Origin of the sequence: Phytopseudomonas daroniae, assembly GCF_004327275.1 — a bacterium.
In the GTDB taxonomy this organism is placed as follows: Bacteria; Pseudomonadota; Gammaproteobacteria; order Pseudomonadales; family Pseudomonadaceae; genus Aquipseudomonas; species Aquipseudomonas daroniae.
The window spans coordinates 169126-226796 of the sequence record NZ_QJUJ01000009.1 but is presented as its reverse complement, the minus strand read 5'-3'; the positions used below and the strand labels follow the sequence as shown (position 1 = coordinate 226796).

Genomic DNA, 57671 nt, shown 5'->3' with positions numbered 1-57671 from the left:
ATGCCCTTGGCCAGTCTCAACTCGTGACTGATGGGAATGCCCCAGGTTTTCAGGCGTTCGAGCATGCCGATCTGAGTAGTCGCCGGCTCGGCGCTGTGCTGGCCGAGGCCATAGCAACAGAAATCCAGCGGGCGGCTGGCGGTGATCTTCGAGTCCAGCTGGCGCAGGCTGCCTGCTGCGGCGTTGCGTGGGTTGGCGAAGGTCTTGCCGCCACTCTCGGCCTGGCTGGCATTGAGTCGCTCGAAGCCGGCGCGGGACATGAACACTTCACCGCGCACTTCCAGCACATCCGGCCAGCCGCTGCCCTGTAACTTGAGCGGCACATTGCGGATGGTGCGCACGTTGACGCTGATGTCCTCACCGGTGGTGCCATCACCACGGGTGGCCCCCCGCACCAGCTTGCCATCGCGGTACAACAGGCTTACCGCCAGACCGTCGAGCTTGGGCTCGCAACTGTATTCGACCTCGGCGCCACCGCCAAACAGATCACCGCCCCGCACGCCCAGACCGTTCTGCACACTGCGGTCGAAGGCACGCAGATCCTCTTCCTCGAAGGCATTGCCGAGGCTGAGCATGGGCACTTCGTGCCGCACCTCACCGAAGGCGCTGAGCGCCTCGCCGCCCACCCGCTGGGTCGGTGAATCCGGCGTCACCAGTTCCGGGTGTTCGGTTTCGAGTGCCTGCAGCTCGCGGAACATACGGTCGTATTCGGCGTCCGGCACGCTAGGCTCGTCGAGCACGTAATAACGGTAGTTGTGCACATCCAGTTCGGTGCGCAGTTCGAGGATGCGTTGGGCGGAGTCTTTCATGCAGTAGTTCTCGACAAGGTACGGCGGCAGCGCAGAAATGAAAAACCCCAAGCCAAGCGCGTGGCTTGTAGCTTGGGGCTTGCAGCCAGCAGCTGCCGTTTAGCGTTTTTGCGTCAACAGTCGACGTTCATATTCGACGATGCGCTGGCGGTAATGTTCGATGGTTTGTGCGGTGAGCACGCTGCGCTGGTCGTCCTTCAGCTCACCATTGAGTTCGTGAGCCAGTTTGCGCGCCGCGGCGACCATCACATCGAAGGCCTGCTTGGGGTGACGCGGGCCCGGCAGGCCGAGGAAGAAGCTCACGGCACGTGTGCTGAAACCTTCGATATCGTCCAGATCGAACGTACCGGGCTTCAGTGCGTTGGCCATGGAGAACAGCACTTCGCCGTTGCCAGCCATGCTCTCGTGACGATGGAAGATATCCATCTCGCCGAAACGCAGGCCGCTTTCCAGAATGTTCTGCAGCAGTGCCGGGCCCTTGAAGCCTTGCTCATCGCGGGCGATGACGTTGATCACCAACACTTCGTCGACCGGCGCCTGATCCTTGCTCACCGTTTTGGCGGACAGGCTGTCACGGCCGCTGTCGTCGTCTTCGACGGGTGTCAGCAACGTCGGCACCGGCTCGTCGGTCTCCAGATCGAGGTCACCCTGGCGCGGCTCACCGCGGCGGCGGCTGTTGACGTCCCGTGCGCTCAGCGAGGGCAGATCGTCCTCGTCCAGCGATGGCTCATGGTTGCGCTCGATCACCCGTGGCGGGCTGAGCACGTCGGGATCCCCTTCGTCATCCGGCAGATTCGACACGCTGCGATCCAGCCGGAACTTGAGCTTGCCCTTGCCACCGCGCATTCGCCGCCACCCGTCGAAGAGGATGCCGGCGATGACGATGATACCGATGATGATCAGCCACTCGCGTAGACCGAATTCCATGAAATGTCCTGACCCCTAAAGCAAAAATTGATTAAAAAAGGCGTCCTGGCCCGTATCGATGACCTTGAAACGTGGCGCCAACTCCATGTTCTGAATGGCGTTTTCCCACGTGCAACAAAAGTGGGCGTTAAGCTAGCACGACGAAAGACAACTTTACACCGGCAAAACACTGTAAAACCGCCGCTCCCGGCAGTTTTTACGCAACAGAATCTGTGTAACCACGCATCAGCTGTCCACCATCGCCAAGGCTTCCTCGACATCCACCGCCACCAGTCGCGAACAACCGGGCTCGTGCATGGTCACCCCCATCAGTTGATCGGCCATTTCCATGGCGATCTTGTTGTGGGTGATGTAAATGAACTGCACGGTCGCCGACATCTCCTTGACCAACCGCGCGTACCGTCCGACGTTGGCATCATCCAGTGGCGCATCCACCTCGTCGAGCATGCAGAACGGCGCCGGATTGAGCTGGAAGATGGAAAACACCAGCGCCAACGCCGTCAATGCCTTCTCGCCGCCGGACAGCAAATGGATGGTGCTGTTCTTCTTGCCCGGCGGACGCGCCATGATGGTCACCCCGGTATCGAGTAGATCTTCGCCGGTGAGTTCCAAATATGCGCTGCCGCCGCCGAAAACTTTCGGGAAAAGCGCCTGTAGACCGCCGTTGATCTGGTCGAAGGTTTCCTTGAAGCGGTTGCGGGTTTCCCGGTCGATCTTGCGGATGACGTTTTCCAGGGTCTCCAGCGCTTCGACCAGGTCGGCGTCCTGGGCATCCAGGTAGCGCTTGCGCTCGGACTGCTGCTGGTACTCCTCGATGGCCGCCAGGTTGATCGCACCAAGGCGCTGGATCCGTGCCGCCATCTGCTCAAGCGTCTGCTCCCAGGCGTTCTCGCTGGCCCCTTCGGGCAGCGTGGCGAGCACACCGTGCAGGTCGTAGCCATCTTCCTGCAACTGATCCTGCAAGGCCTTGCGGCGCACGTTCAGCGATTGCCACTCCAGACGCTGCTGCTCCAGTTGGCCACGCAGCAATTGCGCTTGCTGCTCGGCCTGAGTACGACGCTTCTCGGCATCGCGCAGTTCGCGGTCGGCATCTTCCAGGGCCAGCCGCGCCAGGCGCAGCTCTTCCTCGACGCCCATACGCCGCTCGAGCAATTCCTCGAGTTTCAGGCGCAACTCTTCCAGCGGTGCAGCGCCCTCTTCCAGGTTCAGATCGAGCTGCTCGCGTTTTTCATGCAGGCGCTCGGACTGCAGTTCGAGACGCTCCAGAGCCTGTCGCGTGGAGTCGTGCTGGGCGCGCAGCGAGCCCAGGCGCACGGCTAGCTGGTGGGCGTGATCCTTGTGCTGTCGCGCGTCCTGCCGTATCCGATCGAGCCGCTCGCGCAAGGCGTCACGGCTGGCCAGCAGGCTTTCGCGCTGCTCGTTGTCGAGGGCCATGCTGTCCAGCGCATCTTGCAGGTGCAGGCGGGACTCGCCGAGTTGCTCGTGCTCCAGTTCGCGCTGTTCGCCAAGTTCCTGCTGCTCGGCCTCGATGCGTTGGCGACGTAGCAACAGTTGCTCCGCCTTGGCTTGACCGGCGGACAGTCGGGCTTTCAGCTCGCCGAGGCGACGCACCTGATCCTGCAACTGACGGCGCTGCTGCTCACGCAATTCTTCTTCATGGCGCTGACGCTCGCGCAGTGCCTGCAGGCGCTCGTCGAGCTGCGCCAGTGCAGCCTCGCGTTCCTCGCGCTCCAGGCCCAGGCTTTCCAGCTCCTGGCCGCGGGCGAGCACGCCACTCTGCGCCTCGCTGGCACGGCGTACGCGCAGAAAGTGCCTACCTACCCAGTAGCCATCGCGGCTGACCAGGCTTTCGCCAGGCGCCAGCCCCGCGCGCTCGGCCAATGCCTGATCGAGGCTCTCGACAGGCCGCACACCGCCCAGCCAGGGCGTCAGGTCGACCGGTGATTCGATCTTGTCCAGCAGGCTGCCGACAATCCGCTCACTATCGTTGCCGGTCGATACCAGACGCAACTCGCCCTGATCCAGAGAGGAGAAATCCAGGCCATTGAAATCATCCTGCAGAACGGCCTGCAGGTCGGCGCCGAGTACGGTTTCCACCGCCAGCTCCCAGCCCGCTTCCACACGCAGGCCTTCAGCCAGGCGTGGGCGTTTGTCCAGGCCGTGTTCACGCAGCCACTCCGCCGTGCCTTTGCCGGGATCCAGCGCAGCCTGCTGCAAAGCTTCCAGCGACGCCAGGCGGCCATTCAGACGCTGCAGTTCACCCTGGGCCTGCTGCTGGGCCTGCCCCGCCTGCTGGAGGTCTTCGCGTAGCTGCTGCAGACGCTCGGCCTGTTCGGCTTCCTGCTCCTGCAGTTGTTCCAGATCCAGTTCACCGACAGCGATCTGCTCGCCCAACTCGATGATCGCGGCGTCTTCCGGGTTCGCGGTCAACTGTTGCAGTTCGTCGGCCAAGCGGCGCTGGCGCTCGCCGAGGCGTTCCAGGCTGAGCTCCAACTGCTGGAGGCGCGACTGCTGCACTTCCGCCTGGCGACGCGGTTCGGCGCTGCGCTGGTTGAAGCTGTCCCACTGTTCCTGCCAGCCGTGCATGCCGGTTTCGGCTTCTTCCAGGGCAGCAGCGGACTCTTCGGCAGCGGCGGCGGTGAGTTCCTGCTCCGGTTCGAGCATGGCCAGCTCTTCGCCCAGGGTCGCCAGCAAGGTGCGGTCATGGCCCAGGTGCGACTCGGTCTCCAGGCGCGCGCGTTCGGCCTCACGCAGGTCGTCCTGCAACTGGCGCAGGCGCTGCTGACCGTGCTGGATACTCTGTTCGACACGGGCGATATCGCCACCCACCGAATAGAAGCGCCCCTGCACCAGGTTGAAACGCTCGGACAGCTCGTGGTGGCCATCGCGCAGGCGCTCGATGCTGGCATCGGCATTGCGCTGCTCGGCCACCAGCGCCTCGAAACCGATTTCCTGGTTGCCGATCACCGCTTCGCGCTGGCCGACCTGCTCGTTCAGCGCCTGCCAGCGCAGAGCGGTCAGTTGTGCCTTGAGCTGACGCTCCTCGGCTTTGTATTCCTGATATTTCTCGGCGGCCTGGGCCTGTCGATGCAGACGCTCGAGCTGGCGCTCCAGTTCATCACGCAGGTCGGCCAGGCGCGCGAGGTTTTCCTGGGTGCGGCGGATGCGGCTTTCGGTTTCGCGGCGGCGCTCCTTGTACTTGGAGATGCCGGCCGCTTCTTCGATGAAATTGCGCAGTTCCTCGGGTTTGGCTTCGATCAGCTTGCTGATCATGCCCTGCTCGATGATCGAGTAGCTGCGTGGCCCCAGGCCGGTACCGAGGAAGATATCGGTGATGTCGCGACGGCGGCACTTCACGCCGTTGAGGAAATAGGTGTTCTGGCTGTCGCGGGTCACCCGGCGGCGAATGGAGATTTCCGCGAAGGCCGCGTACTCGCCGGTCAGGGTGTTGTCGGAATTGTCGAAGATCAGCTCGATGCTGGCCTGGGTCACCGGTTTGCGGGTGTTGGAGCCGTTGAAGATGACGTCGGTCATCGACTCGCCGCGCAGGTTCTTCGCCGAGCTCTCGCCCATCACCCAGCGCACGGCATCGATGATGTTGGATTTGCCGCAGCCGTTGGGCCCGACCACCGCCGCCATGTTGCTCGGAAAATTCACCGTGGTGGGGTCGACGAAGGACTTGAAGCCCGCCAGCTTGATGGATTTCAGCCGCATGCTGCGAGACTCGCCAGAGCTGCGCGTGGAAACACGTCAACACAGTGAGGGGTCTGAACAGCAGGATGCGTCATGGTTTTCCTTAAGGCGCTAGGTCCTGTGGAGCGGTCGGCGATGGCGGAGCGCTCTGGCCAGGCGCATGACGCGACTCCGTACCGGCCAGAACAGCGCGCGAGTGTAGCACAGCAGGCACTGGCGACAGCCAGCCCGACCGCGCATTCAGGGCTCTCGAGTGCTTCGGTGTATCCCGGCGCGGCATGATGAGAAACTATCACTCATCCGAACCGTATTCCGTACGAGGCACCTCCATGTCCAACTCCGCCCACGCCTATCGCGGCGCCATCCTGCACAGCCTGGCCGATCCGGCCGAAGTCGGTATCGAGGCGTCCTACGCCTATTTCGAGGACGGCATTCTGCTGGTGGAAGACGGCAAGGTGCGTGAGGTTGGTCATGCCGCGGATCTGCTGCCGCGCCTGCCCGGCGTTGCCCTGACCCACTACGAAAACGCGCTGATCACGCCCGGCTTCATCGACACCCATATCCACTACCCGCAAACCGGCATTATCGGCGCCTACGGCGAGCAACTGCTCGACTGGCTGAACACCTACACCTTTCCCACGGAAATGCGCTTCGCCGACAAGGCCCATGCCAGCGAAGTGGCGGATGTCTTCCTCAAGGAACTGCTGCGCAACGGCACCACCACCGCGCTGGTGTTCGGCAGTGTGCACAAGGAATCGGTAGACGCCTTCTTCGAGGCCGCCAGCGCGCTGAACCTGCGCATGATCGCCGGCAAGGTGCTGATGGATCGCAATGCGCCCGAGGCCCTGACCGATACCGTCGAGTCCGGCTACGCCGACAGCCGTGAACTGATCGAGCGCTGGCACGGCAAGGGCCGCCTGCATTACGCGGTGACGCCACGCTTCGCCCCGACCAGCACGCCGGCGCAACTGGCCATGGCCGGGCGACTGTTGCAGGAATACCCGGATCTGTATCTGCACACTCACCTCTCGGAGAATCGCCAGGAGATCGAGTGGGTCAAGGAGCTGTTTCCGGAAAACAGCGGCTACCTGGATGTCTACGACAAGCACCAACTGACCGGCCCACGCTCGGTATTCGCCCACTCGGTGCATCTTTGCGATACGGAATGCGAGCGCCTGGCGGAAAGCGGTTCGGCGGTCGCCTTCTGCCCGACCTCCAACCTGTTTCTCGGCAGCGGCCTGTTCGACCTGCGGCGCATGGAACAGCATAAGGTGCGGGTCGGCCTGGGCACCGACATCGGTGCCGGCACCAGTTTCTCGCAGCTGCGCTCGCTGAGCGAGGCATACAAGATCATGCAGTTGCAGGGGCAGAAGCTCGACCCGTTCAAATCGCTGTACCTGGCCACCCTGGGCAGCGCACGGGCGCTGTATCTGGACGAGCGCATCGGCAACTTCGCAGCAGGTAAGGAAGCGGATTTCGTGGTGCTCGACTATCGGGCCACGCCGCTGATCGACTACCGCCTGCAGCAGAGCAGCAACCTGGCCGAACGGCTATTCGCCCTGATTACTCTGGGCGACGACCGGGTGATCAAGGAAACCTTCGCTGCCGGGCAGAGCGTGCACCGCCGCGATAGCTGATGGCGGAGCCTGCACCATCGAGTCCTGAGTATCGCGGGCATGCAGGAACTCCCTCTCCATGGCTTCGATCACCGATACCGGGTGCATGGTTCAACCGGCCAGTGCCGGCTTGTTCGGGGCTGCCGCAAGTGCATCGTTGCTGAGACGTCATGCACTATCCATCACCCACCACGGCAGCTCGCAGGCTGGTTTGCCAGGAATGGCGGGCATGAAAAAGGATGCCCTGAGGCATCCTTTTTCAATGTATCCAGATCAGCTCGCACGCGCGGTATCACGCAGCGACTTGACCTGATCATGGTTGCGCTGCACACCTTGCAGCTGCTTTTCCAAAACGATGCGCACGTCGCTCGGCAGGTCTTTTTCCAACGCTTTGCGGTAGCTCTTCAACGCCACATCTTCGCCGCGCTCGCATTCGTTGAGAATCGCCTCTTCGCTCTTGCCGGTGATTACCGACTTCAGGTCGACCCAGCCACGGTGCAAGGCACCCGCCACGCTGGAGCGGGTTTCCGGATCGCCACCCAGGCCACGCACCAGTTGCTGCAGTTCGGCAGCAGCGCCTGCGCATTCTTGCGAACGCTGGATGAAGAAGCTTTTGAGACGCGGCTCTTTCACGTCCTCGGCACACTCGCTGAAACCTTTCTCGCCATCTTTGCTGGTTTCGATCAGATCATTCAGTACTGAAATAACGTCTTTGTTATCCACTTTATAAATCTCCTCGTCGCTTCAGAAAATAGCCCTGTAGGGCCGCTCCCTTAAGTGGAGTGAGCGACCATTGCGGAGGTTCAGGGCATTTTCCGAGGCGACGAGGCACTGCAACCCGAGCCACTCCGAGCAAACACACGGGCCGCCTAGGCGCGAACCGCTCGTCTGGAGGTGCATAGGCGCCGTATCGGTTCAGCCGCCGGTCATGCTCATGAAGCGGATCACCTGCACCTGCTCGTCGGTTTCGAAATAGTGACGCTCAGGCTTGAGTTGCAGGGCATCGAGCAGCGCGCCGCGCAGCCGCTCGCTATTACCGGGATGAGCGCGCATCAGGGTGCGCAGATCCAGGGCGTTGTCGTGCCCCAGACAGAGCACCAGCTTGCCCTCTGCGGTGACTCGCACGCGATTGCAGTCGCCACAGAAGTTGTTGCTGTGCGGTGAGATGAAGCCGACTCGGGTTTCACTGCCGTTGACCTGCCAGTAGCGCGACGGGCCGCCAGTGACATGGCTGCTGCGCACCAGCGGGTAACGCTCTTCGATACGCGCGCGCACCACGTCACTGGAGCAGAAGGTCTGCTCGCGCTGGTGGCTGACCACGCTGCCCAGCGGCATTTCTTCGATGAAGCTGACGTCCAGTCCGCGGGCCATGGCGTACTCGACCAGGCCAAGCACTTCGTCGTCGTTACGCCCGGTTTGCACCACGCTATTGAGCTTGATGCGCCTGAAGCCCGCCGCCACCGCTGCGTCGATCCCGGCCAGCACCTGGTCGAGCTTGTCGCGGCGGGTGAAACTGGCGAATCGCTCGCGCTGCAGCGAGTCGAGGCTGACGTTCAAACGGGTGACGCCCGCCGCTCGCAGATCGTTCGCCATATGCGAGAGCTGTGAACCATTGGTGGTGATCGACAGATCGTCGAGTTCCGGTCGCTCGCCGAGGCGGCGCAGCAGGCTCAGCAGATTCTTGCGCACCAGCGGCTCGCCGCCAGTGATACGGATGCGTTTGACGCCCAGCCCGATGAAGGCATCGGCGACGGTATACAACTCTTCGAGGGTCAGTATCTGCGCGCGCGGAGCGAAGACCATGTCTTCGCTCATGCAATAGGTGCAGCGAAAATCGCAGCGATCGGTCACCGAAAGTCGCAGGTAGGTAATCCGCCGGCCGAAGGGATCGACCAACTGCGTCGTGTTCATAGAAACCATCTCCCGGCCCTGGAGGGCCAGCTATTCATGGCTGCCACGAGAGCGGCAGTGCGCAGCACATCTGGGGCTGCGAGATATGCCAAGTTTACCACGCCTGCCCCGCCACCGTGCCGGCACGGGGCCACACACCGTCGGATCGGACAGGTATATCCACACATCCGGTGACATAACCAGCGAGCGCCAATACCGCTCCACAGGGTGAGGCGTTAGCCGGCCGCTTCGCTACAGGCCAGGCGTGCCGGGGGCGTGGCGCTACAAGCAAAGATGATTCGGCATCCGAGTACGGCAGACAGAAAGGTCGAACCGCATTTCTCAACGGAGGGTCACACGGACAGACCCGGGACGACAGGCTATGGAGGGCAGCGATGCCACTGCTGAAACTGCTGCATTTCACTGCACTTATCGCCTGGTGCGGCGCCCTGCTCTATTTACCCGCCTTGATCGCCGCCAGTTGCCGCTCGGCGCAGACAGCGGAGCGGCCAGGGCACCCCGAACTCAATCGCACGATTTTCAATCTGGTCGCCACACCCGCGGCCATCGTCGCCATCGGTAGCGGCACTGCGCTGTTCCTGCGTGACGGCACCTTCGGCATCTGGCTGGTGTTCAAGCTCAGCGCGGTGGCCGTGATGGTCATCTGCCACGCGCTGTGCGGCCTGCTGATCCTGCAATGCGAACGCCACCCACGGCCGATCCTGAGCGTTGCCTGCGCCGCCCTGGGCGGCATCACGCTGGGCATGATCGCCGCCACCCTGTGGCTGGTGCTCGCCAAACCGTTTTGAATGAGGAGTCACCCACCCATGAATGCAGGCGGGCTCAAGTCGGATCTAATCGACATCGACACCCACGGCATGCTCGTAGACCAGGCGCCCGCCCAGATAGGCGGCGATCGCGATCAGGCCTGCAGTGAAGAGCGACAGGTAGAACGCCCACATTTCGAAGCCCTCGTCGCCGTGACGGTAGCGCAGCATCCAGTTCAGCGAAGCCAGGGACAGCATCATCACCGCGATGATGGCGTGACACCAGGCGCTGATCTTCTGGCGAATGCGCCGCACGGCGAGCAGGTCGATCATCCCGGCGATACTCGCTATCCAGCCCCCGACGGCACCGACGCCAGCCAACCACAAACTGGCCCTCGCCCAGAATGGGTCGGTCGTCCAGAAGTAGGCGAAATCGGTGGCCACCAGACCCAGCAAGGCGGCAACCGGGAAGTGGATCATCATCGGGTGCAAGGGGTGCCCGGCGATGGCCGCGCGACTGACGATGGATTCTTGTTGCTCAGCCATGACGGCCTCCCTGTCGATCTGAAAGTTGGCCGCATTTACCCGGCTCTACTCAAGTTGACCGCATTGGTGGCAGCAGTTCCGACTATCTCCGCCTGTAGTGGTGACCAATCAATTCTGGCCCCGGCAGGCCCGGTAGCGCGTGACGTCGCCCTACTGTGGTGGGCCATGTTCGGCTTCTTCGGCCTGGTACTGGTGGTGGTCAGCGCACTGTGGATCTACGCGATGCAGCGTAAACCGCGCGAGTATTCGGCCGATGAAGCCAAGCGCATCCAGCGTCGCTGGCTGATCGGCGGCGGCCTCGTGCTGCCGTCGGTGAGCATCGTGCTGCTGTTGCTGTTCGGCATCCCGGTGGGGCAGCGCATGCTGCCACTGCCTATCCTCGGCGAGCAGCCTTTGCGCATCGACGTGATCGGCCATCAGTGGTGGTGGGAGGTGCGTTACCCGGACAGCGGCGTGGTGACGGCCAATCAGTTGCACCTGCCCGCCGGCCGCCCGGTGGACATCACCGTCAGCAGCGCGGACGTGATCCACTCCTTCTGGGTACCGCGCCTGGGCGGCAAGATCGACATGATCCCCGGCCGCGAGAACCGCATCCGTCTGCAGGCCGACGCACCTGGCACCTTTCGTGGCCAGTGCACGGAGTTCTGTGGCACTCAGCACAGCCACATGATTCTCGATGTGCAGGCCCACAGCGAAGAAGATTTCGCCGCCTGGATCGACGCCCGCCGCAATCCTCAGGTCGAGGCGCTGCAGGGCCCGGCCGCAGACACTTTCCTGGCTCACTGCGGCATGTGCCACCGCGTAGCGGGTGTCAGCGCAGGCAACCGCGCACCGGATCTCACCGACCTGGCCAGCCGCCGCAACCTGGGCAGCGGCCTGCTGCCGAACGAGCCAGGCGCGATCCTGACCTGGCTACACGAGCACGGGCGCCTGAAACCGGGCACCGGCATGCCACTGACCGACGACCTCGATGCCGAGCACCTGCAGGCCATCGCCACCTGGCTGGAGAACCTCGACCATGAGTGACACGCGCGAAGCACAAGGCCGGGAAGATGCCGATACCCTGCACGATCAGTTCAACGACGTCTGGGGCAATCCGCGGGGCTGGCGGGCGCTGACCATCGTCAACCACACCACCCTGGGTCTGCGCTTCATGGCCACCGGCCTGGGCTTTTTCATCTTCGGCATCTTGCTGGCGATGCTGATCCGCACCCAACTGGCGCTACCGGGCAACGCTTTCATGGGCCCGGAAACGTTCAACCAGGTGTTCACCATGCACGGCACGGTGATGATGTTCCTGTTCGCCGTGCCGATGATGGAAGGCCTGGCGGTGTACCTGATCCCCAAGATGCTCGGTGCCCGGGATCTGGTCTTCCCGCGGCTGTCGGCCCTCGGTTACTGGTGCTACCTGTTCGGCGGACTGATCATCTGCTCCAGCCTGCTGTTCGGCGTCGCACCCAACGCCGGTTGGTTCATGTACACGCCGCTGTCCAGCGCGGCACACTCGCCGGGAATCAATGCAGATTTCTGGCTGCTGGGTATCACCTTCGTGGAGATCTCGGCAGTGTCGGCCGGGGTCGAACTGGTGGTGTCGATCCTGCGTACCCGCGCCGAAGGCATGGCACTGAACAAGATGCCGATCTACGCCTGGTACATCCTGACCATGGCGATGATGATCGTGATCGGCTTTCCGCCGCTGATTCTCGGCAGCATTCTGCTGGAACTGGAGCGTGCCGCCGGCCTGCCGTTCTTCGAGGTCGCCCGCGGCGGTGATCCGCTGCTCTGGCAGCACCTGTTCTGGCTGTTCGGCCATCCCGAGGTATACATCATCTTCCTGCCGGCCGCTGGCATCGTCTCGACCCTGCTGCCGGTGTTCTGTGGCCGCCCGCTGGTGGGCTACCGCGCCGTGGTGCTGGGCGTGCTCACCACCGGTTTCATCAGCTTCGGCCTATGGGTGCACCACATGTTCACCGTGGGCATCCCGCAGTTGGCTCAGGCATTCTTTTCCGCGGCTAGCATGCTGGTGGCGATACCCACGGCGATTCAGGTGTTCGCCTGGATCGCCACGCTGTGGCTCGGCAAGCCGCGCTACAACGTGCCAATGCTGTGGCTGGTGGGTTTTCTGATCATCTTCGTGTGCGGCGGACTGACCGGGGTGATGCTCGCCCTGGTGCCCTTCGACTGGCAGGTACACGACACCCAGTTCGTGGTCGCCCATTTCCACTACGTACTGATCGGCGGCATGCTCTTTCCGCTGATCGCCGGGCTGTATTACTGGCTACCGCACTTCTCCGGGCGCATGGCGTCCGAGCGCCTGGGCAAGTGGGGGTTCTGGTTGGTGTTCATCGGTTTCAACATGACCTTCCTGATCATGCACTGGACTGGCCTGCTGGGCATGCCGCGGCGCGTGTACACCTACGAGACCGGTCTTGGCTGGGACATGCCCAACCTGATCTCCTCGATAGGCAGCTTCATCATGGTGATCGGTATCGCCACCCTGCTGCTGGATCTGATCCTGCACTACCGGTACGGCAAACCCGCCGGGAAGAATCCGTGGCAGGCCGACACCCTCGAGTGGGCCACCAGCCTGCCGCCCAATCCCTACAACTTCGTCAGCCTACCCAAGATCACCGACCGCCACCCGCTTTGGCGCGAGCCGAATCTGGGGGAGAGCATCGCTCGTGGCGAACATGCCCTGACGGTGATCGACCACGGCCGCCGGGAAACCTGGGGCGTCGATCCGCTGACCGGCAAGGTCAGGGAGATCATCCACCTGCCCGGCAACAGCTGGCTGCCCTTCATCGCCGCCTGCTGCATCGCCGTGCTGTGCCTGAGCCTGCTGGCCAAGACCTACCTGTTGGCGCTGCTCGCCTGCTTCGCCTCGGTAGTGGTTCTGCTGCGCTGGAGCTGGGAGAACGGCGCCCATCCCAAAGCCGCGCCGGATGCCAAAACCCAGCCCCACGAACCACCGCTGCATTCGCGCACCTGCGATGGTCCGGGCCTGTGGGGCATGGGCGTGACGCTGCTGTCCAACGGCGCACTGTATCTGTCGCTGCTGTTCGGCTGGTTCTACCTGTGGACGGTGGCACCGAACTGGCAGGTGCCGGATGCACCGGTGTTCAACCACTGGCTGCTGCTCGCCAGCGCCCTGCTGCTTTCCCTGGCCACGCCCTGGCATCGACGAGTGCTCACCCGCCTGCGCCAAGGTGACGATCGAGGACTGTTCGCCTGCCAGGTCGGCCTTGCGCTGATTGGCCTGGTACAGGCCGCACTGTTGCTCTGGGCACTGCTCAGTGAGGCACTGGAGCCCACCGTGCGCGCCCATGATGCGGTGATCTTCGTGATGCTCGCCTACAGCTTCGGCCACGCCCTGCTCGCCGGCATTCTCAGCGGCTTGCAGGCGCTGCGGGTACGCATCGGCTACGTCAGCGCCGAGTCGCCCTACGAACCGCTGGTGGTCGCGCAATTCTGGTACTACAGCCTCGGCGTACTGTGGTGCAGCTACTTTGCCATCGCTCTCCTTCCACCCACTTTCGGAGGCTCGTGATGCAAAGCCTGCGCTCCGTCTACAACCCGATTCACATCATCACCGGCCTGAGCATCTGGGGCATCTGGTTCATAGCCCTCTATGGCGGCCAGTCCGTGGCCTGCTCGGTTGCGCCACCGCCGCTTGATCAAGGCCCCTGGAACTGGCTGAACCTGGCACTGGCGGTTCTGTCGTTGCTCACGGCCGGCCTGCTACTCGCGCTGGCACGCCTGTTTCTGCACGCAGCACGGCGCCCACACTGCAGCGACCGAGAACGCTTCGTCGCCAGCGTTTCCTCGGGAAGCAACCTGATTGGGGCAATCGCGGTGGCGTTCATGGCGCTGCCGATCATGGCGCTGCCGCCCTGCGCCTGATGTCGAGAAACCTGCTGAAACAGCTGCACTTGACCTTCAGGCCTCCTTGGGCCTCGAAGCTCGACACCGTGTAGATGGGAACGAGGTCAGAACAATGAGTGAGAAGAAACAAACCCACGGGGCGGTCATCGCCGCACGTATCGGCCTGTTCCTTGGCCCCATTTTGCTGTTGGCCTGCATACTCAGCGAACCACCCGCCGACCTGAGCAGGGAAGCCTGGCTGACTGCCGGCCTTATCGGCCTGATGGCTACCTGGTGGGCCACCGAGGCGATTCCCATCCCGGCCACCGCCCTGCTGCCCATCCCGATGATTCCGCTGCTCGGCATTGGTACTCCGCAGGAAGCCACCGGCCCCTACGCCAACCCGGTGATTTTCCTGTTTCTCGGCGGTTTTCTGCTCGGCCTGTGCATGCAGCGCTGGGATCTGCACAAACGCATCGCGCTCAATACCCTGATCGCCGTCGGCAATCAGCCGACCCGACAGATTGGTGGGTTCATGCTCGCCACCGCGCTGATCGGCATGGGCGTGAGCAACACCGCCACGGCGATCATGATGCTGCCCATCGGCCTGTCGGTGATCACCATGCTCACCCAGAAGGGCGATGAGGCCGAACACGAGCGCTTCGCTACCGCCCTGCTGCTGGGTATCGCCTACGCCGCCAGCATCGGCGGTATCTCCACGCTGATCGGCACGCCACCCAATGCGCTGCTGGCGGCTTACCTGCGCGAGCATCACGACGTACACGTCGGCTTTGGCCAGTGGATGATGATCGGCATACCAGTCGCCACCTGCATGTTGCTGTTCGTCTGGTGGTGGCTGACCCGCGGCGGCTTCAAGCTCGAAGGCGACAGCCAGACGATGCTCAAGGAAGAACTGGGCAAGCTCGGTACCTGGTCGACCGGCGAGAAGCGTATCGCCCTGGTGTTCGGTCTTGCCGCTCTGGCCTGGGTCACTCAGCCGCTGATCTCGAATTTCGTCAGTGCGGTCGATGACACCCTGATCGCCATGGTTGCCGCGCTCAGCCTGTTCCTGATTCCCGGCAAACGTGACGGCGACAAGCGGGTATTCCTGATGGATTGGGATACCGCCAACAAGGTGCCCTGGGGCATTCTGCTACTGTTTGGTGGTGGCCTGTCGCTGGCCGGCGCAATCACCGCCACCGGCCTGGCGGAATGGATCGGTGAAGGCCTGCAAGGCGTTGGTGCCTTGCACCTGATCCTGATCATCGGCGCGGTAACGCTGACCATCAACGTACTGACCGAGGTCACCTCGAACACCGCCACGGCAGCGGCTTTCATTCCCCTGGTTGGGGCGATGGCCGTGTCCCAGGGCATCCCGCCGGAACTGCTGGCCATCCCGGCGACCATCGCCGCCAGTTGCGCCTTCATGATGCCGGTGGCAACGCCGCCCAATGCGCTGGTGTTCGGCACCGGGATGATGCGCATCCAGTCGATGATCAAGGCGGGCTTCATGATCAACATCTACAGCGTGGTTCTGGTGACAACGCTGTGCTACCTGCTGATCGGGGTGATCTGGAGCCACTGATCCGGACTGGTTGCCAGCTTGCAATGGTGGACGGAAAAAGCGCCGGCTACGCGCCCCGGCCCACCCTACCCGCGCTCGGCAGGTGCCGAAGTCAGCTCGAAGGGGCTGTTGCTGCGCCGCTGGTTGCGATCTTCGCGCGGCGTGGCGCCAAAGAAATTGCGGTAGGCGCTCGAGAAATGCGGCCCCGAGGAAAAGCCGCAGGACAGACCGATCTGGATGATCGACTTGCTGGTCTGCATCAGCAGTTGCCGGGCCTTGTTCAGGCGCAGTTCCAGGTAGTACTGACTGGGCACACGGTTGAGGTACTGTTTGAAGATGCGTTCCAGTTGCCGCCGCGAGACGCACACATGCTGGGCGATTTCGTCGGTGGTCAACGGCTCCTCGATGTTCGCCTCCATCAGCAACACCGCCTGGGTGAGCTTGGGGTGGCTGGAGCCGAGGCGGTTCTGCAACGGAATGCGCTGGCGCTCGCCGCCCTCGCGGATACGCTCGACCACCAGTTCCTCGGACACCGCACCGGCCAATTCCGCACCATGATCGCGTGCGAGCAACGCCAGCAGCATATCCATCACCGCCATGCCGCCGCAGGCAGTCAGTCGATCACGATCCCAATCGAACAAGTGGCTGGTGGCGATCACCTTCGGAAAGCGTTCGGCGAAATCATCCTGCCAACGCCAGTGCACGGCAGCCCGGTAACCGTCGAGCAGGCCGAGCTGCGCCAGGGGATAAACGCCAGCGGCTACCGCGCCAACGCAGCAACCATTGCGCGCCACCTGCTTGAGGGCGGCGGCCAACGCAGGCGAAACGGCTGCCGGTGGCTCATCGGCGAGCAGGAACAGCTTGCGATACCCCTCCAGCCCACCGACCCAGGGAGTGCCCGGCAAACGCCAGGCGCCCTCGACAGGCTCCTCGGCCTGCAGGAACGACACCTCGTAAACCACCTCCGGATGGACGCGCTGAGCGACACTCAGGGCTTCTTCCGCCATCGCCAGGGTCAGGGGCTTGGTAGAGGGCCAAAGCAGGAAGCCGATTCGGTGGGCAGTCATGATGGGCAGGTTGGGCTCTGGGGGCAGTGGAAGGTCGAGGCGTGCAGGGATGATAACGCCAACTATTTGAGACTGCCGCTTAGGAACTGTTGCAGACGTTGAGATTGCGGGTTGGCCAGCACCTCACGGGGGTCGCCCTGCTCCTCCACCAGCCCCTGATGCAGGAACAGCAACTGGTTGGAGACTTCGCGGGCAAAGCCCATTTCGTGGGTGACCACCACCATGGTACGCCCCTCGCCGGCCAGATCGCGCATGACCTTGAGCACATCGCCGACCAGTTCCGGATCCAGCGCCGAGGTGGGCTCGTCGAACAGCATCACTTCCGGCTCCATGGCCAGCGCCCGAGCGATCGCCACCCGTTGCTGCTCGCCACCGGACATGTGTGCCGGATAAGCATCCTTGCGGTGGGCCACGCCGACCTTCTGCAGATAGTGCTCGGCCTTCTCACGCGCTTCGGCCTTGCTCATGCCCAACACGTGCACCGGCGCTTCCATGACGTTTTCCAGCACGTTCATGTGCGACCACAGGTTGAAATGCTGAAACACCATGGCCAGGCGCGAGCGCAGGCGCTGCAACTGCTTGTCGTCGGTCGCACGCAAGGCACCGTCCTTGCCAGGCACCAGCTTGAGCGCTTCGCCATTGAGCAGGATCTGCCCGGCGTGGGGCTGCTCGAGCAGGTTGATGCAACGCAGGAAGGTACTTTTGCCGGAGCCACTGGAGCCGATGATGCTGATCACGTCGCCCGCCTTGGCGGCCAGCGACACGCCCTTGAGCACCTCATGGCTGCCGTAGCGCTTGTGCAGATCCTTCACTTCGAGCTTGTACATGCTTTCCACTCTCTTGAATCCGATGTCGTGCCGCGCGGCTTAGCTGCGCCGCGGTGCCAGGTAGGCCAACCAGCGACGCTCGGCCAGCTTGAACAGGCGCACCAGGATGAAGGTCAGGCACAGATAGAACAGGCCAGCGGTGATGAACGCCTCGAACGGCAGGTAATACTGGGAACTGACCGTACGCGCCGCGCCGGTGATGTCGATCAGGGTGACGATGGACGCCAGGCTGGTGGTGTGCAGCATCATGATCACTTCGTTGCTGTACTGCGGCAACGCGCGGCGCAGCGCCGAAGGCAACAGGATGCGGCGGTACAACTTGATTCGCGACATACCCATTGCCTTGGCTGCTTCGATCTCGCCATGAGGCGTCGTCTTGAGACTGCCGGCGAGAATTTCGGCGCTGTACGCACTGGTGTTGATGGCGAACGCCAGGCAGGCGCAGAAGGTGGCGTTGGACAGGTACGGCCAGAGCACGCTCTCGCGCACCACCTCGAACTGGGCCAGGCCGTAATACACCAGAAACAGCTGTACCAGCATCGGCGTGCCGCGGATCACATAGGTGTACAGCCAGGCCGGCCCATTGATCAGCGGTGAGCGCGAAGTGCGCATCAGCGCCAGGGGCACGGCGATCAGCAGGCCGAAGAACAGCGCGATGGCCAGCAGCTTGAGGGTGAGCAGCACGCCGCCGAGATACAGCGGCATGCTGTCCCAGATGACGGTGTAATCGAAAATCATCGTTCGCCCTCGTTCACAGTTCGGCGGCCTTGGTGCCGACCGAGTAGCGCTTTTCCAGATAACGCAGGGCCAGTAAGGAGACACTGGTGATCAGCAGGTACAGGCCGGCCACCGCCAGGTAGAAGGTGAAGGGCTCGCGCGTGGCGTCGGCGGCGCTCTTGGCCTTGAACATCATGTCCTGCAGGCCGACCACGGAAATCAGCGCCGTGGCCTTGGTCAGCACCAGCCAGTTGTTGGTGAACCCGGGAATGGCAAAGCGGATCATCTGCGGCACCAGAATGCGCAGGAACACCTGCAGGCCGCTCATGCCATAGGCAGCGCCCGCCTCCGCCTGCCCCTTGGGAATGGCCATGAATGCGCCGCGGAAAGTCTCAGACAGGTAGGCGCCGAAGATGAAGCCCATGGTGAACACGCCGGCGACGAAGGGATTGATATCGATGTACTCGTCATAGCCGAGCAGCGGCATCACACGGTTCACCAGATCCTGGCCGCCGTAGAAGATCAGCAGGATCAGCACCAGATCGGGAATACCGCGGATCACCGTCGAATAGGTCTCACCGAGCACCGCCAGCCAGCGCACCGGCGACAGACGAAACGCTGCACCAATCAGGCCGAGCACGATCGCCAGCGCCATCGAGGTCAGGGCCAGGATCAGGGTGAGCCAGGCGCCATCGAGAATGGACGAGCCGTAGCCATTGAGCATCCGCTTACCTCATGCGCGCGCCATCGGGCGCCGGAAATGCAACGCAAAAGTGGCACACGCCAAGGCAATCAGCGTGTGCCACTTTCGGTAAAGAACGCCTTATTTACCGTAGACGTCGAAGCTGAAGTATTTGTCCTGAACGGCCTGGTACTTGCCATTGGCGCGGATCGCCAGGATCGCGGCACTGATCTTCTCGGCCAGCGCCTTGTCACCCTTGCGCACGGCAATACCCTGGCCTTCGCCAAAGTATTTCTCTTCGGTGAAATCCGGGCCAACGAAAGCGAAGCCCTTGCCGGCATCGGTCTTGAGGAAGCCGTCGTCGATGTTCACGGAGTCGGCGATGGTGCCATCGAGGCGACCTGCGCTTAGATCCAGGAACACTTCGTTCTGCGAGCTGTAGCGCACGATCTCGGCACCTGCTGGGCCGAAGACATCGGTGGCGTAGCGGTCATACACAGAGGAACGCTGCACGCCGATCTTCTTGCCTTTGAGGTCGGTGGCCACGTCGTTCATCACTGCACCGCTCTTCATCGCCAGCTTGGCGGGAGTGGCGTAGTACTTGCCGGTGAAGTCCACGGCACGCTTGCGTTCTTCGGTGATCGACATCGATGACAGTACGGCATCGAACTTGCGCACTTTCAGTGCCGGGATCAGGCCATCGAACTCCTGCTCGATCCACTTGCACTCGACCTGCATTTCTTCACACAGAGCAACACCGATGTCGTAGTCGAAGCCGGTGATGTTGCCGTCGGGAGTCTTGTAGGCGAACGGCGGGTAAGCCGCTTCGATACCGATACGCAGCGCCTTGGCCTCCTGGGCCATGGTCAGCGGCGACAGCAGGGATAGTGCCAACGCGCCGAGCAGTGCGATCTTTTTCATGAGGAAAACTCCTGACATGGTGGGTTTCGCTGGCTCGGAGCGGATAGCCCGAGCCATGGAAAGGTGGCGCCGCTAGCGTAGCGCAGGGCTAGCGGGCGTCGCACGGAAGTGCGGCATTCTAGCGATAGCGTGGCAGGCGATATTTCCCAGATGCGACAACTAATTACAGAAGAAAGAGAGCGCCGAGGCGGCCATCTTGACAGAATAAAAATACGCGAGATCGGATTTATCCAGCTTCGCGCCTGAATGGCAGGTCTGACACCCTGCTTTCAGCCTCCGTCACGTTGCCAGGCAGAGAACCACGGCGCAATGCAAACGCCCCACGCGGCCTTGCCGGTGTGGGGCGTTCGTGTTCAGGCGTCGGTCAGATCAGGCGCAGGCGCTCTGCATCGACTTGTGGGTGTCGATCAGATGTTGCACCACGCCCGGGTCGGCCAGGGTGGAGATATCGCCGAGGGAGTCGTACTCGGCCGTGGCGATCTTGCGCAGGATACGACGCATGATCTTGCCCGAACGGGTCTTCGGCAGCCCCGGCGCCCACTGGATCACGTCCGGCGTGGCGATCGGGCCGATTTCCTTGCGCACCCAAGCCTTGAGTTCCTGGCGCAGTTGCTCGGACGGCTCCTGCCCCTGGTTCAGCGTCACGTAGACATAGATGCCCTGCCCTTTGATGTCGTGCGGCACACCGACCACTGCCGCCTCGGCGACTTTCGGGTGGGCGACCATGGCACTCTCGACCTCGGCGGTGCCCATGCGGTGGCCGGAAACGTTGAGCACGTCGTCGACGCGGCCGGTGATCCACCAGTAGCCATCTTCGTCGCGGCGCGCACCGTCACCGGTGAAATACATCCCCTTGAAGGTCTTGAAGTAGGTGTCGACGAAACGGTCATGGTCGCCATACAGGCTGCGCGACTGGCCCGGCCAGGAATCGAGGATCACCAGGTTGCCCTCGGCGGCACCTTCGATCAGGTTGCCCAGGTTGTCCACCAGCGCCGGAACCACACCGAAGAACGGACGGGTGGCCGAGCCCGGCTTGAGCGCAGTCGCGCCCGGCAGCGGGCTGATCAGGATGCCGCCGGTCTCGGTCTGCCACCAAGTGTCGACAATCGGGCAGCGCTCCTTGCCGACGTTGCGGTGGTACCAGTCCCAGGCCTCGGGGTTGATCGGCTCGCCCACCGAACCGAGCAGTCGCAGGCTCGAACCGTCGGCGCCCTCCACGGCGGCGGTGCCCTGGGCCATCATGGCGCGGATCGCAGTCGGGGCGGTGTAGAGGATATTGACCTTGTGCTTGTCGATGATCTTCGACACGCGAGTCACGTCCGGGTAGTTGGGGATGCCTTCGAACAGCAGCGTGGTCGCGCCGTTGGCCAGTGGGCCATAGACGATGTAGCTGTGGCCGGTGACCCAGCCGACGTCGGCGGTGCACCAGTAGATCTCGCCCGGCTTGTAATCGAACACACGCTCGTGGGTCAGCGCGGCGTACAGCAGGTAACCACCGGTGGTGTGCAGCACGCCCTTGGGTTTGCCGGTGGAACCGGAGGTGTAGAGGATGAACAGCGCTTCTTCGGCGCCCATTTCCTTCGGCGCGCAGACACTGCCGGCGACCTTCATCAGATCCTCGAACCAGATATCACGGTGCTGGTTCCACTTGATCTCGGAACCGGTGCGCTGAACCACGATGACCTTCTGGATGCTGCGCGTCTCGGGATTGGTCAGGGCATCGTCGACGTTGGCTTTCAGCGGGATCTTCTTGCCGCCGCGCAGGCCTTCGTCCGCGGTGATCACCACCTTGGAGGCGCAATCGATGATGCGGCCGGCCAGGGCTTCCGGGGAGAAACCGCCGAACACCACGGAATGGATGGCTCCGATGCGCGCGCAGGCCAGCATGGCGACCACGGCTTCCGGGATCATCGGCATGTAGATGGTCACCACGTCGCCGCGGTGCACGTCCTGGCCGCGCAGGGCGTTGGCGAACTTGCACACCTGCTCGTGCAGTTGGCGGTAGGTGATTTCCTTGTGCTCGGACGGATCGTCACCTTCCCAGATGATCGCGATCTGGTCGCCGCGCTCTTCCAGGTGGCGATCCAGGCAGTTGTAGGAAACGTTGAGGGTGCCGTCGGCGAACCATTTGATGTCGACGTGGTGATCGTCGAAAGAGGTCTGCTTGACCTTGGTGAACGGCTTGATCCAGTCGAGACGCTGAGCCTGCTCACGCCAGAAGCCATCCGGGTTGATCACGGACTGCTGGTACATGGCTTTGTAGGTGGCTTCGTCAGTCAACGAATTGGCCGCCACCTCGGGGCTCACGGGATACAGGGAAGCAGCACTCATTGAATCACCTCGGTTATTGATGTTGTTCTTCTATGGCCACATTTGTAACCATCCCCCCTCTTTACAACCATTCGACCATGGTCTTACCGCCTCTGGATCATGGTTGCAGCGCACCCTCCAGAGTGGCACAAGATCGCGAGTGCGCCAGACCGCCGTCCTCTGCCAGCAATTCGAGACACAGCGGACATTCTTGTCGTACAACTTTCGTTAAGCTCACACAGCCACCCGAACCAAGTGATTTCCATGCCCTTTTCCACCCTCCGCTCCCGCGGGCGCGCTCTGCGTCTGACTACCTCGTTGGGTGTGGCGATACTGCCGTTGCTGCTTGGCATCCCGCTGATGTATTGGCAGGCGGCAACGCTATTGGCAAACCGTGCCGAGAAGAGCGCAACCGATGCCCAGGTACAATTGGAAGCCATGCTCGACGAGGCCTCCCGCGCCGCCAGCGCGGTGATCGACCTGTCCGGGCAGCCTTGCGGCGAGGTGGAACAGACCCTGCGCAGCCAGGCAGCCGCCAACCCATTTTCCCGCTCGGTCAATCTGGTGAACGGTGGCGTGATCTACTGCACCTCGCTGATGGGCGCTTACGGCAACAGCGAAGACGCCAGTACCTACACTCGCGGCCAACTGAGGCTGATGGCCGGCAATTCCGTCACACCGGATCGAGCGGTGCTGGTCTATCGCCAGGCCGTGGCCGACCGTGGCGTACTGATCGGTGTCGACGGCCAGCACCTGATCAACCTGCTACAGATCAACGGCCAGGAGGTGCCACTGCAGATCGCGGTTGGCCAGAACTGGATCGCCGCCAACGGCGCCGTGACCCCGGCGGCCTCGACAGCGAAGGCTGAATACCCCTTCGAAGCCAGCTCCCCGCGCTACCCATTCCAGGTGTTCGCTGGTTATCCGCAAGGCGCCACGCTGCAGTACATGCAGGTGCACTATCTGCCACAGTGGCTGTTGTTCCTGATATTGGGCACCCTGGCGGGTGCTGGCACCTATCGACTCAGTCTGCGTTCGGTATCGCCTGGCACGGAGCTCGAGCGCGCGCTGGAGGCGGGTGAATTCGTGCCTTATTACCAGCCCGTCGTGGATGCCGAAAACGGCCGCTGGCACGGTGTCGAAACGCTGATGCGCTGGCAGCACCCCACCGAAGGACTGGTGCCGCCGGATCAGTTCATCCCCCTGGCCGAGCGTCTCGGCCAGATCGTGCCGATGACCCGCACGCTGATGCGACGGATTCGCGAGGATTTCGCCAATAGCGTGGAGCAGCTTCCGGCAGGCTTTCACCTGAGCATCAATATCACTGCCGCCCATTGCCAGGATATGCACCTGGTCGACGAGTGCCGCGAGTTTCTTTCCGCGTTTCCTCCCGGGCACATCGTGCTGCTTCTCGAGCTGACCGAACGGCAGATGATCACCTCCACCGAGGTGACCGATCGGCTATTCACCGAGCTTCGCCAACTGGGCGTGCGCATCGCCATCGACGACTTCGGCACCGGCCACTCCAGCCTGGCCTACCTGCGCGAATTCCGCGTCGACTACCTGAAGATCGACCACAGTTTCGTCTCCATGATCGGCTCGGATGCTCTGTCGCGGCATATTCTCGACAACATCCTCGACCTGGCCATGCGCCTGGAGCTCGGTATAGTCGCCGAGGGCGTGGAGAGCGCAGAGCAGCGGGATCACCTGATCCAACGAGGCATCCAGCTCCTGCAGGGCTACCTGTTTGCCAGCCCGATGCCCGCCGAAGCCCTGTTCAAGGCCTTGCAAACCCCGCCGGGCGCCGTGGTAACCGGGACCATAACCTCTCCACTTATTAGCCCGCGTTGAGCAGCGAATCCCACGATGAAGCTGGTTCGGAAGCAGCAGTAGAAAGAAGCTGAAAGAGAGCCCGAATGTCGAGAATCAAACCACCAGGGTCAACCTGTTAATCGTGGGCCGAACAATCGCCTGAAAGGTCTCGGGAGACCCGAATGCTCGGGCCGCCAGCATTGCCCCATGAACCGTGGCCATTACAGCCGTCGCTTCGACTGCCGGGCTATCGATCACGTGGAACTGCTTCGTGGCCACCCCCTTCTCCAGGACGGATGTAAGCCAGGTAGTCAGATCCTGAAAGTGCCCACGAACCTGATCCGCTATTTCACTTGGAATTGTTGGAAGTTCGGCAGCAAGCATCGCGCAAATACAAAATGGAGAAGTGCCATCGAGAATGCAGGTAGACCAATAATCTACATATGCATTGATTTCTGCCAGGGGATCGCCGAGCTGTTGCTCGAGCAGCGCCATGCCTTCCCGTGCCTCTTCTCTATATCGGGTGACCACGGTCTGCACCAGTTCCGCCTTGCTCGGAAAATGGTGGTGAATGCTGGCTTTGCTGATCCGCACCCGCTCGGAAATATCAGCGTAACTGAAACTGTTATAGCCGCCGGCGGCGAGCAGCAGTCGCGCATGCGCCATAATTTCGATGGCCTTCGGGGAAAGCGCTTCACTCATGGCAAAAGATCCATTGACAGGTTGCGAATGAATTCTGCGGTACGAATCTGCAGATCGAGATCGAATTGCCAACCTACTAGTTGGTAGCATAGCCGTCAAATGTTCTCTCATACCATTCGCGGTATCAGCCGGCCCGGCAGCCACTACCTAGAACCTGTTCACGATCTCGAACCAGATGATGAGGCTCTTCACCTGGCCCTACCTGGGTTCTGCAACGGCTTCGGTACTGGAGTCGTGAAATAAAAAATGGTCGGGAGCCATTTTTAACGTCGCTTGCGACGGCCCGCAGGATGGCCGCCAGGGATGGCAGGCTATAAAAAACCCGGCGCCAGGGCCGGGTCGAGGAAAGTGGAGCATCGCCGCTAAACCGCCTCTTACGGAACGGGAAACGCAGCGTTGCGTGGGGCGATCGTCAGATCACATGCCCAGCCAGTTCGGCAGGCCCAGCGAAATGAACGGCACGTAGGTCACCAGGATCAGGAACGCCAGCATCACCAGCAGCCATGGCGACACCGCGCGCACCACGCGGGTCAGCGGCATGCCGGTGACCGCCGAAGTGACGAACAGGTTGAGCCCGGTCGGCGGCGTGATCAGGCCGATCTCCATGTTCACCACCATGATGATGCCCAGGTGGATCGGGTCGATGCCCAACTGCATGGCGATCGGGAACAGGATCGGCGCCAGGATCAGGATGATCGCCGACGGCTCCATGAAGGTACCGGCGACCAGCAGCACGATGTTCACCACGATCAGGAACTCGATCGGGCTGAAGCCCTGCTCCACCACCCAGGCGGTGATCGACTGCGGGATCTGCTCGGTGGTCAGCACGTGGGCGAAGAGCATGGCGTTGGCGATGATGAACATCAGCACCACGCTCAGCTTGCCGGCCTCGATGAACACCTTCGGGCATTCGCGAACGGTCATGTCCTTGTAGATGAAGATCGCCACGAAGGCGGCGTACACCGCGGCCACTGCAGCGGCTTCGGTCGGCGTGAACATGCCCGAATAGATGCCGCCAAGGATGATCACGATCAGCGCCAGGCCCCAGCCAGCCTTGCGCCCGGCCACCATGATCTCGGCGAAGGAGGCACGCGGCAGCGACGGCATGTTCTTCACGCGGGCGATGATGTAGATGGTGACCATCAGGAACACGCCCAGCAGCAGGCCCGGCACCACACCGGCCATAAACAGCTTGCCCACCGAGGTTTCGGTCGCTGTGGCATAGACCACCATGACGATCGACGGTGGAATCAGGATGCCCAGGGTACCGGCGTTACAGACGATGCCGGCGGCGAACTCCTTCTTGTAGCCCGAACGCACCATGCCGGCGATGACGATCGAACCGACCGCCGCCACCGTGGCCGGCGACGAGCCGCTCAGTGCCGCGAACAGCATACAGGCCAGAATGGCCGCGATCGCCAAGCCACCCTTGATGTGACCGACGCAGGCGTTGGCGAAATCGATCAGGCGACGGGCCACGCCGCCACTGGTCATGAAGGCGCCGGAGAGCAGGAAGAACGGAATTGCCAGCAGCGTGTAGTGCTCGCTGGTCTCGAACAGCTTGATCGCCAGCGAACGCACCGAGTCGTTGCTGAAGAGCAGGATGGTCATGGCCCCGGACAAACCCAGGGAAATCGCCACCGGAATGCCGATGAACATCAGCGCGAACAGGGCGACGAACAGAAATGCGATGGTCATCGTTTAGCCTCCGTTTCTTCGGCAAGTTTGATGGCGTCTTCGACTTCGCCGTGGCCACCAAAACCCAGTTGCTTGTTCTGAATCACACGCACCAGCACCTGGGCGAAACGCAGGAACATCAGGGTGAAACCGATCGGCACGATGATCACGATGTGCCACTGCTGGACGCCGAAGCGATCCAGATCCTCGGCGCCGATACCGGCGCGCATCAGGGTGGCGACCCATTGCTCGCTGGAGTAGGCCATCAGCACGCAGTAGGCCAGGCAGATGACCAGCGCGAGGATCGCCACGGCCTTTTGCAGGGAGGGCTTGAACAGGCGCACCAGCAGATCGACGCCGATGTGCGCGCCGATACGTACGCCCCAGGCCAGGCCGACGAAGATCAGCCAGCCGAACATGGCCTTGGTCAGGGCCACGCTCCAGGTCATTTCCTGGGCGACATAGAGGATGCCGTCGCCGATGCTGAACATAGCATCGTTGGCGAACGGCAGCGCATCGCCCAGGGAATAGAAAATTCCGTAGAGATTGTTGAATATCACGTACGAGAAGGTGACCAGGGTCATCGCCGCAAGAAGAAACGCGACGGCGATTTCCTCGGCACGATCCCACAGGTTCCGCAAAGTAGCCATCAGCGGTCTCCCAGAGAGTTGTTGTAATTGTTTTGACGTAACGACTCTAACCCGGTGCCCCGCAGGCTGATATACGCCATTGATAAACGCGGCCTTCGGCCTGGGCGAATAGCTCACTCTGGCACGGAGGCTCAGGGGTATTGATGTTTCAGCATAGAGCAGGATCGAGGCGTAAGTAGACGCTCACCCCGTAGGGTGGATGACGCTTTTTTCATCCACCATTGCGATCACGGGGTGGTGGACGGATGAAGCGTCGTCCACCCGAAAGGCTACTTTCGCCTTGTAAAGGCCTTGAAGCCTCAACCACACCCAGGACTCAGGCCGGCTCGGAGATTTCGATCAGATTCAGGTCGGGGTCACGCAGGTAGATCGAACGAATCGACCCGGTGGCGCCGGTGCGCATCACCGGCCCTTCGATGATCGGCCAGCCAAGCCGTTGCAGATGTTCGATCACCTGCACCAGGGGCTGGCTGGCGATAAAGCACAGATCCAGCGCCCCCGGTACCGGCAGATGGGCCTTGGGCTCGAACTCCTGACCGCGCACATGCAGGTTGATCTTCTGGTTGCCGAAGCAGAACGCCTTGCGGCCACTGCCGAAGGTTTCCAGGCGCATGCCCAGCACTTCGGTATAGAAGTAGGTGGTCGCCTCGGCGTCGGTGGCGGTCAGTACCAGATGATCCAGGTGGTCGAGCATCGAACGTCTCCGTTTCAGTCTATTGCGCTGCCGCGTTGGCAGTCTGGGCCGCTTCGATCAGATCGCTGCCGATCTTGCTTTCGTATTCCTTCCACACCGGGCGCATCACCTCGCGCCACTGCTGGCGTTCCTCGTCCGTGAGCACGATCAGCTCATGCTTGCCGTCCGCGAGGATCTGCTGCTTGTCCTTCTCGTTGAGCGCCAGGGCCTGACGGTTCACCTCGGCCGTGACCTCATCGATGATGGTCTTCAGTTCGCCACGGACATCCTCGGGCAGGCCGTTCCAGAACGCCGCATTGGTGATCAGCATGTAGTTGCCGACCGCATGATTGGACTCGATCATGTACTGCTGCACTTCATAGTGACGCTGGCTGTAGATGTTAGACCAGGGGTTGTCGGAGGCGTTGATCACGCCAGTCTGCAGCCCCTGATAGATCTCGGCGAAGGCCATCTTGCGTGGCACGGCACGCAGAGCGCTGATCTGTGCAGCCTGAAGATCCGACGGTTGCACGCGGAACTTCATGCCACGGGCATCGCTCGGCACGTGCAGTGGCTTGTTGGCGGTGAACTGGCGCATGCCGTTGAGCCAGTAGGCCAGGCCGATGATGCCGTTGTTCTCGAAGCTGTGCAGCAGCTCCTGGCCCTTGGGCGACTGCTCGAAACGCTGGGAAGCTGCCGCGTCATCGAACAGGAACATCAGGTCGAAGATCTGCACCCGAGGCTGATACTTCTCCAGTTTCACCGGCGCCGGAGCCAGCAGCTGGACGTCGCCGAGCAACAGGGCCTCCATCTCCTTGCCATCGCCGAACAGCGATGAATTCGGGTACACCTCGACCCGCGCCTTGCCGGCCAGGCGCTCCTTGACCAGCTTCTGCAACAGGCGCGCGCCCTGCCCCTTGGGCGTCTGGTCGGAAGCGACGTGGGCGAACTTGATGACGATTTCTTCGGCGAAGGCACTGCCACACAGTATCAGGGAGGCGCTGAGCAGAGCGCAGGACAAACTGCGGCGAAAGACGCGGGACATGAGGCAACTCCTGTTGTTATTGGTGTGGGTGTGACGGCGAACGCCAGACCCCTGCCTTGGTTTCTCGCGAACTCTACGCCAGCACGCCGTCGCCCCATATTCTTAATTGACCAAGCCCGCCTTCGGCAATTGCGAAGGCAGCATGGCTAATCGACTTCGCTGACGCGCAGGTGGTCGACCATCTGCCGAGCGATCAGCGACAGCGCATCGTACTGGCGCACGCCGATATTCAACTGACGCCGAGCCCAGTCATCGCGGATGGCGACCACCTTGACGCCCATGGCCGGCAGATAACTGCCCAGCGCCTGTTCGGGGAGAATCCCGATGCCCATGCCGGTATGGATCATCCGGCAGATTGCCTCGAAGCTGCGCACCTGGATGCGCACTCGCAGATGCACACCCGCCTGCTGCGCAGCCTGGGTGATCAGGCTGTGCAGCGATGCCTCCTTCTGCAGGGCGATGTAGTCGTAGGCCACGGTCTCGCTCAATGCCACGCTATCGCGCTCGGCCAGCGGGTGGCCATTGGGCACCACCAGCACCAGGCGGTCGCGCCGGTAGGGAAAGATCTGCAACCCATCGGCGGCGACATGCCCGGCGAAGATGCCGATATCGGTAAGCCCCTCGCGCACGGCATGCACGATGTCACTGCTGACCCGCTCCTCGAGATCGATACGGATCTGCGGATGATCCGTGGCGAAGGCGCTGAGATCCTCGGGCAGGAAGGCGATCACTGCCGAGGTATTGGCATGGATGCGCACATGCCCGTTGATACCCTCGCTGAACTCGCTGAGATCGGCCTGCATGTGCTGGATGTCATCCAGCAGGTTGCGTGCATGGTGCAGCAGCGCGTCGCCTGCCGGTGTCAGCGAAACGCCCTTGGGCTGGCGGTACAACAGCGGCACGCGAAGATGCGCCTCGAGATCGCTGATGCGCTTGCTCACCGCCGCCAGCGCCAGGTGCTCGCGCTCGGCGGCGCGGGTCAGGCTGCGCTCGTCGGCGATCGCCACGAACAGTTTCAGGGTGAGGAAATCGACACGCATGCTCACTACTCCGCTGGTCACGCTTCGCCCACGACGAATCCATGGTCGACGCTGGCAGTTGGTAAGACACTCTAAGACTTCGTCATTGACGAAGCCAGCGTTGACCATTGACTGATTGCCGCCGCACGACGGCTGGGCCATGCTCGCAGCCTGACCAAGCAGTGGAGTTTCGTTCATGACATCAGCAGCGCCCGTGCCGGCCATGGCACTCGAAGGCATCAGGGTCATCGAGATGGGCCAACTGATCGCCGGGCCCTTCGCCAGCAAGATGCTCGGTGAATTCGGTGCCGAGGTGATCAAGATCGAACCACCAGGTATCGGCGACCCCTTGCGCAAATGGCGCAAGATCAAGGACGGCACCTCGCTCTGGTGGCACGTGCAGTCACGCAACAAGCAGTCGCTGACCCTCAATCTCAAGGAAGCGGAAGGTCAGGACATCGTCCGTCGGCTGGTCGCCGAAGCCGATATCCTGGTGGAGAACTTCCGCCCCGGCACCCTCGAGACATGGGGCCTGGGCTGGGACGAGCTGTCGCGCATCAACCCACGGCTGATCATGCTGCGCATCTCCGGCTACGGCCAGACCGGCCCCTACCGCGACCTGCCGGGCTTCGGCGTGATCGGCGAAGCCATGGGCGGCCTGCGCCACCTATCCGGCTACCCCGGCCAGGCGCCGGTACGGGTCGGCGTGAGTATCGGCGACTCGCTGTCCTCGCTGTACGGAGTGATCGGCGTGCTGCTTGCCCTGCAGGAGCGCAACCGCAGCGGCCAGGGCCAGCAGATCGACGTCGCCCTGTACGAATCGGTGTTCGCCATGATGGAAAGCCTGGTGCCGGAATACGACGCCTTCGGCTACGTTCGCGAGCCAGCTGGCAGCGCCCTGCCCGGCATCACCCCGTCCAACTCCTACCCGTGCAACGACGGCAGCTATGTACTGATCGCCGGCAATGGCGACAGCATCTACAAACGCCTGATGAACCTGATCGGTCGCCAGGATCTGGCCGACGACCCACGCCTGGCACACAACGACGGGCGCAGCCAGCACGCCGAAATGATCGATGTCGCCATCGGCGAGTGGACAGAACAGCGTGGCCGCGATGAAGTGATCGAAGCGCTCAAAGAAGCCCGCGTGCCGGCAGGCTACCCCTACACCGCCGCCGATATCGTCAGCGACCCGCATTACCTGGCGCGACAGATGATCGAGACGGTACAGACCAGCGCCGGCCCGCTGAAGGTACCCGGCGTGCTGCCCAAACTCAGCCGCACCCCCGGGCGTATCGGCGAAGGCGGCCCGCAGCTGGGCGAGCACAGCGAACAGGTGCTCGCCGGACTGGGCCTGACCGACGAACAGGTTCGCGGATTGCGCGAACGCGGAATCATCTAAGGCAGCTTCAAGCTTCAAGCTTCAAGCCAACAGCGTAGAGCTCTTACTTGCAGCTTGTAGCTTGCCGCTTGCGGCTTTAATCGTAGGATTCAACCATGAGCAAACGTCTCTACATTCAGGATGTCGCCACCCGCGATGGCTTCCAGATCGAATCGGCCTTCGTGCCGACCGACGACAAGATCGCCCTGATCGACCGCCTGTCCCTGACCGGCCTGGCGAAGATCGAGGTCACCTCTTTCACCTCGCCCAAGGCCATCCCCAATCTGCGCGACGCCGAAGAAGTGATGCGTGGCATCCAGCGTGTCGAAGGGGTGGAGTACACGGTACTGGTGCCCAACGTACGCGGTTGCGAGCGGGCGCTGTCGTGTTCCGTGGACGAGATCAACCTGGTGATGTCGGCCAGCGACACTCACGGCCTCGCCAACCTGCGCATGACCCCGCAGCAGTCCCTGGTGCAGTTCCGCGAGATCATCGAGGTCACCCGCGGCAGCGGCGTGTTCATCAATGCGTCGCTGTCCACCACCTTCGGCTGTCCGTTCGAAGGCGTAGTGAGCGAAGCACGGGTGTACGAACTGACTCAGCAGTTGCTGGATATCGGCGTGCAGGGCGTGACCCTGTGCGACACCACCGGCATGGCCGACCCGGCCCAGGTCGAACGTATCTGCCGCGAGTCGCTGCGCCGCTGGCCCGAGGCGGTGTTCACCGCCCACTTCCACAACACCCGTGGCATGGGCCTGGCCAATGCCCTGGCGGCGTTGAATGCCGGCATCGACCGCTTCGACGCCTCCCTCGGCGGCCTCGGTGGCTGCCCCTATGCGCCAGGCGCCAGCGGCAACATCTGCACCGAGGATCTGGTGCACATGTTCCAGCGCATGGGCCTGGATACCGGCGTGAACCTCGACGCCCTGCTCGACGCCGCCATCACCCTGCCCGGCCTGATCGGCCACGACGTGCCCGGCGCCATTCTCAAGGCCGGCACATCGGAACGACGCTACCCGAAACCGAAATGGATGAGCGAAGTGGACGCCTGATCGCGGTGGCGCGTTCGGCAGTCGTAGCCCGTGGTCGAGCGCAGCGATACCCAGGGCAAGCGTTCCCGGGTATCGCTGCGCTCAACGCCGGGCTACATCCCGGTAGCGATGCAATCGCGGCCTGCCGCAACCTGTAGGAGCCCGCTTGCGGGCGAAGCGATTGCAGCCATTCCGCAAAACCGCATCACGGCAACCAATCGCCGGCAAGCCGGCTCCTACGCAATAGTGTAGGAGCCCCGACCTCGGGGCGATGCGCTTGCGGCCATCACGCAGAACCGCATCGTGGCCAGCAATCGCCGTCCTACAGGATCGCACCCAGCACGCACTTCAATGCCCGCCACCCGACTCCGCGGCGCCCTTGGCCGAGAACGGTGGCTTGGCCAGCCAGATGACCAGGATCAGGCCGAGGAACAACCAACCCATCAGCGTGAAGTAATCCACGGTCGAGAGCATGTAGGCCTGGCTTTCCACCACCTGATCGATCTGCGCATAGGCCGATTGCGAGGCGCCGCCGAGCTGATCCAGATATTGCTGGGTGGCTGGATCGTAGGGCGTGACATGCTCGGTCAGTTGCGCGTGGTGATGGATCTCCCGGCGATGCCAGATCCAGGTGGTCAGCGACGAGGCGAAACTGCCGCCCAGCACGCGCAGGAAGGTCGCCAGCCCGGAGCCGTCGGCAATGTCCTTCGGCGGCAGGCTGGACAGCAGGATGCTGGTGGTCGGCATGAAGAACAGCGCGATGCCCAGGCCCATGAACACCTGCACCTCGGCGATATGCCGGTAGTCCACCTCGGTATTGAACGACGCGCGCATGAAGCACGAGGCGCCCATCACCAGGAAGGAACCACCGGCCAGCAGGCGCAAATCGAACTTGTGCGCGTACTTGCCCACCAGCGGTGACAGGAACAACGGCAGGACACCGAGGGGCGCCGCCGCCAGACCGGCCCAGATCGGCGTATAGCCCAACTGGGTCTGCAGCCACTGCGGCAGCAGCAGGTTGATGCCGAAGAACCCCGAGTAACCGAGCACCAGTGCCAGGGTACCGAAGGTGAAGTTGCGGTACATGAACAGGCGCAGGTTGATGATCGGGTGCTGATCGGTCAGTTCCCAGATCACCAGGGCCACCAGCGAGACCACTGACACGGCCGTGCCGATCTGGATGAAGGTCGACTCGAACCAGTCCAGGTCATTGCCCTTGTCCAGCACCACCTGGAGCATGCCGACGCCCAGCACCAGCAGGGTCAGGCCGACATAGTCGATAGGCTGATGGACGATGCTCTCCGGCCGTTTGCGCAACTGCGCCCAGACCACCAGGGTGGCCAGGATGCCGATCGGCACGTTGATGAAGAAGATCCATGGCCAGCTGTAACTGTCGGTGATCCAGCCACCGGCAATGGGCCCGATGATGGGCGCGACCACCGTGACCATCGCCAGCAGCGCCAGGGCCATACCCCGTTTGACACTGGGAAAGATCGCCAGCAGCAGGGTTTGCGCCATCGGGTACAGCGGCCCGGCGACCAGCCCCTGCAGGGCGCGGAACGCAACCAGTTCGGGCATGGAACGGGCAATGCCGCAGAGGAACGAGGTGATCACGAACAGCACCACCGCGGCGAGGAACAGCTTCACCTCGCCGAAGCGCCGCGCCAGCCAGCCGGTCAGCGGCAAGGCGATGGCGTTGCACACGGCGAACGAGGTGATCACCCAGGTGCCCTGCTCCGAGCTGACGCCCAGGTTGCCGGAAATGGTCGGCAAGGCGACGTTGGCGATGGTGGTGTCGAGCACCTGCATGAAGGTCGCCAGGGAGATGCCGATGGTAGCCAACAGCATGCTGGCCGGGCGAAAGTTGGCGTCGCTCATGTCAGCCCTGCTTTGCCTGAGTGACTGCCTGGGCAGGCCCGTTGGCGTGGATAATGCGTTCGATCAGCGCATCGGCCTCGACCAGCGGCGCGTCGTAGACAGCGGTGCTGAAGCGCGGCTCGCTCGGCATCTGCGTGGACAGTTGCGCACCGCTCTGGTCGTGCAGGTCGACGGTCACCGCCGTGGACAGACCGATACGCAGCGGATGGCTTTGCAGTGCCTCTTCGTCCAGGCGGATTCGCACCGGCAGGCGCTGGACGATCTTGATCCAGTTGCCGCTGGCATTCTGCGCAGGCAGCAGCGAGAAGGCGCTGCCGGTACCCACGCCGAGGCTCTCGACATGGCCCTGATAGGTCACTTCGTCGCCGTACAGATCGGCTTCGACGGTCACCGGCTGGCCGATGCGCATCTCGCGCAGCTGGGTTTCCTTGAAGTTGGCATCGATCCAGATCTCGTGCAGCGGCACCACGGCCATCAGCGCGGCGCCAGGCTGGATGCGACTGCCGACTTGTACCGAGCGGCGCGCCACATAACCGCTGACCGGCGCCACCAGGGTGCTGCGCGCATTGTTGAGGAAGGCCTGACGCAGTTGCGCGGCGGCACTCTTCACGTCCGGATGAGAAGCGACCACGGTGTCGTCGGTCAGTGCCTGGTTGGTGTCCAGTTGCTGCTGGGCGGAGACCAGAGCGCTCTGTGCGCTGCTCAGGGTGTCCTGGGCATGAGCCAGTTCCTCGCGGGAGATCGCGCCCTTGCTCGCCAGGGTCACACGCCGCTGATAGTCGGCCTTGGCGCGCTGCACGTCGATCCTGCGCGAGGCCACCTGGGCCTTGTAGCTGTCGACATTGCTGAACAGCCCGCGCACCTGGCGCACCGTCCGTGCCAGGTTGGCTTCGGCGCTCTGCTGGGCCACTTCGGTGTCGGCCGGATCCAGCCACACCAGAGGCTGGCCGGCCTCGACGTAGTCGCCGTCATCCACGGCGATACGCGTCACCGTGCCGGTGATCTGCGGGGTGATCTGTACCAGATTCCCACCCACATAGGCGTCGTCGGTCTCTTCATAGAAGCGCCCGTACAGTTCGTGATAGGCGAAGATCGCCACGCAGCACAGCACGACGACAGCGCCGAGGCCTAGCAGCAGACGTTTGCGCTTGCCCGAATCGGGGGCAGCGGGAGTGGCTTGAGATTCGGTCATGACGAGTACTCAGCGTGCGGAAGTGGAAGATGGAGCGGCAGCTTCGAAGCCACCACCGAGGGCCTGCATCAGCATGACCGAGGCGTCGATACGCTCGGCACGCAGGCTGGCCAGTTGACGCTCGCTCTGCAGCAGTTGCTGCTCGACGCTCAGGGCGTCGAGGTAATTGCCGATGCCGTCGGCATAGCGCTGCATGGCGATGTCGTAGGAACTGCGGGCGATATCGCGAGCCCGTTGCTGCTGCCCGATCTGCTGCTCCAGGGAACGGATGCGGCTGATGCCATCACCGATATCGCCCAGGGCGCCGATCAGGGTCTGGTTGTACTGCGCCACGGCCAGATCGTAGTCGGCGTTGCGCCCGGCCAGCGCGGCGCGCCGGCTGCCACCGTCGAAGATCGGCAGGCTCAGGGCCGGGCCGACACTGAAAAAGCGGCTGGCACCGCCGAACATGGCATCCCCGAGCAGCGATTTGCTACCTGCCGCGACAGTCAGATTGAGGTTGGGGTAGAAATCGGCCTTACTGGCGGTGATGTCCCGAGTGGCAGCCTCGACGCGCCAGCGTGCAGCGACCAGATCAGGACGGCGGCCGAGCAGCTCGGCAGGCACATTGGCCGGCAGGCTGAGTGCCGTGGGCGCAATCAACTGCGGGTGCGGCAGCGTTTCACCGCGATCGGGCCCCTGCCCGAGCAATACCGCCAGGCGGATGCGCGCACTGTCCACCTGCTGCGCGGCAGCGGTCAGGCTGGCCTCGGCGGCCGCTTCCAGGCTCTGGGTCTGCTGCAGTTGATACTCACTGTCGAGCCCGGCATCGACCCGACTACTGGCCAGTTCGAGCATGTCGCGGCTGCGTTTGAGATCCTGTTCGGCCAGATCGTGGGTGGCGTAGGCCAGACCGAGGTCGTTGTAGGCGCGAGTCACTTCGGCGGCAAGCGTCAGGCGTGCCCCCTGGCGATCCACCTCACTGGCCCGGGCGCGCCCGAGAGCGGCTTCCCAGGCGGCACGTTCGCCGCCCCAGAGATCGAAACGGTAACCGCCGTCCAGCGACAGGCTGCGCAGAGTGCCATAGCGCCCGCCCTGGCCGCTGGGGTCGTCGACCCGCGCGGAACGTGAACGGGTCACCCCGGCATTGGCGTCCAGCGTCGGCTGGCGCTGCGCGTCGGCGGCCAGCACTGCGGCACTGGCCTGGCGGGCACGGGCATCGGCGACCTGCAGATCGGGATTGCTGCGCAGGGCTTCTTCGATCAAGCCGTTCAACTGCTGATCACCCAGGCGGTTCCACCAGTCACTGGCGGGCCAGGCCGCAGGCGACAGATTGCCGGCGAAGGTGTGTTCGCCGCGCAGGCTGGCCGCATCCAAGGTATGGCCTTCGGTGTGCAGTCCATCGGGCGAGGCACAGGCCGCCAGCAGCAAGGCGCTGAAAAGCAGAGTCAGGGGGGTACGCAACGGCATGGTGTTCTTCATTCTCCCGGCATGCACGGCAAGGCGTCGGCAGCCATCAGTATCTTTTTCAGCAGGCGTTGTAATTCGTCGAGCTCGGGGCGGCTCAGGCAGCCGGTGAGGTCGTTGATCGCATCTGCAGCGATCTGCGGCACCAGCAGGCCCAGGGCACGACCGGAGTCGGTCAGGGTCAGGCATACCTGGCGGCGATCTTCGCTACTGCGCTCGCGGATGATCAGCTCCTTCTGCTCCAGGCGGTCGAGCATGCGGGTCATGGCCCCACTGTCGAGGTTGAGCAAGCGCACCAGATCGGCGGGTGTGCTGGCCAGCTTCTGGCTGATCAACAAAACCACCTTGAACTGCGCGGCAGTGATGCCGTGCTCGACCAGATGGCGCTCCAGCAGGCGATCCTTGAGCTGATTGGTCAGGGCAATGAGGTGGCCCGGTGAGTGCTGCAGCGAAAAACGCTCGCGGTCGAAATGTGGCATGTGGATTTCCTGCCCAGGCAGTGAATGCCGTGCAGATTACTGCCCAGGCAGCTAATAACCCAATTACATTTCGTAATACTCGATATCAATTTCAGAAATACTTTGAAATATTCAGGCATTCAGAAGTGACTCTCGAGGCGTGTTCCGGTTCAGGTGATTTCTGTTGGGAAGGTGGCTCCTGAGCCGCTGAACGCGGCAACGCCTGGGCAATCGAACCTGGTCTCGCGTTGCTCAACCCAGGCTGCGGGGGGATTCGTCTGCCGGTTCTGCGCCCTGCTCACTCGACGAAGGTGCAGAACGCGTCGAGCGGCAGGCGTTCGCTGACCAGTCGATTGACCGGCGCGTCGGGGTCGGCGTAGCCCACGGCGATGGCGCAATGCAGCATGTAATCGGGTGGCGTCTGCAGAAAGCGCTCGACGCTCAGGTGATAGCGCGCCCAGCAGGCCTGAGGGCAACTATCCAGACCGTACTCCTTGAGCAGCAGCATCAGGCTCTGTTGATACATGCCCAGGTCGGCCCACTGCCCCGGCCCCATACAGCGGTCGACGAAGAAGAACAAGGCACAGGGCGCCTCGAAGAAGCGGTAGTTGCGGGCGAACCAGGCCAGGCGCGCCGACTTGTCTTCGCGGCCGATACCAAGCAGCGCATACATCTGCTCGCCCACCTCGAATCGCGCGGTGCGATAGGGCTCCTGCAAGGGTTGCGGGTAGACCGCGTAATCCGCAGGGTCGGGCTGCGGGTCGTCCGTCAGCCGCTGTGCGATGTGCCGGCGAAAACGCGCCATCGCCTCGCCCTGCAGCACGTGGATGCGCCAGGGTTGCAAGTTGCCGCTGGAAGGCGCGCGGGCCGCCTGTTCGAGCAGCTCGCGCAGCAGCCCCGTATCCACCGGGCGTTCCAGAAAGGCGCGGATGCTATGGCGTTCACGCAGGGCCTGGCTGACCTTCATATCACCTCCTTGATTAACCCTGACGTCGATAACGCCCGCCGCCGCGGCTCTTCATGCTTGCCTGTCATTGCCCTGTTTTTCGATGCTATCGGGCAGATGCGCATCGACACTGGCGAGGAAACGACCGATATCCAGTGGTTTGGTCAGGTAGTCGGCAAAGCCAGCGGTCATGCCACGCTCGATGTCGCGGGGCATGGCGTTGGCATTATCGTCTTCTCCCAATGCTGCTTGATACGCCCCGGCGTGCGCCTCGTGAAAGGCGTTGCGCAAGTGAGGTGGGCGCGGGGCGATCCGCCTGCAATGCCGAACCACAGCACGTTGGCTCCTACAGGATGCTGCCCGAACCATTCCACCAACGCCAGGCCGGTGTTCCGGGAAGCCACACGCCGACGATCGCAGGGCTGTTCCAGAATCGTAGTCCCATCCAATGCCGATCGTCGGTGCTCTGCGATAGTCCTTGTGCATGTTCCGCCGAGCATCGCAGGCGCGGATCCGCGCCATCGCAGCATCTCCCGTAACCTGACAGGTAACCGACATGAGCAATCCAAAAACCGAAGTCCTGACACCACAAAACAGCCAGGTGATCTTCATCGATCAACAACCGCAGATGGCCTTCGGCGTACAGAGCATCGACCGGCAGACCCTGAAGAACAACACCGTGGGTCTGGCCAAGGCGGCCAAAATCTTCAACGTCCCGACCATCATCACCACGGTGGAAACCGAAAGTTTCTCCGGCCATACCTACCCCGAGCTGCTCGCCGTATTCCCCGACGCACCGCTGCTCGAGCGCACCTCGATGAACTCCTGGGACGATCAGAAAGTCCGCGACGCCCTGAAAAAGAACGGCCGCAACAAGATCATCGTTTCCGGTCTGTGGACCGAGGTGTGCAACACCACCTTCGCCCTTTCCGCCATCCGCGATGCCGGCTACGAGATCTACATGGTCGCCGACGCCTCCGGCGGTACTTCGCAGGCCGCCCATGACTACTCCATGCAGCGCATGATCCAGGCCGGCGTGGTTCCGGTGACCTGGCAACAGGTGCTGCTGGAATGGCAACGCGACTGGAAGAACCGCGACACCTATGACGCCGTCATGGCCCTGGTCAAGGAGCATTCCGGCGCCTACGGCATGGGCGTCGACTACGCCTACACCATGGTGCACAAGGCACCGGAGCGTGTAGAGCACGGCCCAACCCTGGCGCCGGTCGCCGCGCCGATCTGAGCAGCCGCCGGCCTCCACGTAGTGGAGGCCGGCCCCAACGCGAACAGGCCTGAATGAATCAGACATCCGCCGATACCGTCACCCTGGTGGTGCGTCATCAGATCAGCCAACAGCATGAGGCGCACTACGAAACCTGGCTGCGGCAGATCATCGACACCGCCAGCCGCTGCCCTGGTCACCTGGGCGTCGATGTGGTGCGCGGACGCCAGGCTGGCTTCGTGCACTTCACCTGCGTGCTGCGTTTCGACCAGTTGCAACACATGCAGAGCTGGCTTGATTCCGAGGCGAGAACCCAACTGGTCGCCGAAGTACAACCCCTGCTGCAAGCTGGCGATAACACCGAAATCCTGTTGGGCAAGGACTTCTGGTTCAGGCCTGACAACGCCCAGCAACCCCCGCCACTGTGGAAGCAGGCCTGCGTGACCTTCCTGGTCATCCTGCCACTGAGCCTGCTCGTGCCGTTGCTCTGGCAGCCCCTGTTTCAACGTATTCCCTGGCTTGGCGGCTATGTGCCGAGCAACCTGCTGATCACCCTGAGCATCGTCCTGCTCGTGGTGTATCTGTTCATGCCCATGGCCACGCGATTGTTCGCTGCCTGGCTGAACTCAACCCCCGATGAGGATCGACCATGAGCCAGGATCCCTCCGACCCGAAACGCCGCCACTTTCTCGCCACCAGCAGCGCACTCGGCGCCGCGGGTGCACTGTGGTCCGCCCTGCCCTTTGCCGCTTTCGCCGGCACGTCTTCCGCAACTACCCAAGGAGGCAACATGAGTGCCGATCTCATCCTGTTCAACGGCCGCCTGCATACGGTCGATCAGGAAAAGCCACAGGCCAGCGCCGTGGCCATCAAGGACGGTCGCTTCGTCGCCGTGGGCAGCGATGCCGAAGCCATGGCCCTGCGCGGTGATGCCACCCGTGTGGTCGATCTGCAGAAGCGCACGGTGATCCCAGGTCTCAACGACTCGCACCTGCACCTGATCCGCGGCGGCCTCAACTACAACCTGGAGCTGCGCTGGGAGGGCGTGCCGTCGCTGGCCGATGCTCTGCGCATGCTCAAGGAACAGGCTGATCGCACGCCAACGCCGCAGTGGGTACGGGTAGTCGGTGGCTGGACAGAATTCCAGTTCGCCGAAAAACGCCTGCCCACGCTGGATGAGTTGAACAAGGCCGCGCCGGACACTCCGGTGTTCGTCCTCCACCTGTACGACCGCGCCCTGCTCAACCGCGCCGCATTGCGCGCCGTCGGCTACGACAAGAACACGCCGAACCCGCCCGGTGGCGAAATCCAGCGCGATGCCAGCGGCCAACCCACCGGCATGCTGATCGCCCGGCCCAACGCACTGATCCTCTACGCCACGCTGGCCAAGGGGCCGAAGCTGCCGCTGGAGTACCAGGTCAACTCCACCCGCCAGTTCATGCGCGAACTCAACCGCCTGGGCGTGACCAGCGCCATCGACGCCGGCGGCGGTTACCAGAACTATCCGGACGACTACCAGGTGATCCAGGAGTTGGCCGACAAAGACCAGCTCACCGTACGCATCGCCTACAACCTGTTCACCCAGAAGCCCAAGGAAGAGCTGACCGACTTCAAAAACTGGACGGGCAGCGTCAAGCTGCACCAGGGCGACGATTTCCTGCGTCACAACGGCGCCGGCGAGATGCTGGTGTTCTCCGCCGCCGACTTCGAGGACTTCCTCGAACCACGCCCGGATCTGGCCCCGAGCATGGAAGACGAGCTGGAGCCGGTGGTGCGCCACCTGGTCGAGCAGCGCTGGCCGTTCCGCCTGCACGCCACCTATGACGAGTCCATCTCGCGCATGCTCGACGTGTTCGAGAAGGTCGACCGCGACATCCCCTTCAACGGCCTGCCCTGGCTGTTCGACCACGCCGAAACCATCAGCCCGCGCAACATCGAGCGGGTGCGTGCGCTTGGTGGCGGCATCGCCATCCAGCACCGCATGGCCTTCCAGGGCGAGTATTTCATCGACCGCTACGGCGCCAAGGCTGCCGAGGCCACACCGCCGATCCAGCGCATGCTGGCCGAAGGCGTGCCGGTCGGCGCCGGCACCGACGCCACCCGCGTGGCCAGCTACAACCCCTGGACAGCGCTGTACTGGCTGGTCAGCGGCAAGACCGTTGGCGGCACCACGCTCTACCCGCAGGGCCTGCCACGTTCCACCGCCCTGCAACTGTTCACCCACGGCAGCGCCTGGTTCTCCAGCGAGCAGGGCAAGAAGGGGCAGATCCGCGTTGGCCAGCTCGCCGACCTGGTAGCGCTGTCGGCGGACTTCTTCAGCGTCGAGGAAGAGCAGATCAAGTGGCTGGAATCGGTACTCACCGTGGTCGGCGGCAAGGTGGTGCATGCCACCTCCGAGTTCGACAAACTCGCGCCGCCAACCCTGCCGGTGATGCCGGACTGGTCGCCAGTGGCCCTCGTGCCCGGCCACTGGAGCCCCAATGCCGCACCGCTGACCGCCAGCATCCACCAGTGCATCGGTTCCTGCGCCGTGCACGCGCACCAGCATGACCGCGCGCGCCGCAGCAGCGTACCGGTCAGCGATCATCAAGGCTTCTGGGGCGCCTTCGGCTGCTCCTGCTTTGCCTTCTGACATGGCCAGCGAAAAAGCTTCGCCCTGGGGCGCACTCAACCACAGCACGTTCCGCTGGCTATGGCTGGCCAGCATCGCCTCGAACATCGGCACCTGGATGCACGAGGTGGGTGCCGGCTGGCTGATGACCAGCCTGTCGAGCAACCCCATGCACGTGGCACTGGTACAGGTGGCCGGTTCCGCGCCGATGTTCCTTCTGGCGCTGCCAGCCGGGGCCATGGCCGACATCATCGACAAACGCCGTTACCTGCTCGGCGTACAGATGTGGATGGCCGCCGTGGCAACCCTGCTCGCCACTCTGACCCTGCTCGGGCTGACCACGATCGGGTTGCTGCTGGGCATGACCCTGGCCATGGGCGTCGGTACCGCGCTGATGATGCCGGCCTGGTCGGCCTTGACCCCGGAGCTGGTGAACAAGCGCGACCTGCCCTCGGCCATCGCGCTGTCGAGCCTGGGCATCAACGTCGCCCGCGCCCTCGGCCCGGCCATCGCCGGGGTGCTGGTCAGCCTGAGCGGCCCGTGGGCGACCTTCGGCCTCAACGCCCTGTCGTTCTTCGCGGTGATGGTGGTGCTGCTGACCTGGAAGCGCGAGCGCCAGCTCGCCACTTTCCCGGCCGAACGCCTGCTCGGCGCCATCCGTGCCGGCTGGCGCTACAGCCGCGCCTCACGTCCTTTGCAGGCAGTGCTGGTGCGCGCCGCGGCATTCTTCGTCGGCGCCAGCGCCGGTATGTCGCTACTGCCGCTGATCGTGCGTGGCGAGCTGCAAGGCAGCGCCAGCGACTTCGGCCTGATGCTCGGCAGCGTCGGCGTCGGCGCGGTGCTCGGCGCTACCCTGTTGCCCCGCCTGCGTGAACACATCAGCAGTGACCGCCTGGTGCTGCTGGCCAGCCTGCTCTACGCCCTGGTGCTGCTGGCGCTGGCCGGCTTACGCCACTTCGCCGTATTGCTGCCGGTGATGCTGCTCAGTGGCGCGGCCTGGATCGCCGTGCTCTCCAGCCTGCAGATCGCCGCGCAGACCTCGGTGCCGGACTGGGTGCGCGCCCGTGCGCTTTCCGTCTATATCCTGGTGTTCTTCGGCAGCATGGCCGCCGGGGGCGCGCTCTGGGGGTTCGTTGCCAGCCATAGCTCAATCCCCGTCGCCCTGCTCGCCGCTGCCGGCTGCCTGGTGCTGGGCCTGCTGTTGACGCCACGCTTCCCGCTGCCGGTTACCGAAGCTGAAGACCTTGCGCCGTCGCTGCACTGGCCGGTGCCGATCCTGGCCGACGAGGCCGACCGTGAACGCGGCCCGGTGATGGTCACGCTGCAATACGACATTGCGCCGGAACAGGCCGCCGCCTTCCGCCAGGCGATGAACGAAGTGGCGCGCATGCGTAAACGCAACGGCGCGTTTTCCTGGGGGCTGGTGCAAAGCAGCGAGAACCCGCGGTACTGGCAGGAATTCTTCTTCGACGAGTCCTGGCTCGAGCACCTGCGCCATCACGGCCGGGTGACGCGCGCCGAACAACGCATCGAGGCCGCCGCCAGGCGTTTCCAGAACCCTGACATACCAGTACGCATCGAGCATTTCCTGATGCCCGCGAAAGACGTTCCACTGCAGGCGGAGTAGTTACCCACCTGGCCCTGAGAACGACCACGACCAACGCACGACACGCGGGCCTGCGCATGAATCGACACGCTCTATTCATCCACGGTACCTGGCTCACTCCCTCGATCTGGGAGCCGTTCCAGCGTCGTTTCAGTGCTTGCGGTTATTCTTGCAGCGCGCCGCCCTGGCCGCTGCTCGCCAACAAGATGGAGATCCCGCACGAACAACTCGCCAGGCAGATGACGCAACTGAGCATCAGCACCATTCTTGCCCACTACGAAGAGCACATCCGCAGCCTCGACCAACCACCGCTGCTGATCGGCCACGACCTCGGCGGCCTGCTGGTGCAACAACTGCTCGATCGCGGCCTGGGCCTGGCCGGTATCGCCATCGACCCCATACCGCCACGCGCGGGGCTGCTGGGGTTGTGCAGCACCTGGCCATGGCTGCTGCAATGGGCCACTTGGCGTAAGGTGCTATACATGACACCGCAGTATTTCGCGCGCAATATGGCGCAAACCCTGACGCCGGCACAGCAATGCGCCGCCTACGCGCGACACATCGTACCGGCGCCAGGGCGAGTGTTCTTCGACACGGCGCTGGGTATTGGCAACCGGGTCGATTTTGCCAATTCACAACGCGCGCCTCTGCTGCTGATCGCCGGGGGCAGTTCCCGAACCATCCGCGCCGACATAGTCGCCGCCATTTACCGCCGCCATCGGCGCTCGACGGCCATCACCAGCTTCAAACAGTTCTCCGGCTACAGCCACTGGCTGATCGCCGAACCTGGTTGGGAGAGAATTGCTGACTACAGCATCGAATGGGCACAGAACCAACTTGGACGCTTCTAGACAATCACACGCCCCACAGGCCCGCCTCTGCCTTGTAATGGGCCTTCTTTGCCTGCTGCTTTTCAGTGTCCCGGCACAAGCCGACAGAAGCGCACTGGAACAACAGTTGGAACATCGCCGCTGGACTCTCAACGACGACAGCCCCAGCCAGATCGGTGCGCTGGCCAAAACCCATGACGGTTATCTGTGGCTGGGCACCCACGACTCCCTCTACCGTTTCGACGGTTTCAACTTCACCAGCTATCGCACACCGGATGGCCAGAATCCGGGCATCGTCTCCAGCCTGCTGGCCGGCGACGCCGGGCTGTGGGTGGGGCTGCGCAATGGCGGCATACGCCTGATCACCTCGCAGGAAGAGCAACCGCGCGCATTCGATCTGGCCCTCGGCGTGATCTATGCCCTGGCGCAAACGTCGGACGGCCGAGTGTGGGCGGCGGCCAACGACGGCCTGATGCGCTTCGATGGCAAACACTGGGAACAACTGAGCAGCGATAGCGGCTTCCTCGGCAAGAACGCCTATAGCCTGTTCGTCGATAGCGGCGACAGGCTCTGGGTCGCCGACGAACAGCGCCTCTACTATCTGGATCCCGGCACGCAGGTACTGCGCGACAGCGGCATTCACAGCAATCGCACCCGGCAGATGGCCCAGGCCCCCGATGGAGCCCTGTGGCTGATCGAGCGCGACAGCGAGACGTTGCTCCGGGTCGAGACGGATAGACCCCAAGCACAGGCGACTCGTATCGCCATCGGCGAGGTGGTCAACGCCATGCTCTTCGATCTCCATGGCTGTCTGTGGCTGAGCACGGTTGGCGGCGGCCTAATGCATGTGGCCAGGCCCAACGACCATGACGCCAGGGGGTTTACGTTCAGTGAGCGATTTTCCTCGCGCGACGGGCTCAGTTCCGACGTCGCCTGGCCCCTGCTCGAAGACGACGAAGGCAGCCTCTGGATCGGCACGCAGAAGGGTCTCGATCGCCTGCGCGAACGCCCGCTGCAGCCCGCAGGTTTTCCTGCCAACGCGCACAACCTGGCACTGGCCGCTGACGACGACGGCAACCTCTGGGCCGCAAGCAGCAACCTGCCGGTCATGCGTATGGACAACGACAACCTGCATTATCTGCCTTTGCAAACGCCGATCAGCGCGATCAGCAAAGATCCGACAGGCTCGGTCTGGCTGGCCGGCCCCGAAGGTATCTGGCGTAGCACTGGCAACCAGCTGGAGAAGGTCTCCACCCTGCCCGTCGAGCGCAACCTGGACTCGTCGGTGCGTACCCTGCTGGTCGATCGCCAGGGCATGCCCTGGCTGTCGCTGAACCGTCAGGGCCTTTACGTCCTGCGCCACGACCAGTGGCAGCAGCTACCGGCACCAAGCGACAACCCCTCACAGCAGATGCCGGTGAGCTCTGCCCTCGCGCCTGACGGTCGACGCTGGTTCGGCTACCGCGACAACCTGATCGTCAGCCATGATGACCAGGGCGAGCGCCACTGGGGCAGCGCCGATGGCCTGGATATCGGCCATGTGACGGCGATGGCCCACCTGGCGGATCACAGTTGGTTCGGTGGCCAACGGGGCCTGGCACGTTTCGATGGCAGACGCTTCCAGACCCTGCCACTGACCAGTAACGGCCTGTTCGACAACATCTACGCCATCATTCCCGTTACCGGCGAGCACGGCGAAGACCTCTGGCTGCAGAGCAAGGGCGGCGTCTTTCAGTTGCCGGCCGAAGAAATCGGGCGCGCCCTGAACGACCCTCGACACTACATCCGCTATCGAACCTACGACCTGCAAGGTGGGCTGGCCAATGACCCGCAGCAGGTGCTCGCCCTGCCGACTGCCGTGCGCACCACCCAGGGCCAACTGTGGTTCGTGACCCGCAATGGCGTGCTCGGTTTGAACCCGGATAGGGTGGAGCAGAACACCCCTCCCCCCAAGGTGCGGATCGAGTCGATGATCGTCGACGGCGAAACGATCCCGCTGAAAACCTCCCCTACATTGCGAGCCAACAGTCAGCGCCTGGTCATCGGCTATGGCGCCTTGAGCCTGTCCACTCCCGAAGGCCTGCACTTTCTCTACCGCCTCGATGGCTTCGATAGCGACTGGCATTCCGCCGGGCGACAGCGTGCGGCGATCTATACCGGCTTACCCGCCGGAACCTATCGCTTTCGCGTACGCGCGCTCAACCAGGATGGAATACCTAGCGAGCAAGATGCCGAATTGAGTTTCAGCATCGACCAGGTGTTCTACCGCCATCCCCTTTTCATCCTGGCCCTGGGCCTGGCCGTGCTGGCTACGCTGCATCTGTTCTACCGCAGCAATATGCAGCGGACAGCCGAACGCCTGCGCACGCGCCTGGAAGAGCGCCACGACGAGCGCGAACGCATCGCCCGCGAACTGCACGACACACTGCTGCAAGGAGTACAGGGGTTGGTTCTGCATGTGCAGGCCGCTGCAGACAGTCTTCCTGTCGAGCAACCGGCGCGGCGCAAACTGGAAAACGCCCTGGATCGTGCCGACCAGGTGATCGCCGAAGGCCGCGAGCGGGTACGCAATCTGCGTCACGCCCAAGACGCTTCGACCGACCTGCCGCAGATCCTGCGCGAGTTCGAACACCTGCACGAACACCCCGGCACCCGCTACCAGGTAGAGATCGAAGGCGCACCCTGCGCATTGCACCCGGTGGTGCATGACGAACTCTGCCAACTCGCCCGTGAAGCCGTCAGCAATGCCTTTCGCCATGCCATGGCCAGTACCGTGCGCGTACAGCTCGAGTACAACCCCCGTCAATTCTCGTTGCGGGTCAGCGATGATGGTCGCGGTATGCTTGCCGAGTACCTGCAAGGCGCAGAACCCGTCGACCATTGGGGCCTGAAGGGTATGTACGAACGCGCCGCCAAGATCGGCGGCACATTGAATATTAACAGTGCTTCCGGACGCGGCTGCCAGGTGCAGATGACCCTGGCCGGGCCACTGGCCTACCGCCAGCCGCACCCTCGCGCCCGGCGTTGGCTAAACTGGAAACGCTTGATCAGGAACTCGCTCCCATGACAGCCGCCAACCCCATCCGCGTCCTGGTCGCCGATGACCACCCCCTGCTACGCGAAGGCATCGCCGCAGTGCTCGCCGGGCAGGCGGACATCGACCTGGTCGGCGAAGCGGGCGATGGCCGGGAGGCGCTGGAGTGCTTTCGCCGGCTGCGTCCGGACGTCACCCTGATGGATCTGCAGATGCCACGCATGAACGGCATCGAGAGCATCCTGGCGATTCGTGGCGAATGCCCGGATGCGCGCATCGCCATCCTCACCACCTACCGCGGCGACGTGCGCGCCCTGCACGCGATTCAGGCGGGCGCGCAGGCCTATCTGCTGAAAAGCAGCCTGCGCAAGGAACTGGTGGAGACCATCCGCACACTGGCCGCCGGCAAACGCCACATTCCCCCGGAAATCGCCGCCGATCTGGCTGAACATATCGGCCAGCAGTGCCTCAGCCCGCGCGAAGTGGAGGTATTGCAAGCCGCAGCCGTCGGTTACTCCAATCGCGATATCGCGCTGCAACTGCGCATCACCGAAGACACGGTCAAGGGCCATATGCGCGTGATCATGGACAAGCTCAGGGCCAACAATCGCACCCACGCCGTGGCCATCGCCGTGCAACGCGGGATCCTCGAAGTCGGAACCCCACTTTAGTGCTGCCACCCTACCCCTCCTTGTGAGCTGTGCGTCGCCAATGGCACCGCGCATGCTTTGCATCCAGTCAGACAAGGAGGCTTCCAGATGGGCTCGCTCGGAGAATTTCGCGCAATCCCGCCCTGCCTGCATCAAGCCGGGCGAGACCCGCAGATGCTTGCACGAGTCGCCAAATTGCTCGGTGATGCCGCAACGGCGCTGCAGGAGGACACGCAAAGCGCTTACTTCTACCTCGACCAGGCCATGGAGCTGTTACGCCAGGCGAACAACTGCAGCGAGTGCGGTGCTCGCCATGCCGGAGGTGGTCTTACCCACTGGCAGGCACGCCGCCTGGATCAATACATCAGCCAGAAGCTCGCAGACCCCATTCGCACCTGCGACCTGGCCGCCCAGCTCAGCCTGAGCAGCAGCCACTTTTCACATGTGTTCAAACAGACCTTCGGCATTACGCCCCTGGCCTATGTCGCGCGCAAACGTATAGAGGCCGCCAGGGAGATGATGCTGGCTACCGAGGCGCCCCTGACGCATATCGCCCACGCCCACGGTTTCTGCGACCAGTCGCACTTCACCCGCACCTTTCGCCGCGAAACAGGGCTGAGCCCGTTAATGTGGCGGCAGCGTTGCGCCCCAAGGACGCAGCCCGGCAATGACCATCAGGAACGTATCTGATCAGCCCAGCATGGTCGCATGGCCCGGGTGGCTGGCCACACGCTCGATCCAGGCGCGGATGGCGGGGAAGGTTTGGGCGGTGGATGAAGGCAATACATGTGTGGGACATAGTCCAAAAAAAGGCCGCCTCCTGATGGAAGCGGCCTCCGATGCTGGCTGAGCGACAATCGATCACTGCGCCTGGTTGGATGCCTCGGCGGCCTTGATCAGGTCAGCTCCGATATCGTTCTCGAACTTCTTCCACACCGGGCGCATGGCTTCGCGCCATTGTTCCCGCTCTTCGGGGGTCAGTTCGATGATCTCGCTGGTACCAGCCTTGACGATGGCGGCGCGGGCTTCGTTGTTGAGCGCGTCGGCCTGGCGGTTCACCTCGGCAGTGACCTCGACCATGACCTTGTCCAGTTCGCTGCGTATATCCTCGGGCAGACCGTTCCAGAACTTGGTATTGGTGATCACCATGTAATCGATCAGGCCGTGGTTGGATGCGGTGAAGAACGGCTGCACCTCATGCACCTTCTGGCTGAAGTAGTTCGACCAGGTGTTCTCGGTACCGTTGACCACCCCGGTCTGCAGGCCCTGATAGACCTCGGCGAAACTCATCTTGCGCGGCGCGGCACGCAGGGTCTTGAACTGCTCGTCGAGCACGGCGGAGGCCTGCACGCGGAACTTCAGTCCGCGAGCATCCTTCGGCTCATGCATCGCCTTGTTGGCCGACAGCTGCTTCAGACCGTTATGCCAGTATGCCAGGCCGGTGATGCCCTTGCCTTCCATGCTGGTGAGCAGGGCCTTGCCCTCGGCGCTGCCCTGGAAGCGGTCAACGGCTTCCATGTCGTCGAACAGGAACGGCAGGTCGAAGATCTGCATCGATTTGGCGTAATGCTCGAACTTGGCCAGGGATGGAGCCAGCAGTTGCACGTCGCCGAGCAGCAGGGCCTCCATTTCCTTGCCATCGCCGAACAGCGACGAGTTGGGGTACACCTCGACCCTGACCCGGCCCGGCAGGCGCTCCTCGGCCAGCTTCTTGAACAGCAGCGCGCCCTGCCCCTTGGGCGTGTGCTCGGCCACCACGTGGGCGAACTTGATGCTGATGGGAGCCGCCGGCTTGGCGTCGGCAGCCTGGGCCAGACCGGCTACGGAAACGGCTACGGAAACGGCTACAGCGCAGACCAGCGCTTTAAGGGAAAGCTTGAGCATGGTTGTACCTCATCTTGTTTTTGTTGATAGGTAGCTATTCGAGCTGCGTACTACTGTTTACAACGCGCGGCTCCCTCCGCGGAATTCACCATTGCGCATAGGCGCGTTCGGTATCTCCGAACGCTCGCCCTTCCTCCAGGCCAGCTAAGCCAGCGCTCCGGCGCGCGCCACGATACGCCTGGCGCGGCCGACAACGGGCGCATCGACCATTTGCCCATCGACCACGAAAACACCGTCGCCGCCTTCGCCGGCCTGCAATACCCGACGCGCCCAGGCCAACTCTTCAGCAGAAGGCGCCAGGGCCTGATGCACCACGGCGACCTGGCTGGGATGAATGCACAGTAGCCCGCCGAAGCCCATATCGCGGGCGTCACGGCTGGCGCGGTCGAGACCGGCCTGATCCTGGATGGCGGGAAATACGCTATCCAGCGGCGCGGCCAGATTGGCCAGACGGCTGTGCAGCAGAACTGCGTAACGGGCCTGATCGAGAATACGCTCGGCTGCCGCCGTGCCGCTGTTCAGCCCCAGGTCGAGACCCAGATCCAGTCCCCCGAACGACAGCCGCTCGACACCTGCCGCAGCGGCAATGTCTGACAGGTGATGCAGGCCGCGGGCACTTTCGATGATCGGCCATATGGGCTTGCCGGCGTCTGCGACCCGCGCCACCTGGGCGGCGCTTTCGACCTTGGGCAGCAGTACGCCGACAACGCCGGCATGGCGCTGACACAAGGCGATATCTTCAGCGTGCCCGGCATGCTCGGGCGAATTGATGCGTACCAGCAGCCGCGCCTGGGGATGGCCGCCGAGAAAGGCATCCAGGTTGGCCCGGGCCTCGACCTTGAGGCTTTCCTGCACGGCGTCCTCGAGGTCGACGATGACCGCGTCGGCACCGCTGGCCAGGGCCTTGGGAATACGCTCCGGCCGGGAGGCCGGGACGAACAGGGCGGAACGGACAATGGGTGTGCTCATAAAGACTGCTTCCTGGCCCCATGGGGTCAATGGGAAATAGGGTTGAAACTGTTCACGATGTACGACTGCAGAAAGGCGCAGCGGCCATTCGTGGACGACGCTTTATCCGTCCACCGCTCTCGCAATGGTGGACAAAAAGAGCGTTGTCCACCCTACACCCTGTGACTGTGGGAGGTGCTTTAGCTCGTAGGATGGGTGAAACCCATCAATATACCGATGGGTTTCACCCATCCTACGTCCGTTCCCGCCTTGCAATGGCCAACTCCAACTGTCCAGCCCGCAAAATCGTGGACAACGTGTCAGATCGCTCCGCTGGCTCTCAGGCCGGTGATCGCCGTACCGCTGTAGCCCAGCTCCGCCAACAACGCCTCGGTGTGCTCGCCCAATCCGGGTACGGCATCCATGCGTGGGCTGAAGGCGCTGTTGCTGCCTGGCGGCAGCAGTGCGGGCAGCGTGCCGGCCGGGCTGCCGACCTGGCGCCAGCGGTCGCGGGCCTTGAGCTGCGGATGAGCCCAGACACCAGCCATGTCATTGACGTGGGCGTTGGCGATCTGCGCCTGTTCGAGTCGCTCGATCACCTGCTCGGCGCTGAGTGCAGCGAAGGTTTCAACGATGATCGCGCGCAGCGCCTCGCGGTTGGCCGAGCGCTTGAAGTTGGCCGAGAAACGCTCATCGGTCGCCAGCTCCGGCTGCAACAGCACCAGCTCGCAGAAGGCCTGCCATTCGCGCTCGTTCTGCAGGCCGAGCATCACCGTGCCGCCGTCACCGGCGGGAAACGGGCCGTAGGGGTAGATGGTCGAGTGAGCGGCCCCGGCACGCGGCGGCGGCGTGGCACCGTCGTACGCGTAATACAGGGGATAGCCCATCCACTCGACCAGGCTCTCGAGCATGCTCACGTCGATTCGGCTGCCCAGGCCGGTCTTGCCGCGCAGCAACAACGCCGAGAGGATGCTGCTGTAGGCGTACATGCCGGCGGCGATATCAGCGATGGAGCACCCGGCCTTGGCCAGTTGATCGTCGTCTGCTCCGCCGGTGACCGACAGGAAGCCGCCCTCGCTCTGGATCAGCAGGTCGTAGGCCTTTTTCTTCTCGTAGCTGCCGCCTTCGCCGTAGCCGGAAATGTCGCAGACGATCAGCTTGGGAAAACGCTCGTGCAGCGCCTCGAACGACAAGCCCATGCGCGCCGCCGCCCCCGGTGCCAGGTTCTGTACCAGCACGTCGGCCTTTTCCAGCAGGCTGTCGAGTACATCGCCGGCACCGTCCTGCTTGAGGTCGAGGGTCAGGCTTTCCTTGGAACGGTTGGTCCACACGAAGTGCGAAGCCAGGCCATTGACACGCTCGTCATAGCCGCGAGCGAAGTCGCCGCTACCGGGGCGCTCGACCTTGATCACCCGAGCGCCCATGTCGGCAAGCTGGCGGGTGCAGAACGGCGCCGCAATGGCGTGTTCCAGGCTGACCACGGTGATGCCGTCGAGGGGCCGGGGTTGTTGTGCGTTGTTCATGTCCGTTTCCTCGCTCAGACCAGGTTGCTCAGATCATCCGTCTCACGCAGGCGCCAGACCTTGGCGATCAGCTCACCCGCATCAAAGCTGCTGCGCTTGCCGGCGAATGCCAGCAGGCGACGGAATTTGTCTTCCAGTTCGACGCGGCTGAGCGTGTTGCCCGGATCGCCCTTGGGCTCATCGATGGCGCCGTGCAAGGTGCGGCCATCGCAGGTCACCACCTCGACCCGGCCCAGCCAGCGCGCCGGGTAGGCGGCGTCCACCTCGGGATGGAGGCACATGCTGACCTTGCCTCTGAATTCGGCGACGTCCTCATCGGTGAGCGACAGGTTCTCGAACTCGGTGAGCTGCGCCTTGCCATGCACGGCGATCAGGCCAAGCACGGTGCCCATGGAGAACTTGGCCTGGTGCACGGTCTGCGGCACCACTACACGGCCGAGCACATCGATGGCACCCTGGTGCACATGGGTGATCACTTGTGCGATGTCGCCATGGCGCAGACCCTCGCGCTGCATCAGATCCAGCAGCGCATCGGCGGCCGGATGAGTGTGGCGACAGGAGGCGTGGAACTTGAACGAGGTTTCCACCAGCGCCCAGCGGCTGCCGAGGCGATCCGACAGTTTGCTCGGGTCGGCATCGCTGGACATGCCCGCAGCCATGCCCTGCTCGCCCTCCAGAATGTTCTGCGCGCCGGTCAGGCCCTGCTCGGTGAAGTACGCGGCCAGCAGGCCATCGGCGGCGGCCTTGGCGGTGTGCAACTGCTTGGAGTCGGCGGCGTCGCGCAGGAACTCCCAGAGCCCGGCGGCCTGGGTGCCGGCGTTACCCAGCAGGTGGACGAACTGCTTCTGGTCGAAGTCCAGCAGCTTGCCCACCGCCACGGCTGCAGCCAGGGTGCCGACCGTGGCCGTGGTGTGGAAGATGCGGTAGTGGGAACGGCCAAGGAATTCACCGATGCGAATGCCCGCCTCGTAGCCGGCCACCGAAGCCAGCAACAGCTCGCGGCCGGACTTGCCCAGATCCTGCGCTGCGGCCAGGGCCGCCGGGAACACCACGGTGGCCGGGTGCAGCACTGAGCTGTTGTGCAGGTCGTCCTGCTCCACCAGATGGGAGGAAGCACCGTTGACCAGTGCGGCGAAGTACGCCGAGGTGCCGCGGCCATTGACCAGGATGCGCGCCGGGCCATCGGCCGGGCCCATCTTCTGCGCATAGGCTTCGAACAGCGGAATCGGCCGTGCACCTTCGCTGGCCAGGGCCGAGCCGAGCCAGTCGAGAAACAGGTCTTCGGTGCGATCCAGAACGCTTTCAGGCAGATCGTCGTAACGTAGCTCGGCGAGGAACGCGGCGAGCTGTTGGGTATTCGTGCTCATAACCGACTCCTCAGAAGCTGCGTGGCAGTTCGAGCAGGTGCTCGGCCACGTAGGACATGATCAGGTTGGTGGAGATCGGCGCTACCTGGTACAGGCGGGTCTCGCGGAACTTGCGCTCGACGTCGTATTCATTGGCGAAACCAAAGCCGCCGTGGGTCTGCAGGCAGGCGTTGGCCGCGGCCCAGGAGGCTTCCGCCGCCAGGTATTTGGCCATGTTGGCGCTGGCCCCGGCGTTCTCGCCACGGTCGTACTGCTCGCAGGCGCGCCAGCGCATCAGGTCGGCGGCCTCGACCTCGATATGGGCCTTGGCGATGGGGAATTGCACGCCCTGGTTCTGGCCGATCGGCCGGCCGAACACCACGCGGTCGCGGGCATAGGCGCTGGCTTTTTCGATGAACCAGCGGCCGTCACCGATGCACTCGGCAGCGATCAAGGTACGCTCGGCATTCAGGCCGTCGAGGATGTAGCGAAAGCCCTTGCCCTCTTCGCCGATCAGGCTGCTGGCAGGAATTTCCAGGTTGTCGAAGAACAGCTCGTTGGTCTCGTGGTTGACCATGTTGGCGATCGGCTGCACGGTCAGGCCGTTGCCGATGGCCTGGCGCAGGTCGACCAGGAAGATCGACATGCCTTCGGACTTCTTCTTCACTTCGGCGAGCGGCGTGGTGCGCGCCAGCAGGATCATCAGATCGGAATGCTGGATGCGCGAGATCCACACCTTCTGGCCGTTGATCACGTACTTGTCGCCCTGGCGCACGGCGGTGGTCTTGATCTTGGTGGTATCGGTGCCGGTGGTCGGCTCGGTCACGCCCATGGACTGCAAGCGCAGCTCACCGCTGGCCAGCTTCGGCAGGTAGTAGCTTTTCTGCTCATCGCTGCCGTTACGCAGCAGAGTGAACATGTTGTACATCTGCCCGTGGATGGTGCCGGAGTTTCCGCCGCAGCGGTTCACTTCCTCGAGAATCACCGAGGCTTCGGCCAGGCCCAAGCCGGAGCCGCCATATTCTTCCGGGATCATCGCCGACAGCCAGCCGGCTTCGGTCATGGCGGCCACGAAGGCTTCCGGAAAGCCTTTTTCCTCATCGATCTTGCGCCAGTATTCGGCGGGGAATTCGGCGCACAGACCACGCACGCCTTCGCGGATGAAATTCAGTTCTTCGCTCTGTTCCGGGGTCATCTTGATTCCTCGATTGTTCTTGTTGCTTCAGCCGTAGGGTGGATCGGGGCGTGTAGCTGTCGCTTTTTACATTCACCAAAACGCCACCTGGTGGATCGGTAAAGCGTGATCCACCCTACTCAGCGTCGGTCATTCGAATTCCACGTCGGCCTGCTGGGCCATGCCGGCTTCGTTGCCCGCCCACAGTTGCGCCTTGCCCGGCTCGGTTATCCGCCCGGCCACCTCGAATGGCTCGGGCGCGATCAGCGGGCGCAGACCGCGGTAGGCGAAACGACGCAGGCGGGTTTGCGGGTTGGCGCGGCGAAAGGCGCGCAGGTTGAGCGTGGCGATCAGCGGGCCATGCACTACCAGGCCGGCGTAGCCTTCGGTGCCAGTGACATAGGGCCAGTCGTAATGGATGCGGTGGCCGTTGAAGGTCACGGCGCTGTAGCGGAACAGCAGCGTCGGGCTGGGCACCACACCCTCGCGCCAATCGCCTGCCGGCAGTGCTTCGCCAGCTCCGCTCTTGGGCGGGCTGGGTTCGCGGTAGACGATATCCTGCTCTTCGCGGATGGCCAGTTCGCCGTCCTGCAGGTAGTCGTGCTGCACGGTGACGAACAGCAGTGCTCCGGTACGACCGTGCTTTTCTTCGATGTGCTTGATGGTCGACACGCGGGTAGCCTCGCCGCCCACCCGCAGCGCAGCGATGAACTCGACACGGCCGCCGGCCCACATACGGTTGCGGTTGTCCGCCGGTGGCAGGAAGCCGCCTCGCGCCGGGTGGCCGTCACCACCCAGAGCGCTTTCGGCGATGGGATCCTGAAAAAACGCCCAGTGCCACAGCGGCGGCAAGGCCTCGCCGTGGGCGGGAGTGTCTTCGCCCAGGGTCGCGGCGATGCGCTTGACCAGGTTGCGGCTCAGTTGATCATGGGATTCTTCGGTGCGGCCGATCCAGGCGGAAAAAGCAGAGTCGCTCATGGTGGGTTCCAGCTGTCTTGTTATGTGCTACCAGCATGCAATTCGCTTATCGTTCTGTGAATTTGCATTTGCATAAGCCGGCGTTCGGTTATGCTGAACACCAAGTTTGTAGGAAGTAGTCTGTCGCGCAGCAAACATGACTCGCTGGATACGCGCTGCAGGAACAGCGGGGATGCCTGACCCTGCTGGCGATAGCGGTGGTGAAATCCAGGCTGGAGTCGCGACAAGAATTTGTATCGCCCGCAAGCGGGCTCCTACGGGGATTTTCCGCCATGCACTTCGATCTGCCGGATCTGCGCCTCTTCATCCATATCGCCGAATCGCCTAGCCTGACACAGGGCGCACGGCGTGCCTCACTCTCGCCCGCTGCGGCCAGCGCGCGCATCAAGGCACTGGAAGGCCAACTGGCCACCCGCCTGCTGTACCGCGACAGCCGTGGCGTGGAACTGACACCCTCCGGTCAGCGCCTGCTGCAGCACGCGCGGTTGATCATGCGTCAGGTCGACTATCTGAAAAGTGAGTTCACCGAATACGGCAGTGACTCGGCAGGGCATATCCGCATCTTCGCCAACACCACGGCAGTGACCGAATTCCTGCCCGAAGTGCTGGCCGGTTTCCTGGCCGGTCGCCCTGGCGTAACCGTGGATCTGCAGGAGCGCCTGAGTCGCGATATCGTGCGCGGCGTACTCGATGGCGGCGCGGATCTGGGCATCATCGCCGGCCCGGTAGAAGCCGCCGGCCTGCAGGTGCTGCACTTCAGCACCGACCGCCTGGTGCTGGTGGTGCCGGACAACCACCCCCTGGCGGGCCGCGACAAGGTCAGCCTGCGCGACACCCTGCAGTACCAGCACATCGGCCTGCACGACGGCAGTACCCTGCTGACCTTCCTGCGTGAACACGTGGAAACCCTCGGCGGCACCCTGTCGCTGCGCATCCAGATGTCCAGCTTCGAAGCCATTTGCCGCATGGTCGAAGCCAACGTCGGTATCGGCATCATCCCCGAGTCCGCCGCCAGCCGGCATCGCCGCACCATGAAACTGCATACCATCGAACTGAACGAACCCTGGGCGATACGTGAACGCAGCATGCTGGTACGCGACCTCGAAGCGTTGCCGGGCAGCGTGCGGGCGTTGATTGCGACCTTGTTGCCAGAAGCCTGAATAGCGGGTTTGGTTGGGAGTCGTAGATGTTTGGGAACACGATGATGCCGCTTTCTTGCGGCGGATTACGCCTTCGGCTAATACGCCCTACGGGTTTACGGACCACGCCTCACTGGGCGCCCCAATTCATCCTTCACGGCCCAGTACGCAACGTCATGAGCTCGTTGAAATATAGCTACTGACCTTCCCGCCCGATCCCATGCTCGCGCAGCTTGTTGGCAATGGTGGTGTGGGACACGCCCAGGCGTTTGCCGAGCAGGCGACTGCTCGGGAACTCACCGTGCAAGCGCTCCAGCACGGCCTTCTCGAAGCGCCCGGCGATAGCGTCCAGCCCGCCCTCCAGGGAGAAGTCGCCGAGCGGTTGGGCCGCCCCGTAGCCTGGCAGGCGAATATGCTCTGGCTTCACCACCCCTCCTTCGCACAGCGAAACCGCCTGGAACAGCGCGTTCTCCAACTGCCGCACATTGCCCGGCCAGTGGTAGCGACCGAGCTTTTCCAATGCTGTCGGCGCCAGGGTCGGCAAAGGGCAACCGATCTGCCGGCTGGCGCGGTCGAGAAAGTGTTCGACCAGTGGTTGCAGACCATCCAGGCATTCGCG

49 protein-coding genes (2 of these 49 only partly in view) are annotated in these 57671 nt (G+C 63.2%); 18 read left to right on the top strand and 31 right to left on the bottom strand.

What is annotated here, in order from left to right:
• From ligA to smc, 3 genes are all read right to left on the bottom strand, one after another.
• Positions 1-809: the 5' portion of an NAD-dependent DNA ligase LigA gene (gene ligA / locus DNK10_RS20200; RefSeq protein WP_131192790.1), read on the bottom strand. 1558 nt of this gene lie to the left of the window's left edge; 809 of the gene's 2367 nt are visible here — the first part of the coding sequence; its start codon is at positions 807-809; the stop codon falls past the left edge of the window.
• Between the two features lie 99 nt (positions 810-908).
• Positions 909-1736, bottom strand: coding sequence for a cell division protein ZipA (gene zipA, locus DNK10_RS20195; protein ID WP_131182533.1), 828 nt, complete (start codon positions 1734-1736; stop codon positions 909-911).
• 225 nt (positions 1737-1961) lie between these two features.
• Positions 1962-5450 carry a chromosome segregation protein SMC gene (gene smc, locus DNK10_RS20190; protein ID WP_131192789.1) on the bottom strand — a complete coding sequence of 1163 codons (3489 nt, stop codon included), beginning with the start codon at positions 5448-5450 and terminating at the stop codon, positions 1962-1964.
• A gap of 308 nt (positions 5451-5758) precedes the next feature.
• On the opposite strand from smc, the gene guaD reads away from it, so the two are divergent.
• Complete coding sequence (guaD, locus tag DNK10_RS20185; RefSeq protein WP_131192788.1) at positions 5759-7066, top strand: guanine deaminase; 1308 nt, start codon at positions 5759-5761, stop codon at positions 7064-7066.
• 252 nt (positions 7067-7318) lie between these two features.
• Here guaD and DNK10_RS20180 read toward each other — a convergent pair whose 3' ends face one another.
• Together DNK10_RS20180 and moaA are read right to left on the bottom strand one after the other, a co-directional pair.
• Positions 7319-7768, bottom strand: a complete 450-nt coding sequence (locus DNK10_RS20180; protein WP_131182671.1) for a PA2169 family four-helix-bundle protein — start codon at positions 7766-7768, stop codon at positions 7319-7321.
• Positions 7769-7960: 192 nt separating this feature from the next.
• Positions 7961-8956, bottom strand: coding sequence for a GTP 3',8-cyclase MoaA (gene moaA / locus DNK10_RS20175; RefSeq protein WP_131182424.1), 996 nt, complete (start codon positions 8954-8956; stop codon positions 7961-7963).
• 374 nt (positions 8957-9330) lie between these two features.
• Between moaA and DNK10_RS20170 the strand changes: the two genes are divergently transcribed.
• Positions 9331-9744 (top strand): CopD family protein, encoded by a 414-nt coding sequence (locus tag DNK10_RS20170; protein WP_131182425.1) that lies wholly within the window; start codon positions 9331-9333, stop codon positions 9742-9744.
• 45 nt (positions 9745-9789) lie between these two features.
• On the opposite strand, the gene DNK10_RS20165 is transcribed toward DNK10_RS20170, so the two are convergent.
• Entirely contained in the window at positions 9790-10248 is a 459-nt protein-coding gene (locus DNK10_RS20165) for a DUF2231 domain-containing protein (RefSeq protein WP_131182426.1), read from the bottom strand.
• Positions 10249-10332: 84 nt separating this feature from the next.
• On the opposite strand from DNK10_RS20165, the gene coxB reads away from it, so the two are divergent.
• From coxB to DNK10_RS20145, 4 genes are all read left to right on the top strand, one after another.
• Positions 10333-11274 carry a cytochrome c oxidase subunit II gene (coxB, locus tag DNK10_RS20160; protein WP_278248845.1) on the top strand — a complete coding sequence of 314 codons (942 nt, stop codon included), beginning with the start codon at positions 10333-10335 and terminating at the stop codon, positions 11272-11274.
• Positions 11267-13795, top strand: coding sequence for a cytochrome c oxidase subunit I (gene ctaD / locus DNK10_RS20155; protein WP_131182427.1), 2529 nt, complete (start codon positions 11267-11269; stop codon positions 13793-13795). Before coxB ends, ctaD begins: the two co-directional genes overlap by 8 nt.
• Entirely contained in the window at positions 13795-14148 is a 354-nt protein-coding gene (locus DNK10_RS20150; protein WP_131182428.1) for a hypothetical protein, read from the top strand. The genes ctaD and DNK10_RS20150 overlap by 1 nt, the downstream gene beginning before the upstream one ends.
• A gap of 94 nt (positions 14149-14242) precedes the next feature.
• Positions 14243-15694 carry an SLC13 family permease gene (locus DNK10_RS20145; RefSeq protein WP_131192787.1) on the top strand — a complete coding sequence of 484 codons (1452 nt, stop codon included), beginning with the start codon at positions 14243-14245 and terminating at the stop codon, positions 15692-15694.
• 65 nt (positions 15695-15759) lie between these two features.
• Here DNK10_RS20145 and argR read toward each other — a convergent pair whose 3' ends face one another.
• From argR to acs, 6 genes are all read right to left on the bottom strand, one after another.
• Positions 15760-16740: a transcriptional regulator ArgR gene (gene argR, locus DNK10_RS20140; RefSeq protein ID WP_131182431.1), complete on the bottom strand. Its 981-nt coding sequence runs from the start codon at positions 16738-16740 to the stop codon at positions 15760-15762.
• Between the two features lie 62 nt (positions 16741-16802).
• Positions 16803-17567: an ABC transporter ATP-binding protein gene (locus DNK10_RS20135; RefSeq protein WP_131192786.1), complete on the bottom strand. Its 765-nt coding sequence runs from the start codon at positions 17565-17567 to the stop codon at positions 16803-16805.
• A 39-nt stretch (positions 17568-17606) separates the two neighbouring features.
• Positions 17607-18305, bottom strand: a complete 699-nt coding sequence (locus tag DNK10_RS20130) for an ABC transporter permease (RefSeq protein WP_131182432.1) — start codon at positions 18303-18305, stop codon at positions 17607-17609.
• A gap of 13 nt (positions 18306-18318) precedes the next feature.
• A complete protein-coding gene (locus DNK10_RS20125; protein ID WP_131182433.1) occupies positions 18319-19008 on the bottom strand; it encodes an ABC transporter permease in 690 nt (229 codons plus the stop codon).
• Between the two features lie 99 nt (positions 19009-19107).
• Positions 19108-19887 carry an ABC transporter substrate-binding protein gene (locus DNK10_RS20120; protein WP_131182434.1) on the bottom strand — a complete coding sequence of 260 codons (780 nt, stop codon included), beginning with the start codon at positions 19885-19887 and terminating at the stop codon, positions 19108-19110.
• Positions 19888-20256: 369 nt separating this feature from the next.
• Positions 20257-22218 (bottom strand): acetate--CoA ligase, encoded by a 1962-nt coding sequence (acs, locus tag DNK10_RS20115; protein WP_131182435.1) that lies wholly within the window; start codon positions 22216-22218, stop codon positions 20257-20259.
• A 243-nt stretch (positions 22219-22461) separates the two neighbouring features.
• Between acs and DNK10_RS20110 the strand changes: the two genes are divergently transcribed.
• Positions 22462-24048 carry an EAL domain-containing protein gene (locus DNK10_RS20110; RefSeq protein ID WP_131192785.1) on the top strand — a complete coding sequence of 529 codons (1587 nt, stop codon included), beginning with the start codon at positions 22462-22464 and terminating at the stop codon, positions 24046-24048.
• 75 nt (positions 24049-24123) lie between these two features.
• Here DNK10_RS20110 and DNK10_RS20105 read toward each other — a convergent pair whose 3' ends face one another.
• From DNK10_RS20105 to DNK10_RS20080, 6 genes are all read right to left on the bottom strand, one after another.
• A complete protein-coding gene (locus DNK10_RS20105) occupies positions 24124-24711 on the bottom strand; it encodes a TetR/AcrR family transcriptional regulator (RefSeq protein ID WP_131192784.1) in 588 nt (195 codons plus the stop codon).
• 417 nt (positions 24712-25128) lie between these two features.
• Positions 25129-26409: a C4-dicarboxylate TRAP transporter large permease protein DctM gene (dctM, locus tag DNK10_RS20100; protein ID WP_131178057.1), complete on the bottom strand. Its 1281-nt coding sequence runs from the start codon at positions 26407-26409 to the stop codon at positions 25129-25131.
• A complete protein-coding gene (locus DNK10_RS20095; RefSeq protein WP_131192783.1) occupies positions 26406-27038 on the bottom strand; it encodes a TRAP transporter small permease in 633 nt (210 codons plus the stop codon). The genes dctM and DNK10_RS20095 overlap by 4 nt, the downstream gene beginning before the upstream one ends.
• A 316-nt stretch (positions 27039-27354) precedes the next feature.
• Entirely contained in the window at positions 27355-27732 is a 378-nt protein-coding gene (locus DNK10_RS20090) for a VOC family protein (protein WP_131192782.1), read from the bottom strand.
• A 19-nt stretch (positions 27733-27751) separates the two neighbouring features.
• Positions 27752-28756 (bottom strand): DctP family TRAP transporter solute-binding subunit, encoded by a 1005-nt coding sequence (locus DNK10_RS20085; RefSeq protein ID WP_131192781.1) that lies wholly within the window; start codon positions 28754-28756, stop codon positions 27752-27754.
• A gap of 146 nt (positions 28757-28902) precedes the next feature.
• Entirely contained in the window at positions 28903-29796 is an 894-nt protein-coding gene (locus DNK10_RS20080; protein ID WP_131192780.1) for a LysR family transcriptional regulator, read from the bottom strand.
• Positions 29797-29971: 175 nt separating this feature from the next.
• Between DNK10_RS20080 and DNK10_RS20075 the strand changes: the two genes are divergently transcribed.
• Complete coding sequence (locus DNK10_RS20075) at positions 29972-31177, top strand: CaiB/BaiF CoA transferase family protein (protein ID WP_131192779.1); 1206 nt, start codon at positions 29972-29974, stop codon at positions 31175-31177.
• A 95-nt stretch (positions 31178-31272) separates the two neighbouring features.
• Positions 31273-32208, top strand: coding sequence for a hydroxymethylglutaryl-CoA lyase (locus DNK10_RS20070; RefSeq protein WP_131192778.1), 936 nt, complete (start codon positions 31273-31275; stop codon positions 32206-32208).
• Between the two features lie 327 nt (positions 32209-32535).
• Here the strand turns inward: DNK10_RS20070 and DNK10_RS20065 are convergent, their stop codons facing one another.
• The 6 genes from DNK10_RS20065 to DNK10_RS20040 form a co-directional block, all read right to left on the bottom strand.
• A complete protein-coding gene (locus DNK10_RS20065; RefSeq protein WP_131192777.1) occupies positions 32536-34065 on the bottom strand; it encodes a DHA2 family efflux MFS transporter permease subunit in 1530 nt (509 codons plus the stop codon).
• 1 nt (position 34066) lies between these two features.
• The gene (locus tag DNK10_RS20060; protein ID WP_131192776.1) at positions 34067-35257 is read right to left on the bottom strand and encodes an HlyD/EmrA/EmrK family protein; all 1191 of its coding nucleotides are present in this window, start codon (positions 35255-35257) and stop codon (positions 34067-34069) included.
• Positions 35258-35266: 9 nt separating this feature from the next.
• The gene (locus DNK10_RS20055; RefSeq protein ID WP_131192775.1) at positions 35267-36706 is read right to left on the bottom strand and encodes an efflux transporter outer membrane subunit; all 1440 of its coding nucleotides are present in this window, start codon (positions 36704-36706) and stop codon (positions 35267-35269) included.
• 8 nt (positions 36707-36714) lie between these two features.
• A complete protein-coding gene (locus DNK10_RS20050; protein ID WP_131192774.1) occupies positions 36715-37182 on the bottom strand; it encodes a MarR family winged helix-turn-helix transcriptional regulator in 468 nt (155 codons plus the stop codon).
• 277 nt (positions 37183-37459) lie between these two features.
• A complete protein-coding gene (locus tag DNK10_RS20045) occupies positions 37460-38128 on the bottom strand; it encodes a nitroreductase (protein WP_131192773.1) in 669 nt (222 codons plus the stop codon).
• Positions 38129-38179: 51 nt separating this feature from the next.
• Positions 38180-38398: a response regulator gene (locus DNK10_RS20040; RefSeq protein WP_131192772.1), complete on the bottom strand. Its 219-nt coding sequence runs from the start codon at positions 38396-38398 to the stop codon at positions 38180-38182.
• A gap of 265 nt (positions 38399-38663) precedes the next feature.
• Here DNK10_RS20040 and DNK10_RS20035 point away from each other — a divergent pair, with 265 nt between their 5' ends.
• From DNK10_RS20035 to DNK10_RS20000, 8 genes are all read left to right on the top strand, one after another.
• Complete coding sequence (locus DNK10_RS20035; protein WP_131192771.1) at positions 38664-39350, top strand: hydrolase; 687 nt, start codon at positions 38664-38666, stop codon at positions 39348-39350.
• Between the two features lie 53 nt (positions 39351-39403).
• Positions 39404-39982, top strand: coding sequence for a putative antibiotic biosynthesis monooxygenase (locus DNK10_RS20030; RefSeq protein WP_131192770.1), 579 nt, complete (start codon positions 39404-39406; stop codon positions 39980-39982).
• Positions 39979-41961 carry an amidohydrolase gene (locus DNK10_RS20025; RefSeq protein ID WP_131192769.1) on the top strand — a complete coding sequence of 661 codons (1983 nt, stop codon included), beginning with the start codon at positions 39979-39981 and terminating at the stop codon, positions 41959-41961. Before DNK10_RS20030 ends, DNK10_RS20025 begins: the two co-directional genes overlap by 4 nt.
• A 1-nt stretch (position 41962) precedes the next feature.
• A complete protein-coding gene (locus DNK10_RS20020; protein ID WP_131192768.1) occupies positions 41963-43567 on the top strand; it encodes an MFS transporter in 1605 nt (534 codons plus the stop codon).
• Between the two features lie 56 nt (positions 43568-43623).
• The gene (locus DNK10_RS20015) at positions 43624-44397 is read left to right on the top strand and encodes an alpha/beta fold hydrolase (protein ID WP_131192767.1); all 774 of its coding nucleotides are present in this window, start codon (positions 43624-43626) and stop codon (positions 44395-44397) included.
• Between the two features lie 106 nt (positions 44398-44503).
• A complete protein-coding gene (locus DNK10_RS20010; RefSeq protein ID WP_244216291.1) occupies positions 44504-47443 on the top strand; it encodes a sensor histidine kinase in 2940 nt (979 codons plus the stop codon).
• Positions 47440-48081, top strand: coding sequence for a response regulator (locus DNK10_RS20005; RefSeq protein WP_131192765.1), 642 nt, complete (start codon positions 47440-47442; stop codon positions 48079-48081). Before DNK10_RS20010 ends, DNK10_RS20005 begins: the two co-directional genes overlap by 4 nt.
• 153 nt (positions 48082-48234) lie before the next feature.
• Positions 48235-48750, top strand: a complete 516-nt coding sequence (locus DNK10_RS20000; protein WP_208738842.1) for a helix-turn-helix transcriptional regulator — start codon at positions 48235-48237, stop codon at positions 48748-48750.
• A 171-nt stretch (positions 48751-48921) separates the two neighbouring features.
• On the opposite strand, the gene DNK10_RS19995 is transcribed toward DNK10_RS20000, so the two are convergent.
• The 6 genes from DNK10_RS19995 to DNK10_RS19970 form a co-directional block, all read right to left on the bottom strand.
• Entirely contained in the window at positions 48922-49944 is a 1023-nt protein-coding gene (locus DNK10_RS19995; protein WP_131192763.1) for a TRAP transporter substrate-binding protein, read from the bottom strand.
• A gap of 144 nt (positions 49945-50088) precedes the next feature.
• The gene (locus tag DNK10_RS19990; protein WP_131192762.1) at positions 50089-50913 is read right to left on the bottom strand and encodes an HpcH/HpaI aldolase/citrate lyase family protein; all 825 of its coding nucleotides are present in this window, start codon (positions 50911-50913) and stop codon (positions 50089-50091) included.
• Between the two features lie 299 nt (positions 50914-51212).
• Positions 51213-52415, bottom strand: coding sequence for a CaiB/BaiF CoA transferase family protein (locus DNK10_RS19985; protein ID WP_131180351.1), 1203 nt, complete (start codon positions 52413-52415; stop codon positions 51213-51215).
• Between the two features lie 14 nt (positions 52416-52429).
• Positions 52430-53782: an MmgE/PrpD family protein gene (locus DNK10_RS19980; protein ID WP_131192761.1), complete on the bottom strand. Its 1353-nt coding sequence runs from the start codon at positions 53780-53782 to the stop codon at positions 52430-52432.
• Between the two features lie 10 nt (positions 53783-53792).
• Positions 53793-54956: an acyl-CoA dehydrogenase family protein gene (locus tag DNK10_RS19975; RefSeq protein ID WP_131192760.1), complete on the bottom strand. Its 1164-nt coding sequence runs from the start codon at positions 54954-54956 to the stop codon at positions 53793-53795.
• Between the two features lie 129 nt (positions 54957-55085).
• Positions 55086-55913 (bottom strand): HTD2 family dehydratase, encoded by an 828-nt coding sequence (locus DNK10_RS19970; protein ID WP_131192759.1) that lies wholly within the window; start codon positions 55911-55913, stop codon positions 55086-55088.
• Positions 55914-56185: 272 nt separating this feature from the next.
• On the opposite strand from DNK10_RS19970, the gene DNK10_RS19965 reads away from it, so the two are divergent.
• Positions 56186-57073: a LysR substrate-binding domain-containing protein gene (locus tag DNK10_RS19965; protein WP_131180355.1), complete on the top strand. Its 888-nt coding sequence runs from the start codon at positions 56186-56188 to the stop codon at positions 57071-57073.
• 175 nt (positions 57074-57248) lie between these two features.
• On the opposite strand, the gene DNK10_RS19960 is transcribed toward DNK10_RS19965, so the two are convergent.
• Positions 57249-57671 carry the final stretch of a sigma-54-dependent transcriptional regulator gene (locus tag DNK10_RS19960; protein WP_131192758.1) on the bottom strand. It continues 1137 nt past the right edge of the window, so the window shows 423 of its 1560 coding nt (coding positions 1138-1560); its start codon lies beyond the right edge, outside the window — the gene reads right to left on this strand; its stop codon occupies positions 57249-57251.

What these genes read in the sequence shown, in the direction of transcription:
- zipA (WP_131182533.1), bottom strand. Translation starts at nt 1,736, where the DNA reads ATGGAATTCGGTCTACGCGAGTGGCTGATCATCATCGGTATCATCGTC.
- smc (WP_131192789.1), bottom strand. Translation starts at nt 5,450, where the DNA reads ATGCGGCTGAAATCCATCAAGCTGGCGGGCTTCAAGTCCTTCGTCGAC.
- guaD (WP_131192788.1), top strand. Translation starts at nt 5,759, where the DNA reads ATGTCCAACTCCGCCCACGCCTATCGCGGCGCCATCCTGCACAGCCTG.
- moaA (WP_131182424.1), bottom strand. Translation starts at nt 8,956, where the DNA reads ATGAACACGACGCAGTTGGTCGATCCCTTCGGCCGGCGGATTACCTAC.
- DNK10_RS20170 (WP_131182425.1), top strand. Translation starts at nt 9,331, where the DNA reads ATGCCACTGCTGAAACTGCTGCATTTCACTGCACTTATCGCCTGGTGC.
- DNK10_RS20165 (WP_131182426.1), bottom strand. Translation starts at nt 10,248, where the DNA reads ATGGCTGAGCAACAAGAATCCATCGTCAGTCGCGCGGCCATCGCCGGG.
- ctaD (WP_131182427.1), top strand. Translation starts at nt 11,267, where the DNA reads ATGAGTGACACGCGCGAAGCACAAGGCCGGGAAGATGCCGATACCCTG.
- DNK10_RS20150 (WP_131182428.1), top strand. Translation starts at nt 13,795, where the DNA reads ATGCAAAGCCTGCGCTCCGTCTACAACCCGATTCACATCATCACCGGC.
- DNK10_RS20145 (WP_131192787.1), top strand. Translation starts at nt 14,243, where the DNA reads ATGAGTGAGAAGAAACAAACCCACGGGGCGGTCATCGCCGCACGTATC.
- argR (WP_131182431.1), bottom strand. Translation starts at nt 16,740, where the DNA reads ATGACTGCCCACCGAATCGGCTTCCTGCTTTGGCCCTCTACCAAGCCC.
- DNK10_RS20135 (WP_131192786.1), bottom strand. Translation starts at nt 17,567, where the DNA reads ATGTACAAGCTCGAAGTGAAGGATCTGCACAAGCGCTACGGCAGCCAT.
- DNK10_RS20130 (WP_131182432.1), bottom strand. Translation starts at nt 18,305, where the DNA reads ATGATTTTCGATTACACCGTCATCTGGGACAGCATGCCGCTGTATCTC.
- DNK10_RS20125 (WP_131182433.1), bottom strand. Translation starts at nt 19,008, where the DNA reads ATGCTCAATGGCTACGGCTCGTCCATTCTCGATGGCGCCTGGCTCACC.
- DNK10_RS20120 (WP_131182434.1), bottom strand. Translation starts at nt 19,887, where the DNA reads ATGAAAAAGATCGCACTGCTCGGCGCGTTGGCACTATCCCTGCTGTCG.
- acs (WP_131182435.1), bottom strand. Translation starts at nt 22,218, where the DNA reads ATGAGTGCTGCTTCCCTGTATCCCGTGAGCCCCGAGGTGGCGGCCAAT.
- DNK10_RS20110 (WP_131192785.1), top strand. Translation starts at nt 22,462, where the DNA reads ATGCCCTTTTCCACCCTCCGCTCCCGCGGGCGCGCTCTGCGTCTGACT.
- DNK10_RS20105 (WP_131192784.1), bottom strand. Translation starts at nt 24,711, where the DNA reads ATGAGTGAAGCGCTTTCCCCGAAGGCCATCGAAATTATGGCGCATGCG.
- dctM (WP_131178057.1), bottom strand. Translation starts at nt 26,409, where the DNA reads ATGACCATCGCATTTCTGTTCGTCGCCCTGTTCGCGCTGATGTTCATC.
- DNK10_RS20095 (WP_131192783.1), bottom strand. Translation starts at nt 27,038, where the DNA reads ATGGCTACTTTGCGGAACCTGTGGGATCGTGCCGAGGAAATCGCCGTC.
- DNK10_RS20090 (WP_131192782.1), bottom strand. Translation starts at nt 27,732, where the DNA reads ATGCTCGACCACCTGGATCATCTGGTACTGACCGCCACCGACGCCGAG.
- DNK10_RS20085 (WP_131192781.1), bottom strand. Translation starts at nt 28,756, where the DNA reads ATGTCCCGCGTCTTTCGCCGCAGTTTGTCCTGCGCTCTGCTCAGCGCC.
- DNK10_RS20080 (WP_131192780.1), bottom strand. Translation starts at nt 29,796, where the DNA reads ATGCGTGTCGATTTCCTCACCCTGAAACTGTTCGTGGCGATCGCCGAC.
- DNK10_RS20075 (WP_131192779.1), top strand. Translation starts at nt 29,972, where the DNA reads ATGACATCAGCAGCGCCCGTGCCGGCCATGGCACTCGAAGGCATCAGG.
- DNK10_RS20070 (WP_131192778.1), top strand. Translation starts at nt 31,273, where the DNA reads ATGAGCAAACGTCTCTACATTCAGGATGTCGCCACCCGCGATGGCTTC.
- DNK10_RS20065 (WP_131192777.1), bottom strand. Translation starts at nt 34,065, where the DNA reads ATGAGCGACGCCAACTTTCGCCCGGCCAGCATGCTGTTGGCTACCATC.
- DNK10_RS20060 (WP_131192776.1), bottom strand. Translation starts at nt 35,257, where the DNA reads ATGACCGAATCTCAAGCCACTCCCGCTGCCCCCGATTCGGGCAAGCGC.
- DNK10_RS20055 (WP_131192775.1), bottom strand. Translation starts at nt 36,706, where the DNA reads ATGCCGTTGCGTACCCCCCTGACTCTGCTTTTCAGCGCCTTGCTGCTG.
- DNK10_RS20050 (WP_131192774.1), bottom strand. Translation starts at nt 37,182, where the DNA reads ATGCCACATTTCGACCGCGAGCGTTTTTCGCTGCAGCACTCACCGGGC.
- DNK10_RS20045 (WP_131192773.1), bottom strand. Translation starts at nt 38,128, where the DNA reads ATGAAGGTCAGCCAGGCCCTGCGTGAACGCCATAGCATCCGCGCCTTT.
- DNK10_RS20035 (WP_131192771.1), top strand. Translation starts at nt 38,664, where the DNA reads ATGAGCAATCCAAAAACCGAAGTCCTGACACCACAAAACAGCCAGGTG.
- DNK10_RS20030 (WP_131192770.1), top strand. Translation starts at nt 39,404, where the DNA reads ATGAATCAGACATCCGCCGATACCGTCACCCTGGTGGTGCGTCATCAG.
- DNK10_RS20025 (WP_131192769.1), top strand. Translation starts at nt 39,979, where the DNA reads ATGAGCCAGGATCCCTCCGACCCGAAACGCCGCCACTTTCTCGCCACC.
- DNK10_RS20020 (WP_131192768.1), top strand. Translation starts at nt 41,963, where the DNA reads ATGGCCAGCGAAAAAGCTTCGCCCTGGGGCGCACTCAACCACAGCACG.
- DNK10_RS20015 (WP_131192767.1), top strand. Translation starts at nt 43,624, where the DNA reads ATGAATCGACACGCTCTATTCATCCACGGTACCTGGCTCACTCCCTCG.
- DNK10_RS20005 (WP_131192765.1), top strand. Translation starts at nt 47,440, where the DNA reads ATGACAGCCGCCAACCCCATCCGCGTCCTGGTCGCCGATGACCACCCC.
- DNK10_RS20000 (WP_208738842.1), top strand. Translation starts at nt 48,235, where the DNA reads ATGCTTGCACGAGTCGCCAAATTGCTCGGTGATGCCGCAACGGCGCTG.
- DNK10_RS19995 (WP_131192763.1), bottom strand. Translation starts at nt 49,944, where the DNA reads ATGCTCAAGCTTTCCCTTAAAGCGCTGGTCTGCGCTGTAGCCGTTTCC.
- DNK10_RS19990 (WP_131192762.1), bottom strand. Translation starts at nt 50,913, where the DNA reads ATGAGCACACCCATTGTCCGTTCCGCCCTGTTCGTCCCGGCCTCCCGG.
- DNK10_RS19985 (WP_131180351.1), bottom strand. Translation starts at nt 52,415, where the DNA reads ATGAACAACGCACAACAACCCCGGCCCCTCGACGGCATCACCGTGGTC.
- DNK10_RS19980 (WP_131192761.1), bottom strand. Translation starts at nt 53,782, where the DNA reads ATGAGCACGAATACCCAACAGCTCGCCGCGTTCCTCGCCGAGCTACGT.
- DNK10_RS19975 (WP_131192760.1), bottom strand. Translation starts at nt 54,956, where the DNA reads ATGACCCCGGAACAGAGCGAAGAACTGAATTTCATCCGCGAAGGCGTG.
- DNK10_RS19970 (WP_131192759.1), bottom strand. Translation starts at nt 55,913, where the DNA reads ATGAGCGACTCTGCTTTTTCCGCCTGGATCGGCCGCACCGAAGAATCC.
- DNK10_RS19965 (WP_131180355.1), top strand. Translation starts at nt 56,186, where the DNA reads ATGCACTTCGATCTGCCGGATCTGCGCCTCTTCATCCATATCGCCGAA.